This is a genomic window from Clostridium sp. CF012, assembly GCF_018861755.1.
In the GTDB taxonomy this organism is placed as follows: Bacteria; Bacillota; Clostridia; order Clostridiales; family Clostridiaceae; genus Clostridium_AD.
On record NZ_JAHLEF010000001.1, the window covers coordinates 403,701 to 461,371 of the forward strand.

At 31.8% G+C, this 57,671-nt stretch carries 58 protein-coding genes and 4 pseudogenes (2 of these 62 cut by a window edge); 6 read left to right on the plus strand and 56 right to left on the minus strand.

Annotation, left to right across the window (positions count from 1 at the left end; genetic code table 11):
* Positions 1 to 92, minus strand: a pseudogene (locus KPL50_RS27810) (polysaccharide biosynthesis protein) (its annotated part extends 67 nt beyond the left edge of the window); the annotation flags it as partial.
* Positions 93 to 137: 45 nt separating this feature from the next.
* Positions 138 to 482, minus strand: a pseudogene (locus KPL50_RS02095) (NAD-dependent epimerase/dehydratase family protein); the annotation flags it as partial.
* A gap of 132 nt (positions 483 to 614) precedes the next feature.
* Here KPL50_RS02095 and KPL50_RS02100 point away from each other — a divergent pair.
* Entirely contained in the window at positions 615 to 977 is a 363-nt protein-coding gene (locus KPL50_RS02100; protein ID WP_216296766.1) for a DUF4277 domain-containing protein, read from the plus strand.
* Positions 978 to 1,357: 380 nt separating this feature from the next.
* Positions 1,358 to 1,570: a hypothetical protein gene (locus KPL50_RS02105; protein ID WP_216296767.1), complete on the plus strand. Its 213-nt coding sequence runs from the start codon at positions 1,358 to 1,360 to the stop codon at positions 1,568 to 1,570.
* A 276-nt stretch (positions 1,571 to 1,846) separates the two neighbouring features.
* Here the strand turns inward: KPL50_RS02105 and KPL50_RS02110 are convergent, their stop codons facing one another.
* The 42 genes and pseudogenes from KPL50_RS02110 to KPL50_RS02310 all read right to left on the minus strand — a co-directional run bounded on the left by KPL50_RS02110 (position 1,847) and on the right by KPL50_RS02310 (position 42,384).
* Complete coding sequence (locus KPL50_RS02110; RefSeq protein WP_216296768.1) at positions 1,847 to 2,071, minus strand: transposase; 225 nt, start codon at positions 2,069 to 2,071, stop codon at positions 1,847 to 1,849.
* On the minus strand, positions 2,035 to 2,352 hold the full coding sequence (locus KPL50_RS02115) for a transposase (protein ID WP_290443188.1): 318 nt from the start codon (positions 2,350 to 2,352) through the stop codon (positions 2,035 to 2,037). Before KPL50_RS02115 ends, KPL50_RS02110 begins: the two co-directional genes overlap by 37 nt.
* Positions 2,353 to 2,364: 12 nt before the next feature.
* On the minus strand, positions 2,365 to 2,589 hold the full coding sequence (locus KPL50_RS02120; RefSeq protein ID WP_216296770.1) for an IS66 family transposase zinc-finger binding domain-containing protein: 225 nt from the start codon (positions 2,587 to 2,589) through the stop codon (positions 2,365 to 2,367).
* Positions 2,590 to 2,622: 33 nt separating this feature from the next.
* Positions 2,623 to 2,898, minus strand: coding sequence for a hypothetical protein (locus KPL50_RS02125; RefSeq protein ID WP_216296771.1), 276 nt, complete (start codon positions 2,896 to 2,898; stop codon positions 2,623 to 2,625).
* Between the two features lie 183 nt (positions 2,899 to 3,081).
* Positions 3,082 to 4,149 carry a pseudaminic acid synthase gene (gene pseI, locus KPL50_RS02130; RefSeq protein ID WP_216296772.1) on the minus strand — a complete coding sequence of 356 codons (1,068 nt, stop codon included), beginning with the start codon at positions 4,147 to 4,149 and terminating at the stop codon, positions 3,082 to 3,084.
* A 61-nt stretch (positions 4,150 to 4,210) separates the two neighbouring features.
* Entirely contained in the window at positions 4,211 to 4,381 is a 171-nt protein-coding gene (locus KPL50_RS02135) for a hypothetical protein (protein WP_216296773.1), read from the minus strand.
* Positions 4,382 to 4,633: 252 nt separating this feature from the next.
* Positions 4,634 to 4,981 (minus strand): hypothetical protein, encoded by a 348-nt coding sequence (locus KPL50_RS02140; RefSeq protein WP_216296774.1) that lies wholly within the window; start codon positions 4,979 to 4,981, stop codon positions 4,634 to 4,636.
* 51 nt (positions 4,982 to 5,032) lie between these two features.
* Positions 5,033 to 6,259 (minus strand): flagellin lysine-N-methylase, encoded by a 1,227-nt coding sequence (fliB, locus tag KPL50_RS02145; protein WP_216296775.1) that lies wholly within the window; start codon positions 6,257 to 6,259, stop codon positions 5,033 to 5,035.
* A 38-nt stretch (positions 6,260 to 6,297) separates the two neighbouring features.
* On the minus strand, positions 6,298 to 8,082 hold the full coding sequence (locus KPL50_RS02150) for a motility associated factor glycosyltransferase family protein (RefSeq protein WP_216296776.1): 1,785 nt from the start codon (positions 8,080 to 8,082) through the stop codon (positions 6,298 to 6,300).
* Positions 8,083 to 8,236: 154 nt separating this feature from the next.
* Positions 8,237 to 12,778, minus strand: a complete 4,542-nt coding sequence (locus KPL50_RS02155; RefSeq protein WP_216296777.1) for an IPT/TIG domain-containing protein — start codon at positions 12,776 to 12,778, stop codon at positions 8,237 to 8,239.
* A 168-nt stretch (positions 12,779 to 12,946) separates the two neighbouring features.
* Positions 12,947 to 13,768, minus strand: a complete 822-nt coding sequence (locus tag KPL50_RS02160) for a flagellin (protein ID WP_216296778.1) — start codon at positions 13,766 to 13,768, stop codon at positions 12,947 to 12,949.
* A 112-nt stretch (positions 13,769 to 13,880) separates the two neighbouring features.
* The gene (locus KPL50_RS02165; RefSeq protein WP_216296779.1) at positions 13,881 to 14,714 is read right to left on the minus strand and encodes a flagellin; all 834 of its coding nucleotides are present in this window, start codon (positions 14,712 to 14,714) and stop codon (positions 13,881 to 13,883) included.
* Positions 14,715 to 14,998: 284 nt separating this feature from the next.
* Positions 14,999 to 15,340 (minus strand): hypothetical protein, encoded by a 342-nt coding sequence (locus KPL50_RS02170; RefSeq protein ID WP_216296780.1) that lies wholly within the window; start codon positions 15,338 to 15,340, stop codon positions 14,999 to 15,001.
* Positions 15,341 to 15,375: 35 nt separating this feature from the next.
* Complete coding sequence (fliD, locus tag KPL50_RS02175; RefSeq protein WP_216296781.1) at positions 15,376 to 16,893, minus strand: flagellar filament capping protein FliD; 1,518 nt, start codon at positions 16,891 to 16,893, stop codon at positions 15,376 to 15,378.
* A 20-nt stretch (positions 16,894 to 16,913) separates the two neighbouring features.
* Positions 16,914 to 17,309, minus strand: a complete 396-nt coding sequence (gene fliS, locus KPL50_RS02180; protein ID WP_375372895.1) for a flagellar export chaperone FliS — start codon at positions 17,307 to 17,309, stop codon at positions 16,914 to 16,916.
* A gap of 12 nt (positions 17,310 to 17,321) precedes the next feature.
* Entirely contained in the window at positions 17,322 to 17,612 is a 291-nt protein-coding gene (locus KPL50_RS02185) for a hypothetical protein (RefSeq protein WP_216296782.1), read from the minus strand.
* A 65-nt stretch (positions 17,613 to 17,677) separates the two neighbouring features.
* Complete coding sequence (locus tag KPL50_RS02190; protein ID WP_253200403.1) at positions 17,678 to 18,022, minus strand: flagellar protein FlaG; 345 nt, start codon at positions 18,020 to 18,022, stop codon at positions 17,678 to 17,680.
* Positions 18,023 to 18,038: 16 nt separating this feature from the next.
* Positions 18,039 to 18,254: a carbon storage regulator CsrA gene (csrA, locus tag KPL50_RS02195; protein WP_216296783.1), complete on the minus strand. Its 216-nt coding sequence runs from the start codon at positions 18,252 to 18,254 to the stop codon at positions 18,039 to 18,041.
* A 42-nt stretch (positions 18,255 to 18,296) separates the two neighbouring features.
* Positions 18,297 to 18,731 (minus strand): flagellar assembly protein FliW, encoded by a 435-nt coding sequence (gene fliW / locus KPL50_RS02200; protein ID WP_216296784.1) that lies wholly within the window; start codon positions 18,729 to 18,731, stop codon positions 18,297 to 18,299.
* A gap of 90 nt (positions 18,732 to 18,821) precedes the next feature.
* Positions 18,822 to 19,835, minus strand: coding sequence for a flagellar hook-associated protein FlgL (flgL, locus tag KPL50_RS02205; RefSeq protein WP_216296785.1), 1,014 nt, complete (start codon positions 19,833 to 19,835; stop codon positions 18,822 to 18,824).
* Between the two features lie 38 nt (positions 19,836 to 19,873).
* Positions 19,874 to 21,619, minus strand: a complete 1,746-nt coding sequence (flgK, locus tag KPL50_RS02210; RefSeq protein ID WP_216296786.1) for a flagellar hook-associated protein FlgK — start codon at positions 21,617 to 21,619, stop codon at positions 19,874 to 19,876.
* A 15-nt stretch (positions 21,620 to 21,634) separates the two neighbouring features.
* Positions 21,635 to 22,045 (minus strand): flagellar protein FlgN, encoded by a 411-nt coding sequence (locus KPL50_RS02215; protein ID WP_216296787.1) that lies wholly within the window; start codon positions 22,043 to 22,045, stop codon positions 21,635 to 21,637.
* 2 nt (positions 22,046 to 22,047) lie between these two features.
* Entirely contained in the window at positions 22,048 to 22,320 is a 273-nt protein-coding gene (locus tag KPL50_RS02220; RefSeq protein WP_216296788.1) for a flagellar biosynthesis anti-sigma factor FlgM, read from the minus strand.
* Positions 22,321 to 22,599: 279 nt separating this feature from the next.
* On the minus strand, positions 22,600 to 23,754 hold the full coding sequence (fliY, locus tag KPL50_RS02225; protein WP_216296789.1) for a flagellar motor switch phosphatase FliY: 1,155 nt from the start codon (positions 23,752 to 23,754) through the stop codon (positions 22,600 to 22,602).
* Positions 23,747 to 24,742, minus strand: a complete 996-nt coding sequence (gene fliM, locus KPL50_RS02230; protein WP_216296790.1) for a flagellar motor switch protein FliM — start codon at positions 24,740 to 24,742, stop codon at positions 23,747 to 23,749. The genes fliY and fliM overlap by 8 nt, the downstream gene beginning before the upstream one ends.
* Positions 24,743 to 24,822: 80 nt before the next feature.
* Positions 24,823 to 25,224 carry a chemotaxis protein CheW gene (locus KPL50_RS02235; RefSeq protein WP_216296791.1) on the minus strand — a complete coding sequence of 134 codons (402 nt, stop codon included), beginning with the start codon at positions 25,222 to 25,224 and terminating at the stop codon, positions 24,823 to 24,825.
* A 16-nt stretch (positions 25,225 to 25,240) separates the two neighbouring features.
* Positions 25,241 to 25,600: a response regulator gene (locus tag KPL50_RS02240; RefSeq protein WP_216296792.1), complete on the minus strand. Its 360-nt coding sequence runs from the start codon at positions 25,598 to 25,600 to the stop codon at positions 25,241 to 25,243.
* A 16-nt stretch (positions 25,601 to 25,616) separates the two neighbouring features.
* A complete protein-coding gene (locus tag KPL50_RS02245) occupies positions 25,617 to 26,216 on the minus strand; it encodes a chemotaxis protein CheC (RefSeq protein ID WP_216296793.1) in 600 nt (199 codons plus the stop codon).
* A 10-nt stretch (positions 26,217 to 26,226) separates the two neighbouring features.
* Positions 26,227 to 27,807: pseudogene (locus KPL50_RS02250) on the minus strand (chemotaxis protein CheW); the annotation flags it as partial.
* A 92-nt stretch (positions 27,808 to 27,899) separates the two neighbouring features.
* A pseudogene (locus KPL50_RS27815) lies at positions 27,900 to 28,263 on the minus strand (Hpt domain-containing protein); the annotation flags it as partial.
* 29 nt (positions 28,264 to 28,292) lie between these two features.
* A complete protein-coding gene (locus KPL50_RS02255; RefSeq protein WP_216296795.1) occupies positions 28,293 to 29,057 on the minus strand; it encodes a protein-glutamate O-methyltransferase CheR in 765 nt (254 codons plus the stop codon).
* A gap of 8 nt (positions 29,058 to 29,065) precedes the next feature.
* Positions 29,066 to 30,148 carry a chemotaxis response regulator protein-glutamate methylesterase gene (locus KPL50_RS02260; protein ID WP_216296901.1) on the minus strand — a complete coding sequence of 361 codons (1,083 nt, stop codon included), beginning with the start codon at positions 30,146 to 30,148 and terminating at the stop codon, positions 29,066 to 29,068.
* A 76-nt stretch (positions 30,149 to 30,224) separates the two neighbouring features.
* On the minus strand, positions 30,225 to 30,713 hold the full coding sequence (locus tag KPL50_RS02265; protein WP_216296796.1) for a chemotaxis protein CheD: 489 nt from the start codon (positions 30,711 to 30,713) through the stop codon (positions 30,225 to 30,227).
* Positions 30,714 to 30,727: 14 nt separating this feature from the next.
* Positions 30,728 to 31,177, minus strand: a complete 450-nt coding sequence (locus KPL50_RS02270) for a chemotaxis protein CheW (RefSeq protein ID WP_216296797.1) — start codon at positions 31,175 to 31,177, stop codon at positions 30,728 to 30,730.
* 11 nt (positions 31,178 to 31,188) lie between these two features.
* Complete coding sequence (locus tag KPL50_RS02275; RefSeq protein ID WP_216296798.1) at positions 31,189 to 33,162, minus strand: flagellar assembly protein A; 1,974 nt, start codon at positions 33,160 to 33,162, stop codon at positions 31,189 to 31,191.
* A gap of 61 nt (positions 33,163 to 33,223) precedes the next feature.
* Positions 33,224 to 34,063, minus strand: coding sequence for an aminotransferase class IV (locus KPL50_RS02280; protein WP_216296799.1), 840 nt, complete (start codon positions 34,061 to 34,063; stop codon positions 33,224 to 33,226).
* 73 nt (positions 34,064 to 34,136) lie between these two features.
* Positions 34,137 to 34,781, minus strand: a complete 645-nt coding sequence (locus KPL50_RS02285) for an HAD-IB family hydrolase (RefSeq protein ID WP_216296800.1) — start codon at positions 34,779 to 34,781, stop codon at positions 34,137 to 34,139.
* A 159-nt stretch (positions 34,782 to 34,940) separates the two neighbouring features.
* Entirely contained in the window at positions 34,941 to 35,318 is a 378-nt protein-coding gene (locus KPL50_RS02290) for a DUF1292 domain-containing protein (RefSeq protein ID WP_216296801.1), read from the minus strand.
* 177 nt (positions 35,319 to 35,495) lie between these two features.
* Positions 35,496 to 39,014, minus strand: coding sequence for a pyruvate:ferredoxin (flavodoxin) oxidoreductase (gene nifJ, locus KPL50_RS02295; RefSeq protein WP_216296802.1), 3,519 nt, complete (start codon positions 39,012 to 39,014; stop codon positions 35,496 to 35,498).
* 164 nt (positions 39,015 to 39,178) lie between these two features.
* Positions 39,179 to 39,604 carry a flavodoxin gene (locus tag KPL50_RS02300; protein WP_216296803.1) on the minus strand — a complete coding sequence of 142 codons (426 nt, stop codon included), beginning with the start codon at positions 39,602 to 39,604 and terminating at the stop codon, positions 39,179 to 39,181.
* Between the two features lie 176 nt (positions 39,605 to 39,780).
* The gene (locus KPL50_RS02305) at positions 39,781 to 41,169 is read right to left on the minus strand and encodes an MBL fold metallo-hydrolase RNA specificity domain-containing protein (protein WP_216296804.1); all 1,389 of its coding nucleotides are present in this window, start codon (positions 41,167 to 41,169) and stop codon (positions 39,781 to 39,783) included.
* 141 nt (positions 41,170 to 41,310) lie between these two features.
* Positions 41,311 to 42,384 carry an undecaprenyldiphospho-muramoylpentapeptide beta-N-acetylglucosaminyltransferase gene (locus KPL50_RS02310; protein WP_216296805.1) on the minus strand — a complete coding sequence of 358 codons (1,074 nt, stop codon included), beginning with the start codon at positions 42,382 to 42,384 and terminating at the stop codon, positions 41,311 to 41,313.
* A gap of 223 nt (positions 42,385 to 42,607) precedes the next feature.
* On the opposite strand from KPL50_RS02310, the gene KPL50_RS02315 reads away from it, so the two are divergent.
* The 3 genes from KPL50_RS02315 (at position 42,608) to KPL50_RS02325 (ending at position 43,675) form a co-directional block, all read left to right on the plus strand.
* Complete coding sequence (locus KPL50_RS02315) at positions 42,608 to 42,793, plus strand: alpha/beta-type small acid-soluble spore protein (RefSeq protein ID WP_124998098.1); 186 nt, start codon at positions 42,608 to 42,610, stop codon at positions 42,791 to 42,793.
* A 277-nt stretch (positions 42,794 to 43,070) separates the two neighbouring features.
* A complete protein-coding gene (locus KPL50_RS02320; RefSeq protein ID WP_216296806.1) occupies positions 43,071 to 43,256 on the plus strand; it encodes an alpha/beta-type small acid-soluble spore protein in 186 nt (61 codons plus the stop codon).
* A gap of 236 nt (positions 43,257 to 43,492) precedes the next feature.
* Entirely contained in the window at positions 43,493 to 43,675 is a 183-nt protein-coding gene (locus tag KPL50_RS02325) for an alpha/beta-type small acid-soluble spore protein (RefSeq protein WP_124998100.1), read from the plus strand.
* A 58-nt stretch (positions 43,676 to 43,733) separates the two neighbouring features.
* Here the strand turns inward: KPL50_RS02325 and recJ are convergent, their stop codons facing one another.
* Both recJ and KPL50_RS02335 read right to left on the minus strand, forming a co-directional pair.
* Entirely contained in the window at positions 43,734 to 45,503 is a 1,770-nt protein-coding gene (recJ, locus tag KPL50_RS02330; protein WP_216296807.1) for a single-stranded-DNA-specific exonuclease RecJ, read from the minus strand.
* Positions 45,504 to 45,590: 87 nt separating this feature from the next.
* A complete protein-coding gene (locus KPL50_RS02335; protein WP_216296808.1) occupies positions 45,591 to 46,847 on the minus strand; it encodes a pitrilysin family protein in 1,257 nt (418 codons plus the stop codon).
* A gap of 147 nt (positions 46,848 to 46,994) precedes the next feature.
* Here KPL50_RS02335 and KPL50_RS27820 point away from each other — a divergent pair, with 147 nt between their 5' ends.
* A complete protein-coding gene (locus tag KPL50_RS27820) occupies positions 46,995 to 47,462 on the plus strand; it encodes a GtrA family protein (protein ID WP_216296809.1) in 468 nt (155 codons plus the stop codon).
* Between the two features lie 56 nt (positions 47,463 to 47,518).
* On the opposite strand, the gene KPL50_RS02345 is transcribed toward KPL50_RS27820, so the two are convergent.
* The 10 genes from KPL50_RS02345 to uvrA all read right to left on the minus strand — a co-directional run.
* Entirely contained in the window at positions 47,519 to 50,449 is a 2,931-nt protein-coding gene (locus KPL50_RS02345; protein WP_216296810.1) for a DNA topoisomerase IV subunit A, read from the minus strand.
* Positions 50,450 to 50,467: 18 nt separating this feature from the next.
* On the minus strand, positions 50,468 to 52,429 hold the full coding sequence (locus KPL50_RS02350; protein ID WP_375372896.1) for a type IIA DNA topoisomerase subunit B: 1,962 nt from the start codon (positions 52,427 to 52,429) through the stop codon (positions 50,468 to 50,470).
* 115 nt (positions 52,430 to 52,544) lie between these two features.
* Entirely contained in the window at positions 52,545 to 53,567 is a 1,023-nt protein-coding gene (mnmH, locus tag KPL50_RS02355; protein ID WP_216296812.1) for a tRNA 2-selenouridine(34) synthase MnmH, read from the minus strand.
* Between the two features lie 180 nt (positions 53,568 to 53,747).
* Positions 53,748 to 54,134, minus strand: coding sequence for a hypothetical protein (locus KPL50_RS02360; protein WP_216296813.1), 387 nt, complete (start codon positions 54,132 to 54,134; stop codon positions 53,748 to 53,750).
* Between the two features lie 253 nt (positions 54,135 to 54,387).
* Positions 54,388 to 54,525 carry a hypothetical protein gene (locus KPL50_RS02365; protein ID WP_216296814.1) on the minus strand — a complete coding sequence of 46 codons (138 nt, stop codon included), beginning with the start codon at positions 54,523 to 54,525 and terminating at the stop codon, positions 54,388 to 54,390.
* Between the two features lie 440 nt (positions 54,526 to 54,965).
* Entirely contained in the window at positions 54,966 to 55,229 is a 264-nt protein-coding gene (locus KPL50_RS02370) for a Txe/YoeB family addiction module toxin (protein WP_216296815.1), read from the minus strand.
* On the minus strand, positions 55,217 to 55,471 hold the full coding sequence (locus KPL50_RS02375) for a type II toxin-antitoxin system Phd/YefM family antitoxin (RefSeq protein WP_216296816.1): 255 nt from the start codon (positions 55,469 to 55,471) through the stop codon (positions 55,217 to 55,219). The genes KPL50_RS02370 and KPL50_RS02375 overlap by 13 nt, the downstream gene beginning before the upstream one ends.
* Positions 55,472 to 55,921: 450 nt before the next feature.
* Positions 55,922 to 56,971: a recombinase RecA gene (gene recA, locus KPL50_RS02380; protein WP_216296817.1), complete on the minus strand. Its 1,050-nt coding sequence runs from the start codon at positions 56,969 to 56,971 to the stop codon at positions 55,922 to 55,924.
* A gap of 93 nt (positions 56,972 to 57,064) precedes the next feature.
* Positions 57,065 to 57,568, minus strand: a complete 504-nt coding sequence (locus KPL50_RS02385) for a CarD family transcriptional regulator (RefSeq protein ID WP_216296818.1) — start codon at positions 57,566 to 57,568, stop codon at positions 57,065 to 57,067.
* A 75-nt stretch (positions 57,569 to 57,643) separates the two neighbouring features.
* A protein-coding gene (uvrA, locus tag KPL50_RS02390) for an excinuclease ABC subunit UvrA (protein ID WP_216296819.1) crosses the window boundary here: on the minus strand, positions 57,644 to 57,671 show its 3' portion. It continues 2,807 nt past the right edge of the window; only the last 28 of its 2,835 coding nucleotides appear in the window; its start codon lies off the right edge, out of view; it ends in the stop codon at positions 57,644 to 57,646.

Consider the following 57,671-nt stretch of genomic DNA (forward strand, 5'->3'; position numbering starts at 1 on the left):
CTGCTAAGTATTCTTATTACCTTTAGCTCTTGCTTTATAATTTCTTTTATAAGTCCATGTCCAATAGTGCCTGTTCCAGCAATTATAAGAATCTTTTTCCCTGTATAATATCCATACTACCTCTCCTACTACAATTATTATTTAAATAGTTTTGTACCTTTTATCCACTGCTCTGTCTCTTTTAGTCCCTGCTCTAGCGTAAACTCTGGCTTCCAATCCATAAGCTACTTAGTCTTATTATAGTTACATTTAAGTTTCATAATTTCACTTTGTGGATGAATGTGTTTCACATGATTTATTTTAACTCTTTTATTTGTTATAATCTCTGCAAGTTCATTAACAGTAACATCCCTACCCGTGCCTGCATTTACTAATTCACCATTTACCTTTTGTGAGTAATCTGTCATAACAACAAATCTAGCACAATCCTTAACATAAAGTAAATCCCTTGTCTGTTCTCCACTTCCATATATATTTATATCTCAAATTCCACTGAATGAATTTTAAAACTAATTATTTACTTAAAAGAAATTTATTTACAATTATTTGCAGAAAGGATTGTTGAATTTCACGTCGAATATATCCATAAAATACTCTTTTGAGGTGATTAAACTATGGATATAAATAATCTGTCATTAGATAGTATGGAAATGTACAACCATGGAAAAATGAATTTTATGGTAGGACTCTGTGAACAACTAAAGTTACCAGAAATATTTAACATAAATCTACAGAAAAATTCCGGTAGGAATACTGCTATTCCCTATGGAGTGATGGCCGAGATGATGATTGTGAATATTTGTGACGACCACTCCCCACAATACAGACTAAATGAATATTATGGAATGAAAGATCCTGAAGGAATATTTCACTGTCCTATATCTCTAAGTCAAATTAATGATGACAGGTTTGGTAAGTTTCTTGATGCATTTTATGAAACTGGCCCAAGAAAAATTTTTAGTCAATTGAGTTCATAAGCCTTTATGAACTATGGAATAAAAGTAACTAATATAAACTTTGACACAACCTCAAAAGTAATGTGGGGAAATTATGAAACACCTTAAGGCAAGGAAAGGGTAATATCCATAACCTTCGGTCATAGTAAGCAAAAAAGAGAAGACAAAAAGCAAATCAAAATGGGTTAAGCGTATCCAATGGAGTAATTGTTGATGCTAAGGTTTTATCTGGAAACAAAGATGATAAGACCTATAACGGCGAAACGCTTGAGGAAGTAGTACATGTTCTTGAAAGACTAAATATTCCCGTAGGGGATTTCCACTATATAGCAGATAGTGCACTTTTCACTTCAGATAATTTAAATAAAGCAGAAAGTAGACATCTAAAACTTATAACAAGAATGCCTGAAACCACAAATCTTGCAAAAGATTGTATAAAAGAAGCACTTATTCACAAGAACCTTATGAAAAAAATAGAGATTAAAACAACTCAAGATAAAGTAGTTGAATATTTTATAAGTGAGAAATATTGTACTTTTGAAAATACTAAATTAAAATGTGCTATATGTTACTCCACTACTCTTGAAGGCATAAAGAAAAAAACTATTGAATGACAAGTTAAAAAGGAAAAATAAGTAGTAGAAAAACTTTCTAAATCATATTCTAAGAGAGCTTTTTCCTTGCCTAAAAGAATTAATGAGGCGTTTTATCAAAGATATAAAAGCGACTACAAAAACTCACAGTCACTTTCGAAAATTTTATACAACCCATATTAAAAAAGATTTTAAAAACAAATACAAGGATTAAAAATCTATTGTGCGGAGTATGAGTTATATCTCTTCCGTGAATTGAATTATTTATAAATCCCCATAATATAAAATTAAATATAGTTATAAATTTTCAGATATGAATGGGACGCCTTTTATTGCGTTTTTCAGTGATTCCATTATATCTTGCCCATTCTTATTGCAGGTAGAAATATAGCTTCTTATTCTACAGAACAGGCTAGCACCATCATCACTTCTAAAGCAGCCAGATATCTTTTGTCTGAGCTTTACCATTCTAATATCTCGCTCGGCTAAATTATTATCGAAGGGGATGTTGAAGTCATACATAAACGAAAGTAATGCGTAATGCTACTTGTGGAAGCAACATGAACCCAATTTATTTTACCTTTTAAACGTAGTCCTGATTCATCAGTATGAAGGACCTCAGCCTTCTTAAGTTGTTCTTTAATAGCCTCTTCGAATTTATCAAGGCTATCATAAAGACGTTTATTTGCATTCACAATAGTTCCTTGGCTAATATTTTTACCTGTAAGGTTTTTAATGATTTCAGTTGTTCTAGCAAGAGGTACAAGTTGATAGTTTGAAAGGTATACCATTAAAGCCTGCAGGTTTTCACCATACTATACAGGTTGCGTTACTGTTACTGGGAATTCAGTTTTATGAACTTCTTTGCAATCTGGACATACTACGATCTGGGTTCTATACTCGGTAACATTCATAACAATCTGAGGTAAATCAACTACTTGTCTAGTTTGAATTTTACCTTCAAGACCAGATAAATTACAGCCACAATTGCAAGTTTTTTTGCTTATATCTATAATATTATCTGGATTATCAATTTTCAAAAGAGTCTTTCCAATATGACCAGCTTGCCCTCCTTAGGACCTACCGGTCTTTGTTTGGCTATTTGAAGGCTTTTTAGTATTATTTGTTGACGGTGGCTTGCTACTGTTATTATGCATGGTTTCTAACTCAATATTTCGTGCAAGAAGTATTGTATTATCGTCCCTAAGTGAGTTTATTAAATGGTTTAAGTTAGTCACTTCAACATTGAGATTGCTAATTTGATTTATTAATCCACTATTCATTTCTTTCAGTAAAGTAATAATTTCGGTTATACCATTGTTATAGTTATCAACTATTGTCTCATCCATCTAATATTCACCACCAATCAAATCATATTATTAATCTCTCTGGTAGTATATTCGACATTGGATAGCCAAAATCCTTTTTGCCAATATAAGGGTTTTATTGATTTGCAATGGCTGAGTAGTAACTATATTCATATATATCCGCTCTCCTTAAGTTTTAATAAAATACAATATTCACACTAATAGTTAAATAAAACTATCTTCTTTTACAAACTTCCACTCCATAGGTGTTCCCTTTTTTAAATCCATTTTTACTGTTTTACCTAATATATCTTTTATGTACTTAGTTTGCATACCAAATCCTGGTCTTATACTTCTTACATTTTCTTCCGTAAATATTTCTCCCTCTTTTATATCCTTTACTACAAATAAAGACCTTGAATGTTCTTTACTATTTTTTTGCTTTTCAGTAAGCTCATAAGTAACTTTTCCTAAAGCCTTTTCCACATTTCTAATATCTTCAACCATCTTTTTAAATTCCTTAGGCTCCATAGAAAAAGCTGCATCCGTTCCCTTTTCATCTCTATTTAAAATAAAATGTTTTTCTATAACATTCGCACCTAATGCTACTGCTGCTATGGATACTGCACTCCCTAAAGTATGATCTGAAAGACCAGTAATTACATCAAATGTTTCAGCTAAATTAATCATAGTTTTTAAATTCACTTCTTCCATTGGTGATGGATAGGCACTTGTGCACTTTAAAAGAATTATTTGATTGTTCCCCATTCGCCTGCAAGCATTCATTGCTTCTTCTATATCTGATAAATTAGCTATACCTGTTGACATTATAATTGGTTTTCCTTTAGAAGCTATATATTCTATAAATGGTATATCATTTATTTCAAAGGAAGCCACTTTATAAACTGGAACATCCATCTTTTCTAAAAAATCTACTGCTGTGTTATCAAAAGGCGATGAAAAAAATATTAATCCCTGTTCTTCTGCTATTTTTTTAAGCTTAGGCTGCCAATCCCACGGAGTATAGGCCTCTTCGTATAATTTATGTAATGTAGTTCCATCCCATATTGTTCCTTGTGTTATTTGAAAATACTCATTGTCACAATCTATAGTTATAGTGTCCGGTGTATAGGTTTGAATTTTTATAGCGTCTGCTCCAGCATCCTTAGCTGCCTTTATAATCTCTACTGCCTTATTAAAATCCTGAAGATGATTGGCAGACATTTCAGCTATTACAAAAGTAGATTGTCCATTACCTATTTCCCTATTAGCAATTTTTATTATTTCATCCATTATTCCATCTCCTTATCATATCTAGTGTATCTAATCAAGTATTTTTGTTGTTATCTCAATATTATACATTTTCCAAACTATTTATATGTTCAGCTAACCTTATAACACCATTTCCATCTACAATTTCAGATGCTTTTTTACTCATTAAACGTCTTTTATCATAGTCTAACTCTAAAAGACTTGAATATATATCATCTATTTCAGTATATTTTATTACACCTAAACTATCCATAGTTTCAAGATGAACTAATCGATGCAGGAAATCATTTATAATTGCTTTATAAGTTTGACCAGGAAAAATAGACTACCATAAACTACGACATACTGCTTATTTTCATATAATTCTCTATTATAATCCAAATAATTAGAGGCTTCTTTTTTTCTCCTGCCTAATTCTCTTATACTTAAGAAAATCCTATCATATACTTATTCCATTTAACTTTATGAAACCCACCTATTAATATTCAAATATCATTTAAAATCACTATATAGCTACTGATTTATCTATTTCTTTTCCCCATACTTCTAATACTGGTAATATTTCATACTGAAGAATATCACTTACTAATATATAATCTTCATTTTGTAAAGCTATTTCCATTTCTTTTAATTCCCCACAAAATTCATAAGCATTTACCTTATTCTTTTGTACGTTTTGTGTTAAGGATACTATATCAATTACCCATGCTAATCCTTCAAGAATCTCGCTTGTAATCTTTAAGGCATCACCATCATTTCCTCCTTGAAAAAACTTAATAGCTTCTTTAATTCCATTCTGTAATTTCAAAATATACTTATTAGCAGTTACTAATGCTTCAAATTGTTCGTTCATAATTTTACTCCTCCAAATGCAATGTTTTTTTATGTTAAATGTATTAAAATTTTAATTTTTTATTAACAACGCCATATACTCCATATTCATTTTATTTGAACTTTTAAAAACTGCAAACACATATTCTAAAACTTGATTACCATGTTCAAAACAACGACACATAGAAAAAATCAATTTTACAACTAACTTCTCATCTAATTTTTTATAAAATCCTGAAATTCCTATCAAGTAAGTTTTTATTAAACTATAATGTAATATACACAAACAATATTCATCAAATACACTATAATCACTACCAACTGGAAATAAATTTGTGAAAACATAATTAACTAAATAATTTTCTAACATATACTCATGCTCTTTCATATAAGGTTCATAGTATTTATTATAATTGTCTATATAATTGTCTATATAATTTTGTGTATTATTTTCATTAGTATCATTATAGCCCATTCCCTCATAAAATTCATCTAAACATTCCTTAAAGGTAGTATCATGTAAATTAAACTTAACTCTAGTATCACTAATGATCTTCATCATCTGTAATTGAATATTATACTCAGTAGGCACCTCATCAAATAAATCTTTAAAATTTTCATTTATTTCACTATTATATGAAATTATTAATTGAGGAATAGCATCTGTTTTCTTATCTAAAACATATTGATTTACTTTTCTCAAAAATAATCCTAACAATATTAATCTTTTCTCAATAGAAAAATTACGATTTTGAAGAAGATCTATAGAGAATACTCTTAAGTCCCAAAAGTATTGCTGTAACTCTCTAAATTTTCCTTTACCAAGTTGTTTCCATAATACATCATTATATTTTTCTACATCTTCAACTTCATCAAATTCCATTTTATTTAAATTTAACAAAACAAGTCTTGCTATTTCCGGACAAGACATCAATGCTGATTTTTCATATTTACCTAATACAAAATTATTAACTCTTGGATATGTGTAGCATGTGTATGACAGATATTCCCAACCTAATGTTTTATGAATACTACACAATTTATTCTCATCTTGAAATGGGCATACTTTACTTTCATTCATTTTTATCTTTCCATAATTGTGTTCTGAAGAACTTTTTCTGTTTCGTGTCACACTTTTATCAATTATACTTTTTATACTTTTATCTTTAATACATTTATATTTTTTATAAGTCTTCTTGTCAATAAATACTTGCCACCCATAGCAACAATCATCCTCACATTTGGGTCCTATGCAACTAAAATCTCTAACATATTTAGGCACTAATACATGTTTTTTCATAAGTTAGCTCCTTTTTTAATACTACACTCTATTTTTTTTTACAAATCAATTGTATTTGCTATAATTAATGTGATAACTTCATCTAAACACTTTAAAGTTTTACTATACATTTCATCGCTACTTTCCTTGATTTTCCCAGTCATAATAGATATAGAATCTTTGTCTTTCAAAATATATTTAGGATTATTAACTGTTGACTGAAATATAGGTAAAAATATGGCTGCGGCAAAGTCTATTTCTTTATTATTCATAATTTTACTATTTATCTCATGTAGTTTTTTTAATATTTTTATTACTTGTTTCTGTTGCTTTACTATGTCATATTTATTTAATTGTTGCATATGTTTTAATCCTATTAGGCATAGTTTCTTTAGTTCGTTGTAAGAATCAAGTATTTTTGTTAATTCTCGCTTTACTTTTTCTACATCATTTTCGCTTTCTTTTTCTAAAAATTTGTCAACATTTTTATTCACAATATTTTTTCCATAAATCATACTTGCTTCTTCTAACTTCATAATTACGGTTCCTTGAATATTTGCGCCACCTTCTGTAGCATTAATAAATGTTGTATCTTTTTTCATCTGTATATAATCTTCAAATCTTTTTCTATAATAATCCATTGGCTTATCAGTAACAACCATTCCACCGTATATGTCTTTCACATATATATCATTTTTAATTGAATCTTTTTCAATATTAAAATCTTCTAAATTCGCAATAGATGCATGAGTTTTCCCATTAGTATAAGCTAAATCTTGGCCTATAAATACTACTGGCTCACATCCCATATATACCGCTAAATCAGTGCAAGGATGTGCAACCGAACCGCCTTGAAATAAAGAATCCATATTTTTACCAAGAAGTGTCTCACTATAACCTTCTGTGTAACTATTTTTACAATATATTTTCTTTCCCATATGATTATGAACAGCTTTATAATTTGCAACACCAATAAACACTAATGGTACATCGTACTCCGTTACATTTTCAAAAAATTTCATATTGGTATCTACAGGATCTATAATAAAAATAAAATCAGGTTTTACTCCATTTTTTAACAACGGTTTCAAAGTTCTTGCTCCACATATAATAATAAATTTATCTTGAAGTTCTTTTACCTTGCCTATGTTTTTATCTAATGATGGGCCCGCTGACACTATTATTGCAGGAACACTTTTAAAACTATCCTTTAAAGTATTTATAGTATATCCATTAACTATAGCTTTTAGATTTTTTGTATAATTATTAAAATATTGTTTTGAAAATTCTGTTAGAGTAAAATCATTTAACTTACTCGCTGTCAAAAAATTATTTAACTCCTCAAGACAAAATCTTAACTCATCAGTATATAATTCATTATAATTAGCATAGGTTGCAAATTTTGTATTGCTAATTTTGTCATATTCCAAACATTGATACAGAGCTGATTTTAAATCTTCATCTATTAAACAAATTGTAATCCTATTACAGCTTAAAATTTCTTGTGATATCTCGGATTCAAAAAAAAGCTTTAATATATTCTTATCTGGCTCCACAACTAAAATATTATTACTTTTACATGTACTATTAATCAATCTTAAAATATGTTCTCCTGCACCTACCCCGAAAATTATAATTGTAGTTTCCATATCATACTCTGTTAATTTAGATATACACTTATCAATATCATTTTCAACAGAATATTTACTACCTATGTAACATCTTTTTGTACCTCTGCTAACTTTAACAACATATCTATTATCCTTACTTTTTTCTAATAAAAAGCTCTCTTCAATTGAAACATTTTCTGCCTTCGCTATATTAGATTTAGTGATCTCATTCATATATTTTCTCCTACTCCTATAAACTTATAGACTATTACTTTTATCGTACATTTTTTTTAAAACTAAACTATTATTTTTTTAAAAAAGCTAATACCACATTTTATAGCAGGATTAGCTTTATAAAATCAACTATCAAATTACAAATTTTTAAGTATTACTTATACTCATATTGAATTGAATTACTCACCTTACCCTCTTCATTAATAACCGATATATTTACTGTACCTGCTGCATGAGCTGGTGAACTAGCTCTAACGTAGGTAGTGCTAAAGTAGTTCATAAGTGGAACTTGCTTTCCATCAATTATCAATTTCATATTTGCAGTAAAATTCTCTCCATATATATACATATATTGTCCTCCAGCCGTTGGTCCACTTGCTACCTTAAGTCCAGTAAGGACACAAACTGGTAACTCTGGTTTAGGATTATAGGTAAAATTAATTGAAGATGTTTTACCTGTTGAATTATTTGTTACAACTATTGTAACTACTCCTGGAGCTTTTCCTTCCGGCATACTCACTATTCTAATATATCCACTATTCATAAAAGTTACATTTACTGGTATACCATCTACAGTAACCACTAAATCATTCTCAAAGTTTTTCCCATATAAAGACAAAGCATATTTTCCAGAAATATCTCCACTTGTTATAGATAATGAATTAACTTCTAATTCCGGGATAATATATGTGTATGCAGCATTGCTTGTTGCCTTTTGCCCATCTGGATTTACTACTTCCACATCTACTGAACCTTCATTTATAGTTGCTGGCATTAAAATTCTAAACCTAGTTGCTCCATAGAAGTTAGCTATATTTACTTCTATGCCACCAATCGTAACTTTTAAACCTGGTTGAAAACCCGTTCCATTTATAGTAACCAGCTCTCCCCCCTTAATTAATCCACTATTTTGTGATAAACTTGTTATGGTTGGGGCTGCTAGTTTAGGTGGCTCATTATAAGTATACCCACCTGTTAGTGTAACGCTTTGTCCATCTGGGTTCGTTACTACTACATCTGTTGTTCCTGGTTTCTCTCCCATTGGCATTAAAATTCTAAACCTAGTTGCTCCATAAAAATTAGCTATATTTGCTTCTATTCCTCCAATAGTAACTTTTAATCCTGGTTGAAAACCCGTTCCATTTATAATAACCAGATCTCCACCCTTAATAAGTCCACTATTTTGCGATATACTTGTTATGGTTGGGGCTGCTATTTTAGGCGGCTCATTATAAGTATATGCACCTATTAATGTAAAACTTTGGCCATCTGGGTTTGTTACTATTACATCTTTTGTCCCTGAGTTCTCTCCCGCTGGAATTATAACTCTAAACTTAGTTGCTCCATAAATCATATTTATTTTTGCTTCTATACCTCCAATAGTAAGTTTTAATCCTTGTTGAAAATCCGTTCCAATTATTACTACTAAATCGCCACCCGCAAGCATACCATTGTTTTGTGATAAGCTTGTAATAGTTGGTGCTGCAGGTTTTGGTGGCTCATTATAAGTGTATCCGCCTGCTAATGCAACACTTTGTCCATCTGGATTTGTTACTACTACATCAACTGCTCCGACCTTTAAACTCTTAGGTATTTTTACTGATATTGCTGTACTATCTTTAAACGTTACATTTTCTCCATCTACTCCACCTATTTTTACTGTGACTCCTTGCTTAAATTCACTTCCAGTAATTAATACTGTATTTTCTGCATCTAATAGTCCACTATTAGGCGTTATTGCTATAATGCTTGGTTCTGGTAATTTAAGGTAAGTATATGCTGCTGCTAATATACCACTTTGACCATCTAGATTTGTTACTTTTACATCTACTACACCCGCTTTTGAAGCTTGGGGTATTGTAATACGTATCTTATTTTCTCCATAGAAATTAACAATATTGGCTTCTATATCTCCAATAGTAACCTTACTTCCTATTTGGAATCCAGTTCCGTTAATAGTCACCAAGTCTCCACCTGTAACTAATCCACTGTTTGGCAATAAAGTTGTTACTGTTGGTGCTGCAGGTTTTGGTGGCTCATTATAAATGTATCCACCTGCTAATGTAACACTTTGTCCATCTGGATTTGTTACTTTTACATCGACTGCACCCACTTTTGAAGCTTGGGGTATTGTAATACGCATCTTATTTTCTCCATAGAAATTAACAATATTGGCTTCTATATCTCCAATAGTAACTTTACTTCCTATTTGGAATCCAGTTCCGTTAATAGTCACCAAGTCTCCACCTGTAACTAATCCACTGTTTGGTGATAAAGTTGTTACGGTTGGTGCTGCTGGTTTTGGTGGCTCATTATAAGTGTATCCACCTGCTAATGTAACACTTTGTCCATCTGGATTTGCTACTACTACATCAACTGCTCCAGGCTTCGTACACTTTGGTATTTTTACCGATATTGTTGTACTATCTTTAAACGTAACATTTTCTCCATCTACTGCACCTATTTTTACTGTGGCTCCTTGCTTAAATTCACTTCCAGTAATTAATACTGTATTTCCTGCGTCTAATAGTCCACTATTAGGTGTTATTGCTTTAATACTTGGTTCTGGTAATTTAATATAAGTATATCCTGCTGCTAATATACCGCTTTGCACATCTGGATTTGTTACTTTTACATCTACTATACCCACTTTTGTAGTTTGTGGTATTTTAATTCGTAAACTAGTTTCTCCATAGAAATTAACAATATTGGCTTCTATATCTCCAATAGTAACTTTACTTCCTATTTGGAATCCAGTTCCGTTAATAGTCACCAAGTCTCCACCTGTAACTAATCCACTGTTTGGTGATAAAGTTGTTACGGTTGGTGCTGCTGGTTTTGGTGGCTCATTATAAGTGTATCCACCTGCTAATGTAACACTTTGTCCATCTGGATTTGCTACTACTACATCAACTGCTCCAGGCTTTGTACACTTTGGTATTTTTACCGATATTGTTGTACTATCTTTAAACGTGACATTTTCTCCATCTACTGCACCTATTTTTACTGTGGCTCCTTGCTTAAATTCACTTCCAGTAATTAATACTGTATTTCCTGCGTCTAATAGTCCACTACTAGGTGTTATTGCTTTAATACTTGGTTTTGGCATCCCATCATAAGTAAATGCATTAACCTTCACTACCTTTGAACCATCTTCATTGGTTATGGTAATATCTACATTACCGCTTACATCCCCTTGTGGACTCATGGTATAAAGCAATGTAGGATTTTTGTATATGGTATTTAATGCATCTTTATTCCCAAACTTAACCTTTACACCATTATAAAAGTTACTTCCCTTAATAATAACAATTGTGTTCCCAGCTATTGGTCCTTGATTTGGCTCTACACTTGTTATTAATGGATCTGCAAAGTAACGATATTGTACTTCACCAAATTTCCCATCAGTATTTGTTACCTTTACGGCTACAGTTCCTCTTGCTCCTGCTGGAACCGTTACTTTTATTTCATTTTCACTCACTAAAGTAACCTTTGTTGCTTTTACAGTTCCAAATGTTACATTTGCTCCTAGGCGGAACTTAGCACCTTTAATTGTTACTTCATTTCCTCCAGCTATTTCTCCATTATTAGCTTCTATAGTGTTAATAATAGGTGCTGGATATCCTACTTCTATCGACGGATTTACAACATCAAATTTTCTATCCGCATTTGTATAATCCTTATAGGTAGCATATGTTTCGGATGCTACTTTATAGCTACCTACTACTATATCTTTTTTAGGTCTAATTTTATAAGTAAAATTTAATGTATCATCTTTTATTTCTGTTAAATTCCAGGATATTTCATTCCCCACTATAGTTGGTTTAGGTATATTGCTATCAGCAGAACCTGGAACTATTTCAAATTCTGGGGATACAACATCTTTTACTTTTACATTATAAATACTAGGTTTTTTTATTTGTTGTTCAATTGCTCTATATTTTTCTTCTAATTGACCACTACTATACGCAAAGTAATGATGTTCCTTGGTTGTTGCCATCTCTTTCATAACTTTACTTGCTTCACTAGTATCATCTATAACATCTTGATGTAAAAGTGCTAGTGTATAAAAAACTATACCTGCATCTTTTGCTTCTTTAGCTGCTTGTTTAGCATTATTAAATGCTGCTAAAGCGGAACCCCCATCATCATTAGCTCCACCATCTGTCATTATAATTATTACAGGTTGAGCCTCTGGTCTGTGATTAGCAAGCATTCTAGTCGCTCTTCTTACAGCATCTGCTGTACAAGTACCACCACCTTCTTTTATTCCTCCTATATAACTCTTTAAGGAATCTTTATCATGAGTTAGTGGAAGTTCCTTAGTAACACTAGTTGAACTAAAATCAACTATACCTACTTGATGTTTGGTCATATCCATTACATCAAGAAAAGTTTGTGCTGAAGTTCTAGCTGCGTCCATCTTGTAATAATTGCAGCCTTCAAAACCATTTGCCATACTTCCAGATTTGTCAATAATTAATATAACGTCATTAGGCTTTACCTCGCTAACAGGAGGTGCCCCTTTAACTGTTAATGTTACTGTTGCTTCCTGCTCTGTAGTCATTTTAGCCATGTCAACAGTCTTAGTTGCTTTTACATAGTCTTCTGCTGCTTTTACGGTATTCATTGGAATAAGTAACGTGAATAAGTAAATCAATACTAACAGTCGTGAACAATGCTTTTTAACTTTCATACCTTTATCCCCCTTAATTTTTATGGTAGTGTAAAAAAGGCAACAGCAGATTGCCATTACCTTTTTAAAATGTTGGCAAATGGGCCATCTTACTAAATATATAATCAATGAAGACCCATAGTTTTCCCAATAATTAGCTTGTGTACAGCTAAGAATTCACTTGTATTTCTATTTTAATAATTCTAATATCTTTTGAGGAGTCTGATTTGCTTGCATAAGCATAGATTGAGATGCTTGCATTAAAATACCATTTTTTGAAAAACTCATCATTTCCTTTGCCATGTCAACATCTCTAATTCTAGATTCAGCTGCTTGTACATTTTCGGACGCATTATTTAAATTAGTCATTGCATGCTCTAAAGCATTTTGTACTGCACCTAACTTACTTCTTTCCCCTGATACTGTTTTTAACGCTCCATTTATAGTTGATATGTCAACAATAGGATTAAATGGAACAGTTATTGGACCAAACATAGTCGTTGGAAGTCCAAGTGTTATATTATCCAATGGGTCTATAGTTAAACTCATTTGCTGCTGTGAATCTGCACCAATTTGAAATTTATTATCAAACAAAGACCCATCAATTAATTTTTTTTCATTAAAACTTGTTGTTTCACTTATTTTGTCCATACCTTCTAATAACTGAATCACTTCTAAATCTATATTATCTCTATCTTCCTTAATGTTAGTATCATTTTCTCTCTGCACCCAAAGCTCTCTTATTCTTTGCAAGCTGCCATTCAGTTCTTGCATAGCACCTTCTGCTGTTTGCACAAGAGACACTGCGTCTTGAGCATTTCGTGAAGCTTGGTCCAATCCTCTTATTTGGGATTTCATTTTCTCAGATATAGATAACCCCGCTGCATCATCTCCAGCTTTGTTAATTCTAAGCCCTGAGGATAGTTTTTCAGAGGAGCTACTTACTTTAATCGATTTTTCATTAGCAGAATTCATCGCCTTAGTAGCATTGATATTGTGAGCAATTATCATAATTATACCTCCACACTCTTTCTGTCATATATATACAAATCACAACTGAAATCCGATATATAAAAAATAGTTAGAGCATAGCTCTAACTATTTTTTAATCAGGCTACTTATATTATCTTAATAATTGAAGTACGCCTTGTGGTGCTTGATTAGCTTGTGCAAGCATAGCTTGTGCAGCTTGAGATAATATATTTGTCTTTGAGAAATTCATCATTTCTTTAGCCATGTCTACATCTCTTATTCTAGACTCTGCTGCTTGTACATTTTCTGAAGCATTATTTAAATTAGTAATAGTATGCTCTAATCTATTTTGCCAAGCTCCTAAAGTAGATCTTCCTTTAGATACCTTTTTTAATTGAGTCTCTACTGTTGAAATTAAAGCAGTAGCTTTAGCTGCAGTACTAACATTACCAACCGATAATTTTCCAACTGCAGTACTAATAGTAGATAGGTCTATTCCTGATATTGTAAAATCTAAATCCATTAATTGGCCTTTATCTGCTCCAACTTGAATCTGAGCTGTACCAGCAGATGAATCTAATAATTTCTTTTCATTGAAAGTAGTATTATCTTTAATTCTACTTATCTCTTTTCCTAATTCACCTATCTCTAAAGCTATAGAACCTCTATCTGCTGTAACATTTGTATCATTTGAAGCCTGTACAGCTAGTTCTCTCATTCTTTGAAGTATAGAATGAACTTCGTTTAATCCACCTTCTGCTGTTTGAATCATAGAAATACCATCTTGTGAGTTTCTTGAAGCTTGGTCTAATCCTCTAACTTGTGCTCTCATTTTTTCAGAGATTGAAAGTCCTGCAGCGTCATCACCAGCTCTGTTTATTCTTAAACCTGAGCTTAATTTTTCCATAGCTTTTCCTGCTGTAACATTGTTAGCAGTAAAGTTCCTGTGAGCATTCATTGCGTTCATATTGTGATTGATTATCATAATAAATTCCTCCTTGAGTTTTAAGTGTACTTCCTTGCACACTAGTTTTTTATTTATTTAAAAGTCTTACGACTATTAAAACAACCTATTAGTTTGCTAAATTATTTATTTTTTTCAACTTCTAATATTATATCGTAGGTTAAATTGTAAACTTTATAGTTTTTTTAAATATTTTTATACTTTTTTAAGTTATTTTTATTTATTATTAAATTCAGTCCATTTATCTTCTTCATATTAAGTGTTATTTTAAAACAATGGTCAATTGTCACCCGTTAAGGTGTAAATCATATTTGTTTATTAAATGTGCCTGAATTAACATAAAAACTTTTATTATAATTATTATTAGCATTTTTAGTTATTTGTATCTTATCTAATTGTTCCTTTGTGTCCTCTTTCTTTAATTTCATCAATTCTGATAATTTCTGCTGTATATTTAATATATCTAGTTCATTACATACCATTGTAAATTCTTCAGTACTATATTGTAGTTTTTCCATATTTTCAATAATCACTTGTCTACTATCCAATAAAAAATCTAATTTGTTAATTTCATCACGCTGCAACGCGCTAATAATTTCAATAGTTACCCGCTTGAATTCTACTAACATTTGTGTCAATTCTTTCATAAGAACTTCTCCATTCTATAGATTTTACAATGAATTTACTGCCCTCCACCTAATTGTTTTGTTAACCAACTTGATTGTGAGTTTAATTGAGTCATTGCTTTTTCTAATTTTGAAAACCGAGTATAATAATTTGTTTCTCTTTCCTCAAATTTTCTGTTTAACTCACTAATATACTTATCCTTTTCTTTCATTTGTTTTGATAAAATATTGTCGGATTCTGTAGTATTCCCTTTTATACCTGCTTTTTTAAGTAATATCGCTTTGCCGCCAAAGGGATTAGTATAATCTTGCACTATATCATCTAATCTTTGGAATATCCCTTTTTCCTTATAATCTGTACTAGATTTGCTCAATAAATCAACCACTTGAGTTCCATTACTTTTCAAAGCTTCAGAAAATTTATTTTTTGCCTGCTCTGCTGTTAAAGTAGGATCAATAATAATTTTCCCCCTTAGTGTAGTTTCCTTTGAAGTAGTAAACCCTAAATCTTTCAGACCAATGGCACCTACACCTACAGGTTCAAAGAAAGCTCTTCTCATTGAAGTTAACATATCACTCAGGCTGCTGTCTCCTTTAATTAAACCTTCTTTGGCTTTATCTTCCCATGCTTTTATTTCCTCTGGTTTCATACTTGTCTTTTGATCATCCGTTAAAGGAGTGTAACTATAATTTTTCCTTGCGTCTATTTTGCCGTTTACTTTGTCAATAAGTTCATTATATTTGGTTATAAATCCCAATATTTTATCATAGGTTTTATCTGTGTTTGCTGTTACTGACAAAGTAGTTGCTCCTATTGCTTTTAATGAGTAATTAATTCCATCTATGGCAAAATCATTTGTTTCTTTTGTAGTGACTGCAATGGCAACTCCGCCTGGTGGCGTTATACTTAAAACCGCATTATTCCCCTGTTTTTTAGCACCATTAATGTTTAATGCCGTCAATAATCCTGCTGTATCAGATATTTCTAAAGTAGCTGTTGTCCCTTGTTTTTTTGTTTCGAAGGAAAAACTGTGCGTAAGTTCACTAAACCTTGCAATTACAGTTCCATTTGTTGAGCTGTTGATTTTGTTAGTAAATTGTTGAATTGTCATACTATTATCAACAGGTATTACTGTTCCATTCACAGTTAATGTACCAGCAGTTACACCTAGAGTGGATAATATTGTACTATTTGTTACAGTATCACCCAAAGTTGCAGTACTTTCACTTTTAGCACCTGCAGCTAGTTTCGTTACATTTACAGTATAATTTCCCGACACAGCCCCAACATTAGCCGTAGCTGTTGTCTTTGTTGGATCAGTGCTTGTAATTTCGCAGGCTGTGTAATTCTTTTGCATTAATAAATTGTCATCTGGCTTTACACTATCTAAATATGAATTTTTTAGCCCTCTAATATCAGTTATAATATCCCTATACATATCCTGCTTCCACTGCATCACTTGTTTGTCTTGCTTTTGCTTATCTACTCTCATACGATAAGGCTGCATCATTTGCTTTATTAGTGCATCTGTATCCAGTCCAGTAGCCATTCCAGTAAATCTAATCTTGCTCATATATTATTACACCGCCTATTTTATTTTCCACCTTTGGATGACTTATACGCCTCGTTCCAAGTATCCCTGACCGCTTCAATTAGTGGAATTATTTCATTCATAATTTCTGCATCTTTTTTAATATTAGCATCTGTAAGTCGTCCTGCTATAAAGTCATAAATATCCATTAAACTCTGTGCCCATTCTCCACCTTTATCTACATCTAAAGTTGCCATTAACTCATAAAATATATTTTGAGTTTTTATAAGGTTTTCATGAGCTTTTTTAACATCTTTATCTAAAATACCTTGTCTACCTATTTTTGAAAATTTTACAGCTCCATCCACAAGCATTAGAAGTAGCTGCTCTTTTGATGCGAAGTTTACGCTATTGTTTTTGTAAGTACTGAATGCATTTGCATGTGCGTTCATTGTCATATTCCTTCACCTCTATTTTTTAGTATCTATAAAATTCCCAATGTTTCTTTGTTCTTTATCTAAATTTTCTTTAAAAACCTCTATATCATATTGATTGTCTTTAAATGCTGATACAGTTATTTTATGATCTTTCTTATATTTTAAAAGCTTGTCTTTAAATTGATCATAGGATTTTGAATTATCTTTAGGGTTCCTATCTTTATTTACAGATATTGAGTCTTTTCTATGAACTACATCTGACTTTGTTGTATTTTTAACTCTCTGTCTTATTTCAACATCAATTTTATTTAATTTAAATTCCATAATAGCCCTCCTATCCTTATTCTATAGGGTTACGTTTTTTAAAATTGTTCACCTTGATTAATGGCTTAAGCCTTTTTATCTACAAAAACGCCCGCCTTTTCGCACATTTCAACTACCATATCAAGTATTTTTTCTGATGGAATTTCTTTTATCACTTCATTAGTTTTGTTATTAACTATTCTTATAATGATTTGGTTAAGTACATCATGCTTTTGATATTCCAGGTGAGTATCTTCCCCCATTAAAAAATTATTTATTTTATTTACTGCATTTTCCACCTCTTTTTCATAATTGTCTTTTTCACTTTTTGAATTTTTGATTTCATTAGTATTTGAACCCTTACCCATTTCTAAAGCTTTATAAATCTTTTCTAAATCTGCTGTTCTACTATTAATAGCCCCAATATTCATGTTTGATTCCCCCAATTTATTTCTTTAATTTTTCTAAAGCTGATACATCAAAAACCATAGCCCTATGGTTTTCATCTGTAACTTCTTTGTAAAGTTCACTCCTTAAAATGCCAATTTCTCTTGGTGCATTTATAGCGATTTTTACTGTTCCATTTTCAATCTTAATTATGGTTATTTCTACATCTTCACCTATAAGTAGGGACTCACCTTTTTTTCTACTTATTACTAACATCTATCCATCCCCCTTGTTGTTCTCTACTGTAGATAACAATTACTAATTACTATTAGCCTTATAAAGAGGTTGTTTTATTCTATATTTATCATTATCTAATATTAATTGTTCCCCTAATTTATCTTTTATATTAATAATTATTGGAGCTTTTAAATTAGTAGTCATATTCTCAATATTTGAATTTAAAGTTACTGTAGTTAACACTAATACTTCTTCCGGCGTAGCTATTTGGAGCTCTTTTATATAGGTGTCTGGTATTTTAAATTCATAATCCGCCGCGATGGTAAAAGGAGATACCAAAACTAAGCCAACTTCAACATCTTCAATTGATTGTAATATACTAAAAGCTGTATTACTTTCTAATGGTAAAATTATGAAGTTTTTTAGTTGTTTAAATCCCGGCAACCCTTTTTTGAACACTATGACATCATCATCACTATATTCTATAACTCCATGGTACTTAGTAACTAACTCCATATTACAAATTCACTCCTTTAGTAAAAATCATTTTTCTCTTAATTTTTGACTTTTCACTATCAATTTTCAATTGTAAACTTTAAAATTCACCTATCTTAGATAATCAAGTAATGAAGGCATAAGTACCCTAGCACTAGTTTGAAGCGATGCTGCATAAACGGTTTGCATAGTAGCATATTCCATTGTCTTTTCTGCAATGTCTATATCTTCTACGCTTGACAGTATCTCTGTCATATTAAAATTAGCCTCTATATTTCTATTTTCAGCACTTTCCATCCTATTTTGTTTTGCCCCAGCTTGGGTACGTAACTTTAATATATTAGTCATAGAGTCTTTAATTCCTTGCAAGTCTGTAGTTGTCAATTTTTCTACGTCACCCGGCACAGTAGAATCAAGATGACTAGTAATGTTTTTAAAAAGATCCATAAGATTATTAGTACCCGCTCCATAGTTTATAACTTCTGCTGCTGTAGTATTATAGTCCATAGTTACGCCTTGTGATACTTCAACTAAGAGCTTTGATCGTATTTGGTCATACTCTGTTTTACCTGGTTCATTGATAATATCTAATGTTCCTCCACCATTCTTAGAATATATTAATTGCGTATTGGTAGTCGTAGTAGGAGGAATAGTAGGAGGAATAGTAGGAGTAGTAACTCTAATTGCATCGGTAGGTTTAGTAGTTCCCCTTGTACCCCCAAAAATATACTTACCATCAAAAGTTGTATTTACTATTTGTGAAAATTCTGCTATTTTTTCATTTATTTCATCCTTAATAGCTTTTCTTTGATCAACATTGTACCCAGGATCTCCAACAGATATTAAAAGTTCTTCAATTCTTCCAACTACCTTTCCTGCTTGCCCTAATGCTGCATCTGTTGTATCAAGCCATTTCGTTGAATCTTTAATATTACTATTATATTGTTTATTTGCATCTATCTCTGAATGCATTTGCATTATCCTAGAAGCTTTAAAAGGGTCATCCGAAGCTTTTCTTATTTGCTTACCCGAAGCCGTTTGATTTTGCAATGTTCTAAGATTATCTAAATTGGTTCTCATGTCTCTTAAAAAATTATTCGAAAGCATTTTATTTGTTACTCTCATATCTTCACCCCTTAATTATTACCTGTAAGTTCTTGTATTTATTTTTTCAATCCATTAATAACCACATCTAGAAGTTCATCAACTGTTGAAATAATCTTTGCATTAGCTTGATAAGCATGTTGAAATTGAATCATATTAGCCATTTCCTCATCCAATGATACACCTGATATAGAAGTTCTTGATTCCTCTAAGCTTGAAAGTAGTGCATTATGATTCTTTACAATTCTCTTAGCCTCCTGCGTATCAACAGCTAATTTGTTTATTATATCTGTAAAATATCCACCAACAGTCATTCCATTTAAATCGGACTTAATCACTTTCACTCCTAAAGTAGCATCAATATCAAATTTACCTGACAAAAATTGTGCTCTAGTTTTCCCTGGATCTATGCTTTGAATCTCTAACCTCACATCTCTAAGTTGTGCAATAGCTATTGCTCTCATTTTATCATTTGCTGCATTTTTTGATGGATCATTATCTGTTCCAGTATTAATAAGCATAACATTATCAAGAATCTTTTTGTTAATAGAAATATTACCTGCTGTAATGTCTTTTTCTCCTGATGCCGTAGGATCTACACCATTAACAAAAAACAGTTCAGTACCCGTAGGGGCGTTGGCGTCGTCATTGCCGCTATGCACCGCATTTATAGAAAATGCAATACTCTTAGCTAGACCATTTAACTTATCCACATATTTGTCAATATCTGCCTGTACAGACATGTAGCCTTTTAGCTCTCCCTTTTCGGGCTTAAAAAGTGTTAATTCTGTATAATTTGCACCACTTGGACTTCCATCTGCTTTAATAGGATTTCCGTCCTTATCTGCCCAAAGTACTCTACATTGATCTAGTTCTTTACGTTGAGTATCATCTAATTTCATGGTTATACTTGCTTCATTTTTTATATCACCGTTTTTATAATAAGTTACTTTATAACTAGGTGGTACTGTAACTACAGTCTTATCTAGCACAATGCTACTAACATAAGAAAGTCTGCTTACTTTATCATCAGGGTTACTTCTTACAAAGTAAAGGTCTTTAGTTGGATCTGCCCCGCCTACATTGTCAGTAGCTTTTAAATCCTCACCCGCTAATGTTTTTTTATCTATAGTTATACCAAACTTTATGCTTAGTTCATCTACTAATAAATCTCTTTTATCCATTAAATCATTAGGTTCATTTCCACCAACTTTTACACTTCTAATCTGTTTATTTAATTCATTTATTTGATCAAGCATATTGTTTACATCCACTACATTCTGCTTAATAACCTCTTGGGTATTTCCTTTTAATTTTGTCAATTGATTATAAGTATTGTTTAATTCATCAGTCAAAGCTTTGGATTGTTGTGCCACTATAGTTCTTGAATTTGAATTTTCTGGATGTTTGGATAGTTCCTGCCAAGACTCAAAAACCTTTCCTATTAATTTTGACACACCAGTGTCCGTAGGCTCATTCATAATATTTTCAACCTCTACTAAAAACCTTTCTCGTCCTTCATACCAGCCCTTTGTTCCATTTTCGGTTCTTACTTGATAATCTAAAAAGCTATCTCTAATTCTTGTTATGGAGGAAACCTGTACACCAGTACCTAATTGGCCTGGTCCGATAGAATTGTTCATACTTGGCATTGCAAATGGTCTTGTAGTTTCCATATTAGCTCTTTGCCTTGAATAGCCTACTGTATTAGCATTTGCTATGTTGTGACTTGTTACATCGAGAGCCTTTTGTTGAGCACTCATGCCTCTTTTGGCTACGTTAAAAGTTCCAAATAATCCTGACATCTTTCTCACCTCATACTATTTCTTTACTTTGCCATAGGCATTGTAAGTTGTTGTTTCACGTGCTGGATTTAATACGTTTAAAATCCTATTTGTAAAGTTAAGTCCTTGTTTTATAAGTAATTCGTTTGTGTCCTTTTGTAGCACCACTTCTTGTAATAGTCGCTTGATTTTATAATAATTACTCTCAAGTTCTGCATCTTTAAGTTCTTCAATTATCTCAGTCATAGCCCTGTTTTGTGTAAGTTCTCTACGTTGAACTTCCATATGTGCTATATTTTTATTAGCCTCTTTGATCTTTCCAACACAAGTTTCCATTCCAAAAATATCATTAACAACTATACATCCATGTTGCTCTTCAAGTACTAGTAAAAGCACTCCCACAGCTTCTATTTCCTGTATCATAACCCCATTTAGTTTTTGCATCATAACTAAATATCTCTCCCTTTAATAATATCAATCATTTTTTTAGCTGTTGATGTTGAATCCATCTTGTAGGTACCCTGCATTACTTCATTTCTGATAACTTCTATGGTATCTTTTGAATTAAGTGATTTGCCTTCTAATGATAATGAACTAAGAGTTTTTCCCACTGAGGATAACTCTACTGTATCTTTTTTTGAAACCGGTGTCTTTGCTTCCATTTTAGATGTATTGTTTTTATAGAAACTAACAACATTATTTTTCACTCCATCTATTTTCATTATTATCCACTCCTAGCTTTTTGTAACTTTAAGCCTAGATGCAATTCTATCTATTTCTATTATCGTATATAATCTTTCAAAGTTTATACAGTATTTAGTTATAATCTAATTTTTAAAGACTATTTTGCTATATATATTTATTATTAGCTAAAATCGCTTATAATTTAGCAACCACACTTTATAAAGTACAATATAAAAAAGGAATAAATTGAATTTATTCCTTTTTTATATTGTAGGTAATTAGAAAACTTACAATTTTAATATTTGACGCTTTTTCATTTATTGTACCAAGGCTTTAACTCTTTCTTCACCACTAATTATACTAGTAATTCTAACTCCAAAATTCTCATCTACAACTACCACTTCGCCGTAGGCTACTTTTTTTCCGTTTACTAATATATCTACTGGCTCCTCTGCTAACTTATCAAGTTCAATTAGTGATCCAGTTCCCAAATTCAAAATATCCCTAATGTTCTTTTTAGTTTTCCCAAGCACTACAGAAATTTCTAGTGGAACATCTAATATTATGTCAATGTTTCTAGTAGGATTATGAAGTGGAGCTTGGGTTAGAGGTTTAAAAGCTGCTTGCCTAACTTCTACTTGTGGTTGCGGCCTTTCAATAGGTTTTGTATTATACTCCGGCTGAGTCGGTGCCATGGTATATGCCACTTCCTGCTCTGCTGAATTATTTACCGGAGTTTGTTTTGGTTCTGGAGTTTCAATTTCACTATAGGTGGTATCTACTTTAGGAGCTTCTTCAATTTGTTCTGTGCCCATCATGATATCTACTATTTTTTTAGCAGTTTCTATAGGAAGTACTTGCATTATAACACTATCAATCAAATCACCAATTTTCATTTTAAAAGCTACCTGAACAATTTCTTGATTTTCGTCTATACTATCACTTAAAGGTGAAGTAGAATCGTCCCATATCTTAGACTGTGGAGGTGAAATATTTACTTCTCTTGCAAACATTGTTGCCATAGCTGTTGCAGCAGAACCAATCATCTGATTCATAGCCTCTGAGACAGCACTAATTTCAATTTCTGACAAGTCAGATTTCCCGTTTATTTTGCCATCTCCGCCCATCATTAAACTAGCTATAATTGCTGCATCATCAGTCTTTATCACTAAGAGGTTCCCCCCTGAAATTCCACTTGTAAACTTAACATCTAAAGCAATATTAGGGACTTCAAAGTTAGATCTTAAATTTCTAAGTGTATTTACTGATACTATTGGTGTTGCAATGTTAACTGGTTGACCTACTATAGTGGAAAGAGCTGTAGATGCTGATCCCATAGAAATATTTCCAACTTCACCCAATAAATCTTTCTCTATATCAGAAAGTTCAAATTTCTGTATAGTTTCAGAACTTGTGCCGCCTCCGTTTAAGAGTGCGTCGATTTCTTCTTGCGAAAGAAAGCCGTTACTCATAATTTCTCACATCCTTATCTATTATATCTAATATCTCAATTCCTCTGTTTTTACCTATAGTACCAGGTTTACCAATATAACATAATTGTTCTTCAACAAATACTTTAATTGGGCTAGTACTTGAATTATCTAATGTAATTACATCCCCTTCATTTAATTGTAAAAATTCATTTACAGTAATATTTGTTGAACCTAGCATTCCTGTAATTGGAACACTTACTATATTTAATCGCTGTTTTAATTTATTTCTAGATTCAGTGACAACTTCCTCGTCATTTTCTCTAAACCAATATTGAACAACTAGTTTATCAAGTACTTTTTCAATACTTAAATAAGGTATACAAATATTTATGAAAGTGTTACTATTACCCATTTCCACCGAAAAAGTAATTAGTGCAACTGGTTCATTTGGTGCAAGAGTTTGATTAAGTGCAGGGTTAGTTTCTAATGCCTCAATCTCTGGTTCTACGTCCAAAACATCTTCCCAAGCAAGTTTCAAATTAGCTATAAGTCCAGCATTAACATTTCTTAATATGTTTTTATCTATATCAGAAAATTCTTTGATTTTATACTTTCTGCTCCCCATACCGCCCAAAAGTATATCGATTATTTGAAAAGAAAATTGAGGATTAGTTTCAAATAATATAGAACCACTTAAAGGTGGCATTTTAAATATAGTTAAAACTGTAGGGTTAGGAATTGAATGAATAAATTCTTCATAGGTTATTTGCTGAATACTTTCAATTTTAACCTTTACATTATTTCTTAACTGTGCGGATAAATAACTTGATATTATTCTACCATAATTATCATGAATGAGCTCAAGCGTTCTCAGATGATCTTTTGAGAATTTTTGAGGACTTCTAAAATCATATAATTTAATTTTATGCTTTTCCTCTTCAACCGGGAGCTGATCTGGTTCAATTTCCCCAGAAGAGAGGGCAGATAAAAGTGAATCTATTTCACTTTGTGATAATACTTCTGCCATATTTCTACCTCACTTCTCCGTTAATAGTACTTAGAATACACCTTTTAATTTTCGATAAGCTCTTATCTTTCGGTAAGTTCTTATCTTTCGATAAGCTTACCAATATCAATTAATGTAATTATTCTATCTTTAAAGTTTATAACCCCTTTAATGTAGCTTTTCTTTCTTTCACTTTCAACTTTTTCAATTAAATCTTCTTCGATTTCTAATACTTCGTCAACTTGGTCTACAGTCACCCCAACAGATTCTTCTTGTAAATTTAATATAATAATATTCTCTTGGGTACCTTCCTCCTTTTCTATCTCTAAAAGGAGATTTATATCTAAGAGAGAAATTATATTCCCTCTTAGATTAATTAATCCCTTTATGTATTCTGCGGACTTAGGTACTTTTGTTATTTCCATCATGTCATTTATACTTTGAACTTTAGAAGCTTCTACTGCAAATTGCTCCTCATTAACTTTAAATACAACTACTTGCATAATTTATTTACACCTCCTAGCCTACAACTTTTTTTATAGCTTCAAGTACTCTATCTGCTTGAAATGGTTTAACAATAAAATCTTTTGCACCAGCTCTTATTGCATCCATAACCATGCTCTGTTGACCCATAGCGCTACACATAACTATTTTTGCTGCAGGATCAAACTCTTTGATTGCTTTAACTGCTTCAATACCATCCATATCAGGCATGGTAATATCCATAGTAACCACATCTGGTTTCTCTACTTTGTATAGCTCCACAGCTTTTATTCCATTGCTTGCTTCACCCACAACTTCAAACCCATTTTTTTCTAATATATCCTTTATCATCATTCTCATAAATGCCGCGTCATCAACAATTAATACTCTAGCCATTTTATATTACCTCCAATTAATTTATACCTAACGAATTCAGTATTTTCTCTAGTGATCCAGGCATTGGTATATAATAGAAATGCCCACCTATTTTTTGATTTTCTTGTAAAAACTGTGTTTCTAAATCAAGTATATACTCATCAAATTGACCTGATTCAATAAAAGTAGTAGACAGTATTGCGCCCATCATATCTAATGCAACAGCTGGCACAGAAGGCAGAAGTAAGAGATTAGTAAGTTTTGCAATGGCATTCATGAAGGAGCTTGAAATAATATTTCCTATTTCACACAATACCGAACTTCCAATTTCTGTTATTTCCTCTTGCTGTTCACCTAACATTTTTGAAATGATTTTTAAAGCGGCTTCCTTTTCTAAAGTAAACAGTATGTTCCCTGGTATATCTCCTAAAACTCTTACAATTACAGCAATTACTACTTCTTCAACTCCTATTTTAGAAAAAATATCATCAAAGGGAATAATATTTACTGAGGGCACGGTCATATCTACTTTTTCATTCAATAATTGAGATAAGGATGTAGCTGCATTTCCTGCACCAATATTACCTACTTCTTGTAGCACATCTAATTGAACAGCACTAAGCTCAGAATAATCCATTATACCCTCCTTATACCAAAGCAGCAACATCTAATATCAAGGTAACTAGTCCATCCCCTAAAATAGTTGCTCCTATATATTCTTTCAATCCTTGCAGTGTTTTTCCTAGAGGCTTTATTACAATTTCCTGTTGTCCTAGCAATGAGTCTACTAAAAGTCCTACTGTTTTCTCTCCCACTTTTACAATAACAATGTATTTCTTACTTTTACTGCTCGTTTCTGTTTGTAATTTTTTACTGACCTTCACTAGTGGAATTACACTCGCATTGTAAATAATAACTTCCTTATTATTAGTTTTCTTAATTAGTTCTTCCCTGTAGTCTATTACTCTATCAATGTAACCAAGAGAAATAGCCATAGTTTCATCTCCGATTTTTACAAGCAATGCTTGGATAATTTGTAGCGTCAATGGTAATCTTATAATAAAGGATGTACCTTTGTCAATTTCACTTATTGCATCTACTGTTCCACCAAGGGCAGCAATTTTAGTTTTAACAACATCCATCCCTACTCCACGTCCAGAAATATCTGTTACTTCCTCATTAGTGCTAAATCCTTCTGCAAAAATCAAATTTTTTATATCTGAATCTGACATTCCTTCTGTATTTATTCCAACTTTATTAGCTTTTTCCTTTATTTTATCAACATCTAATCCTTTACCATCATCTTCCACCTTTATTATAGCTTTAGTACCTTCTGCGTAAGCTATAAGTTTAATTGTACCAATGGGATTTTTACCCTTAGCAATTCTCACTTCGCTGGATTCTATACCATGATCTGCCGCATTACGAAGCAAATGCAATAGTGGTTCGCCTATTTCATCTATAACTGTCCTATCAAGTTCCGTCTCTTGTCCTTGTATTTGAATCTCCATCTCTTTCCCCAGATTTTTTGATAAGTCTCTTATCATCCTTGGAAATCTATTAAATACTACTTCTAGCGGTAGCATTCTTATTTTCATCACCAAATCTTGTAACTCTGAAGTGGCTCTAGCTACTTGTTCTAGTGTTTCATTTAAATCATTTAATTTATGGACACTACTTATCTGTTCTAGTCTTGTTCTATGAATTACAAGTTCTGAAACCATATTCATAAATTTATCTAATCTATCCAATTCAACTCTCACGGATTGGTGAGCTTTTTTATGAACTACAGCTTCTTTCTTATCATTATTTTTATCCTCAACGGTGGATGTACCTTTTAGTTCTTCTCTTCCAATTTGTGAGGATTCTTCTATTCCTTTAAATGCCTCTGATTTATCATAAACATCTTCCTTACTTGCTTTAATCTGGACTTCTTCTACCATTACTTTTTCCACTTCAGAAATATTCAGTAAAGTTTGAACAACCTCGTCTTTTTCTTTACTAGTAATATAAATTAAATTTATTTCAAATTCAAAGTTTTCATTTTCTAATTCCTCAGCTCCAGGTATGGATTTAATTATTTCACCATATTCTTCTAAGCTCTTAAAGATTAGAAATGCTCTGGCTGATTTAAGAAGCGTATTTTCACTTAGTACAATTTTTATTTCATAAGCATTGTACATTCTATCCATAGCTTGCTTAATAACATTAATGTCGTATTCATTAAGGGTAATTCGATCAGCAGAATTATAATTAATTTCTTGAGTTACAGCGCTTTCTCTTTCCGGCTTATTCGAAATACTATTTCCTTCTGCTATAGAATGTAGATCCTCAATTATGCCCTCAATTGATAGCTTTTCAGAAATTCCCTCTGATATATTATTTACCATCTTTTCTAAAGTATCTAGACACCTGAATAAAACAGTCACCACCTTTTCTGTTACTTTAATCTCACCCTCTCTAAATTTAGAAAGAACATCTTCCATTTTGTGTGTTAATTCAGCCATTTGACTAAATCCCATAGTTGCGGCCATGCCCTTTATAGTATGAGCCACCCTAAATATTTCATTTAGCTTGTCTATATTTTCTGGCTGTTGTTCTAGTGTAAGAAGTGCTTCATTCAATGTCTGCAAATTTTCCATAGACTCTTCTAAGAACATTGACATATATTGTGATGTATCCATTTTTTCCCTCCTTATTGATTGTACCTACCTTATATTTTTTTATAAATAAATGTTGATGCTTTTTCAAATCCATATTCTTTATAATTATATATACTTTCAGTGGCCCCAACAAAAAGCAAACCACCTTTTTTTAGGGACTCACTAAACTTTTTATATATTTTATCCTTAATATCTGAATTGAAATAAATTACTACATTTCGGCACACTATTAAATCAAAATTGCTTTCATAATTATCTAAAATAAGATCATGTTTCTTAAAGTCCACCATTTTTTTAATCCCAGAATTAATGCAATATTTGTCCCCCTTAACTAGGAAATATTTTTCCAAAAATTTCTTTGGAACATTTTTAATTTCCGAATAGACATATTCACCATTTTTAGCTTTTTGAATTATTGTACTGTCTATGTCAGTAGCTACAATTTTATGATTAGCCTTTGAATACAAATCATCCATAATCATAGCTAATGAATAAGGCTCAGCTCCAACGGAGCAAGCTGCACTCCAAATTTTAAGTCCTCCATTATATGAAAGTTCCGATTTAACTTTTTTTGAAAGTTCCTCAAATATTTCTGGATTTCTAAAAAATTCTGTTACATTTATTGTAATAAAGTCTAGGAATTTCTGTTTTTGAGCGGGATCACTCTTTAATAAACTAATATATTCCTCTACTGAACTCACTCCAACTCTTGACATTAAACTTAAAATTCGCCTATGCAATTGATTGGATTTATAGGCGGCTAAATCTATTTTATATTCTTTTAAAACCCATTGCTGAAAATACATTAAATCCATAGCTATAATCATCTCCCCATTACAACTTTATTAATTTCTTCAGCAACATTATCTAATGGAACAACTTCATCTACTTTACCTGTTTCAAAAGCCGCCTTTGGCATACCATATATTATGCAAGTAGATTGGTGCTCTGCCATAGTAAATCCACCATTATCTTTAATAGCTGCTGTACCTTGTGCACCATCTCGTCCCATGCCAGTAAGTATAACACTTAATAACTTTGATCCGTAAACCGCCGTGGCGGATATAAAGAGTTTATCAACTGCTGGTCTAACACCCCAAAGAGTAGGTTCTGTATTTAAATGTATCCTCTTGTCCCCTCCTATTTCCATATGGTATCCACCAGGAGCGATATAAACTACGTTTTTTGAAACTATGTCACCATCTTGTGCTTCTACAACCTTTATCTTACTGTTTATATTTAATCTATCAGCAAAGGCCTTTGTAAAGCCCATGGGCATATGTTGCACTACTAAAACTGGTACCCCAATATTATCTGGTAGAGCTGTTATTACTTTATACAAGGCTTTAGGCCCACCTGTGGAAGCTCCAATAACCACAGCCTCTATATTGCGACTTGTTCGCGTTCTATAGCGTGTGGAGGTTCCTTGAGCTATAGCTTCTGAGGCTAAATCCTCTTCCCTTACCCCTCTAGTTGTGGTCTTAATAGAATTTGCTCTATTTGTTTTAAAGTTTTTTCCATACCTTAGTGCATTTTTACCATCACTCTGCATATAAGCCAATTTTATTTTTTCTACCAATTCATCTCTAACCTTATTAATGTCTAGCGATATTTCTCCAGATGGTTTTGCTATAAAATCGAAAGCCCCTTGTTCAAGGCATTCCATAGTTAATTCTGTACCAGTTTTAGAAACACTACTAAGCATAATTACCGGTACATTAACATTGTTTTTTTTCAATTCCTTTAAGGCTTTTATACCGTCCATTTTGGGCATTTCAATATCCATGGTTATTACATCAGGCATTTTACTGGTTATTTTTGTTAACAAGTCTTGTCCGTTTTTTGCTGTATTTATAACTTCCATCTCTGCCTCAGCATTAATCATATCAGATACGATTTTTCTCATTAATGCTGAATCATCTACTACAATCACTTTAATTTTTTTTAACAATATATTTCACCCCATTAACATCTCAATTAATCTAAATTTCTGTGGTTCCCATACCTACAGTTCTAATAGACAGCACCCCACTTGTGGTATCAAATATTAAGGTTCTACCTTTATTACCGCCAATGTCTTCTGAAAGTATTGGAATGCATAAACTTTTGAGAGCACTTTTCACCGCTATACCATTTCTATTGCCAATGTCCATGACTATACTTTTATCAGGGAAGTTAAACATTGAAGCTCCACCTGCTATTTTAGCCCTCATATTTTTAAGGGTTGCACCTTTTTTTATCATATTCGTGACTAGTATTGGGATAGCTAAATCTGCAAATTTGATTTCGTTAGTTATTTTATTGAATTGGCTGCTATCTGGAAGCATTATATGTGCTAATCCTCCAAGTCCTACAACTTTATCATAAATTGCTATTCCCACACAGGACCCAAGACCCACTGTTATTAATTTAAATGGAGAAAAAGCGACATTTAAATCTGCAATTCCCACTTTAATTTCATTATATTCCATATTTACACCCTATTTTATAATATTTCAATTTTTTCTTCTTCTGTCAAGATATCTGAAAGATTTAAATATATAATTATTCTACCATCAATTTTAATAAGTCCTTTTATATATCTCTTGGATACTCCAGAAATGATTTCTGGTGAATCTTCTAAGCTTTCTATCAATACATCCCTAACCTCAGAAACAAAATCAACTATTATACCTATTTTACTATGATTTTGCTTAGCAACTATTATCTTACATCCTTCTTGTATTTCTGTTAAAGGCAAATTAAATCTTTTTGATAATGCTATAACCGGTAAAATCTTACCTTCATAACTTATAACACCTTCCACAAATTCCGGAGAACCTGGAATTTTAGTTGACTTCTCGTATTCAAGTATTCTTTCTACCTCCATAATATTGGTAGCATAATACTCACTATTTATGCTAAAAATCAAGATTTTAATTCCTTCTTTCTTCATATTAAATCCCCCTACAATTGAAATTTATGGACAACTAATTCTCTGCTTTCGTCTATAAACGCATGAACACTTTTACTAGGAGAATCGAGAATGTATTCTCTAGTACCTATAATAAACCTAGTATTTGGATAAGCGATTTCTGCCCATATATGTCCATTGTTTCCTACTATAAGCTTTGTTGCTACCCCTCCAATGCCTCCAACTATTTTACATTTAATTTCCTTTCCAGCTTTTATAACTCCTCCTCTAGCTACACTTTTATCCTTTTGAAATATTACACTATCACTTGCTTCCACTTGTGATACATATTGTCCTTTTCCACTAAAGATAATATTACCTGAGCTCTTAATTATTGAGTCTTGGCAATAGTCTAGAACTACATTTACAGGAAGAGTTAAATTTATCTCTAATATAGAAATTTTATAGTCAATAATTGTAACTGCTTCACTTAACTCCTCATAGCTCTTGATATTAAGAGGACTCAAGTTAAGTATTTTATTTTTAATTAGAATCACTAATCCATCCTCGGGATTTTCCTGTTGCAAAATTCTTTGAGCTACTCTAATTGCAGTTTGAGGAAGTTTTTTAAATTTAGTTTCCAATAAAATTTTAATAAGTTCACCATCATTAGTATTTCTGGCTAAAAGGTTCGTTTCTTTCAATTGCCTCATGGAATAAATTATTTTTGTGAGATCGTTTTTCATGCTATTTAAATCACTTAAATACTCTAAAATTAATACATCTTCTTTTCCAGCCGCAACATTTGAATGAATTACATTACCCTTTATTACAACATCTCTATTAGCAGTAATTTCTGCTTCTGCTACATTGTTTCTTATTAAAATACAATTACCAGATTCAACTTTCATACCTTCTAGTACACTGCCACTTATAACTATATCTCCAACAAATTTAATATTCCCTGTTTTTAATTCCACATCTCCATTTATTTCATGAGTTTGATAAACGAAAAAACTACTTCCCTTTACTGAAGGTCTACCTTCAATTGTAGCCACCACAGTAACTTTATCTGTAACCTGGCAACCTTCTCCTGCGCTTAATGATATTTTCTTTGAATTTTTGACTTTTAAAATTTTACCTGTAATATCTATTCCATCTTCGCCATTTTTTCCTGGAATTAGAATAGCTAAAACTTGTCCTTTTTCTACTCCCTTTACAGCACCTATAGCCTTGTAATCTATAACTTCTGTGTTTTCATACTTCTCATCAATTTCCGCCTCTACCTCATTAAATTTAATCTCCAACCTGTCGTCAATTTCATGTATAGGTTTCTTCCCAGCTGCAATAAGCAGTTCTGAAACTTCATTAGCCTTTGCACATTTAATAATGCTCATCTTTAAAATGCCATATGTAATATTATGATTTGTCAACTCATTGTTAATTTCTGATTCTGAAAATTTAGGTGGCATAATTTCTTCTTTTACTTCCAATTCTACTGTCAATGAGTTTCTAAGTGCAGCATCTTTTAGTTTATATATAGTAGTAGGTTTATATGTAATACTAATATATACTTCCATTTTGTCCGCACTAGTTCTTAAATTCATTTGCCTTTTGGCTTCATCTTCTTTAAAATCAACTACAATTTTACTATCCTCGTATACGGGAGTGCTATGGCTAATTTTTTCTCCGTTCACAGTTACTGTAATATTGTCATTAGCGGAAATCGATGCTGGTTTACCAATTTGCTTAGGGTTTTTTATAGTTATTTTACCCTTTTGAATTTCTATCGTTCCATTAATTTCTTCTTTTTTAAAAGTATCATCTTCCAGAGCATCTTCTTCATCATCTAAGCCTTCTATTTCATCAATAGAAATCACAGCATGCTTCTTGAAAAAGCCATTTTTTTCTTCTAAAATTGAATATTTTAATTTTTCTACTGGAACCCCCAAACTAAAACTTGCAGAACTTAAACATTCCTGAACATTGGTTCCTTGGAACTTTTTGTCACATGCCTTAGCTACCAATCTTACCACCTCTTTCTATAGAGAAATTATACCATAATTCTTCTATTTTTTTTCATAACTTTTATTTGTTTATCGACCAATTTCGGATAAACTTTACATTTTTTTGTTTATCCTCAATTAATTCTGCATTAAATCCCACCATTATTGAATTTATTATTGGATTTTTTGAAGAATTGAAAGAAAATTTGTCCACACTTTTAATGGGTAATACATTTGGTGAGGTTCCAGAAATAAAAAGTCCTGTTAAGGATTCAATCTCACTTTCATGGACATTTCTTTCTTCAACAACTATATTTAATTTTTCGCAAGTTTTTATAATAAACTCTCGTGTTATACCAGGCAGCACATTCTCGACCTTGGAGGTTAAAACCTTAGACCCTATAACCATAAAAATATTTGATCTACTTCCTTCAGTAATAAAACCATCATTGTCCACGAGTATCGCCTCATAAACCTTCTTACTTTCAATTTGCTCGTTTACTTTCTCTCGGAAGGCGTTATTGATAACCTTAGCATTAGGACTGGTGCGTTCACCATGATAAGTAATAGTTTCGACCCCTTCTTCATATTGATCTTTTGTAGGGTATGCATGAGGTATGAAATATGCTAAGAAATTAGAATTAACAACCAATTTTAGATTCCCATTACAAATATTATTCTTTTGAATTAATTCAATAATTCCATTTATAATTTCATCCACAGTAATACACAAATTATAGTTCATAATTTTCGCAGAATTTTCTAAACGACTTAAGTGCGACATAAGAAAAATAGGCATTCCATCACTTATCCTTATCACCTCGTATAGTGATTTTCCTATACTACTATTATAGTTTTCAAACTCCTCACTTTTCTTAAATTCGTCCCCAAATAAAAAGTATTCATTCATGCACTTGTCCATGTTAATTCCTCCTCTTAATTTTCTTAAGAGGTAAAAACTTCAGGATTTTTATCTCTTAAGAATTAATATTTATTTATCTCCATTTTAAAATTTCAATTTTATCATGTGTTTTCCTAAAATTTATTAAGTAAGGATGACCCACCAAATTAAAAAGTGGCAAATCTGATAGAGAATCAGAAAACATATAGGAGCTTTCAAAGTCCACCACCATGTTTTCACTTTTTAACACTTCTTTTAGTCTTTTGACCTTTTCTTCTCCTTTGCAATTTTCCCCTAAGATTTCATTTCTATGTAATCCATTCTCCAGGGTAAACCTTGTTCCTATCACTTTATCGACTCCCTCTATGTTGTAGAGCTCATTCAAATAGAATTCAGCGGAGGCAGAAATTAAATAGATTTTGTATCCCTCTGCTTTCATCTTTTTTATCATCACAATAGCGTCACTATATAGTATTTTGCTTAACCTTTTTTCATAAAACTCCTTGACAATTTTTTTCATTTCATTTTCCTCTATACCATCAATAAATCTTATAAAGGTTTTCTTTACTCTTGAAGCATCATGGATCTTTAAAGCGTAAAAAATAGATGAATATATACTTTTAGGTAAATATTTTAATAATCCAGGATTCTTTTTCATCATAAAAAAATAGAATTCTACTAGTGTCTCTCGTTTCGTTAGTGTGTAATCCACATCGAAAATAGCTAATTTTTCTTTCACAACTAATGCCTCCTCAAATATACCTATCAATTTTAGATTAACCTTATTGTACTCTTATAAGAATAATATTAATATTGTTACCATTGAATTCTCCTTCATCCCTTTTTCTAAAATGTCGATAAAAAGAGCCGATGCATTAGCAACGACTCTTCCACTTACCTATTTCTCTTCTTTAATCATTTCTTCATAGTATTTAGTTACTTCTGCGAATTCTTCATCTTCAGGAATAATTAATTCTCCTGTTTCTTCATCTCCAATTACTTTGAAAAGATATATTGAATCGTCCTCAGGATTTTGAACTAACGCATATTCATTATCTTTATAAGTAAATCCATCTACTATTTCACATGGAACTACATTACCATTTTCATCTTCTAAATCTACAGTTAGTGCTTCTCCGCAACCGCAACCATCGTGTTCATCGTGTTCGTGATCATGACCACCACATCCACAACCTTCATTTTCTTGGTTGTTTGAACCACATCCGCAGCCATCATTTTCCTCGCCGCCGCAACAAGTTTTTTTATCTTCATTCATAATGTGTTACCTCCTACATTTCAGTATATTCTATATTCTACCCTTAATTTGAAAATATTAAAAGGGTTTTTTCAAATTATTATTGTTAAGTTATTGTTAAATGTTTTTATTGTGTATTTTACTTACAAAGGAAGATGAAATTTAATTCATCTTCCTTTGACTTTTCAATTTTAAATACTATTTTTGATTAGCAAGTTTTTTGTAACTATCTAATCTTTCCATAGCATCTTTTTCTGTTTTAACAAATAATGCTTCTGCTGTTTCTGGGTATATTTTTGCTAGTGAAGAATATCTTACTTCACCCATTATATATTCTCTAAATGAAGTAGTTGGTTCTTTAGAGTCTAATATAAATGGATTCTTCCCTGCTTCTTTAAGTTCTGGGTTAAATCTATACATAGCCCAGTATCCAGATTCAACAGCTCTCTTAGTTTCAAATTGTGTACATCCCATACCTGCTCTGATACCATGATTGATACATGGAGCATAAGCAATGATAAGTGATGGTCCTTTATATGCTTCTGCTTCTTTTATAGCTTTTAGTGTTTGATTTTTATCAGCACCCATAGCTATTTGAGCAACATAAACATATCCGTAGCTCATTGCCATCATACCTAAATCTTTTTTCTTAGTCTTCTTACCAGTTGCCGCAAATTTTGCAATAGCTGCAGTTGGCGTAGATTTTGAAGATTGACCTCCCGTATTTGAATATACTTCTGTATCCATTACAAGGATATTTACATCCTCACCAGATGCGAGTACGTGATCAACTCCACCAAATCCTATATCATAAGCCCAACCGTCTCCACCAAATATCCATTGAGACTTTTTAACTAAATGATCTTTTTTACTAAATATTTCTTTTAATGCTTCATTATTGTCTTTTTCAGCTGTTAATAATGGCAACATTTTATAAGTTGCAGCTTTTGAACCTTCTGCATCTTGTTTGTTTTCAATCCATTCATTTATAGCTGCTTTTAATGCATCACTTGTGTTTAAAGTTAAGGCTTTAACTGCTGATAATTCAACCCTATCTCTTAATTGAGTAGTTCCAAGGAACATTCCAAGTCCAAATTCAGCATTATCCTCAAATAATGAGTTAGCCCAAGCTGGTCCTTGACCACATTCATTAACTGTATATGGTGATGCTGGTGAACTTCCTCCCCAAATTGAAGAACATCCTGTAGCATTAGCTATTAACATTCTATCTCCAAATAATTGAGTAATAAGTCTAGCGTATGGAGTTTCTCCACATCCAGCACATGCTCCACTGAATTCCATTAATGGTTTCTCAAATTGACTTCCCTTAACAGTTGCAGTTCCCATTGGGTTCTCTTTTTTAGATAATGATTGTTCGAATTTCCAATTTTTTATTTTTGTTTCTTGCGTTGCAAATGGTTTCATTATTAATGCTTTTTCTTTTGCTGGACATACTTCTGCGCAGTTACCACAGCCAGTACAATCTTCTAAACTTACACCAATAGTGAAATTCAAGCCTTCAAAATTCTTTCCACCTGCTGCTTTTTTACTTTCATAGCTTTCCGGAGCATTTGCAAGCTCTGCGTCAGTTGCTAAGAATGGTCTTATTACAGCATGAGGACATACATATGCACATTGATTACATTGTATACATTTGTCTACTTGCCATTCTGGTACATTAACAGCAATGCTTCTCTTCTCGTATGCAGCTGTTCCTGGTTGTAGTGTTCCATCTTCTATTCCAATAAACGCTGAAACAGGTAGGGAGTCTCCCTCTTGTCTGTTCATTACATCAGCTATGTTTTTAATGAAATCTGGTCTAACTTCTTTTGAAGTATCATTAGTGTCCACAGCTTCTTTCCAGCTTTCTGGTACATTAATCTTAACAACTGATTCGATTCCTTTATCTATTGCAGCATTGTTCATGTTAATAACTTTTTCACCTTTTTTACCGTAAGATGTAATAACCGCTTCTTTAAGATACTTGACTGCATCTTCTACAGGAATAATATCTGCAAGTTTAAAGAAAGCAGATTGCATTATCATGTTAGTTCTTCCGCCAAGACCTATTGATTGAGCTATTCCAACTGCATCAATAATGTTGAAGTTAATATTGTGAGTCGCAATATATTTTTTCATTGCTGCTGGTAAATGTTCTTCTAATTCTTCTGGAGTCCATATACAGTTTAATAAGAATGTTCCATTATCTTTTATTCCTTTTAGAACATCATATTTATATATATAAGATTGATTACCACAAGCAACATAGTTTGCAGCATTTATTAAATATGTTGATTTTATAGCTTTCTTACCAAATCTTAAGTGAGAAACTGTAATTCCACCTGATTTTTTAGAGTCATATGCAAAGTATGCTTGAGCATACATATTTGTATGGTTACCTATAATTTTTATAGCACTCTTGTTAGCTCCAACAGTACCATCTGATCCTAGTCCCCAGAATTTACACTCTTTAGTTCCTTCAGGAGTTGTAGTTATTTCAGGTCCTGTTACAAGTGAAGTATTAGTAACATCATCAACTATTCCTACAGTAAACCCATTTTTAGGAGATTCTGCTTTTAAGTTTTCAAATACAGCAACCATTTGAGCTGGAGTAGTATCTTTTGAACCTAGTCCGTATCTTCCGCCAACTATAACTGGTCTGTTTTCTTTTTCATAATAAGCATTTCTTACATCTTGGTATAATGGTTCTCCAATTGATCCTGGTTCTTTTGTTCTATCGAGTACTGATATTTTTTTAACTGTAGAAGGTATGTATTTGAAGAAATGATCTAATGAGAACGGTCTGAAAAGATGTACTTTAAGTACTCCGACCTTTTCTCCTTTTGCATTTAAATAATCTATAGTTTCTTCAATTGTATCGCAAACTGAACCCATTGCTATTATTATTCTGTCTGCATCTGCTGCACCATAATAATTAAATAAATGGTAATCAGTTCCGATTAATGAATTTATTTTTCCCATATATGTTTCAACTTTTGCTGGAAGAGCATCATAGTATGAGTTTGAAGCTTCTCTTCCTTGGAAATATATGTCTGGATTTTGTGCTGTTCCACGAGTTACAGGATGCTCTGGATTAAGTGCATGATTTCTAAATTCTTCTAGTGATTCTGTGTTTATAAGAGAAGCTAGAGTTTCATAATCCCAAGTTTCAATCTTTTGTATTTCGTGAGAAGTTCTAAAACCGTCAAAGAAGTTTACAAAAGGAAGTTTTCCTTCAATAGCTGTTAAATGAGCAACTGGTGAAAGGTCCATTACTTCTTGTACGCTACCAGACGCAAGTAGTGCAAATCCTGTTTGTCTTGCAGCCATTACATCTTGATGATCTCCAAAAATATTAAGTGCATGAGTAGTTAATGCTCTAGCAGCTACGTGGAATACTCCTGGTAGTAATTCTCCTGCTATTTTGTACATGTTTGGAATCATTAATAATAATCCTTGAGAAGATGTAAAGGTTGTAGTTAATGCTCCTGTTTGAAGTGATCCGTGAACTGCTCCTGCTGCTCCCGCTTCTGATTGCATTTCCATAATTTTAACTTTTTGACCAAATACATTTTTTGTTTCTTTTGCTGCCAATTCATCACAATACTCTGCCATTGTTGAAGATGGTGTTATAGGGTAAATTGCTGCCACGTCAGTGTATGCATATGCAACGTGTGCTGCTGCTGTATTTCCATCCATTGTTTTCATCTTTCTCATTAATAAACCTTCTTTCATTAATAATATTATAAAAATGTGTTACAAATCTAATAAGCTATTTTTTACATTTTCCTTTTTAGTTTGACCATAGGTCATGCTTTTATTCAAAATACAAACTAAGTAATCTATAAACTACTTAGCTTATAGATTTATATTATTTAATGTTATTTAACTAAATTTTTTCCCATTTCTTCTGCTTCAACCAATTGCTGCTTAGAAGGTGCTTCATTAACGGTTAAGCTTTGTATAACGTTAAACTCATAATCCTTCATTTGACTTACCCATTTGTTCATAAATTCGCCATCATCCCATCCATAAGATCCAAATAATCCAGTAACTTTGTTGTTAAGTGGAAGTAATTTGAATTTATCAATGAAAGGTTGCATTTCTTTTTGTTCTATTCTATTGTTATCCATTGATGGACTTCCAAAAGCAACTGCATCTGCATTGGTTACATCTTCAACCTTAGCTTCACTAACTAGTTTAACTAGTACCTCAGCTCCTGCTTCTTTTGCACCTTTAGCTATACTATTAGCTAAAACTTCAACATTTCCATTATTACTCCAATAAATTATTGTTAATTTTTTCATTACTTTCACCCCATATTTCATATTAATAGATAGTTTTAATTACCCCTTAATTATACATCAAAATGAAAAATATTCAAGTTCTTTGTTATGAATAATGTATAAATATTCTATTATACTTTAATAATTCCACAATAAAGTATAATAAGATTAATTTTTGCTAAATTTCTGCAAATTTTTTATAATTCGAATTTTTCCTTACTTTTTACTATTACAGAATTATATTCTTTTGAATCTAATAGTTCCTTAAAGCTCTTTTGAGCATTTTCATCTCCATGTACAAGAAAAATTTGTTTAGGTTTTATCTTCATATGGTCTATCCAATTAATTAAACCATTTCTATCTGCATGACCAGAAAGTCCTTGCAAATTATATATGGTGGCTGCTACAGAAATATCTTCCCCAAAAATTTTAACCATTTTATTTCCATCTAAAATTTGTCTACCTAAGGTACCCTCAGCTTGATACCCTACAAATACTATAGAATTTTCACGAATCCATAACCCATGTTTTAAATGATGTTTTATCCTTCCTGCATCACACATTCCAGACGTCGATATTATTACCATACCCTTTTTCACATCATTTAATTTCATAGACTCTTCTGCAGAATGAGTAAACTTAAGCCCCTCAAAACTAAGTATATTATTATCATGCTTTTCCATCTCTTTTGCCTGCGCATCAAAATACTCTCTGTTATTCTCAAAAATCCTTGTTGCTTTTTCTGCAAGAGGGCTATCCACAACCACTGAAAGGTTCTTAAGCATTTCCTCATCAAAATAGGTGTTCAAGGCATATATAACCTCTTGGCTTCTGCCTACTGCAAAGGATGGAATTATAACATTCCCACCTCTTTTAAAAGTTTCTTTTACTATATTGGCGAGTTCCTCTAATACATCTTTAAAATTGTTATGTACTTTGTCTCCATAGGTAGTTTCCATAATTACATAATCTGCACTTTCTATAAATGTAGGATCATTTATAAGTGGAATGTTAAGATTACCTAAGTCGCCACTATAAACAAGTTTTACAGGCGTTCCACCTTTCTCTTCTACTTTAAGTTCTATAATAGCTGACCCCAGTAAATGGCCTGCATCCGAAAATACAATAGTTAATCCGTCAAAAGGTTTTATTTCCTCATTGTAAGGATAACTTTTAAAAAGCTTTAAACACTCTTCTGCACTTTTTAAAGAATATAAAGGCTTTATAGGCTCTAGCCCTTTTCTTTGAAGCTTCTTATTCTTCCATTGAGCATCCATCTCCTGAATGTGGCCACTATCTGGGAGCATCACCTGGCATAGCTCCATTGTAGCTTTTGTACATAAAATATCACCTTTAAATCCACTCTCATATAGTAGTGGAATTCTTCCACTATGATCTATGTGTGCATGGGATAATATCATTAAATCTATATCTCCTGGGTTAAATCCAAAATTCTGATTTTTACCTTCATCTCCATCGCTTCCTTGGTATAATCCACAATCCAATAAAATAGTTTTATCTCCTATCTTTAGCATATGGCATGAACCTGTAACACACTGGCTAGCGCCAAAAAAAATAATTTCCATCTTATTCTCCTTTAATTTATATTATTATTTTTCATATAATAAGCAAATATATACTTCATACTTTTAGTCTACACTTTTTTTGACTTTTTTATAAAATAAATATTATTTACAATAAAAAAAGATGAAGAAATTTTACATTCTTCATCTTTTTCTATATTTTTCTATTAAATTAACTATCAAATCAATGCTATTTTCTGTGTTACTGCTTTTCATATTCGAAATATATTTTTCTGAATCATTATACAATTCATTAATTTTCGTTTGTAAATGTTCAGGAGTTAACTCCTCATCTTGAATAACCATACTATACCCGCTTTTTTCAAAAGATCTAGCATTAAGGATTTGATCACCTCTACTTGCTTTAGCCGATAACGGTACTAATAAGTTAGGTTTTCTTAGTGCTAAAAGTTCAAAAATCGCATTTGCCCCCGCTCTTGATACCACAAGGTCCGCAGCCGCCAATAAGTGAGGTAATTCCTCCACTACATATTCAAATTGAACATATCCAGCTTTGTTTTGGAGTGATTTATCAATATTATCTTTACCGCAAATATGAATAATATTATACTTTAAAATTAATTTTTCAAGTTTTGTCCTTATTGCTTCATTTATAACTTTAGATCCCAGGCTACCACCAATAACCAGCAATATTGGTTTTTCATTTATAAAACCACATATTTCCTTAGCCTTTATTTTGCTTCCTAAAAATAATTCTCGTCGTATAGGATTACCAGTTACCATACCTTTTCCACCTTTTATTTCATTTAAGGCTTCTGGAAAAGTTACACATACTTTTGTACAATATGGAGCAGCTAACTTATTAGCAAGTCCTGGTGTAATATCGCATTCATGCGCAATTACTGGTATCTTGGAGAAGTATGCAGCAAGTACCACCGGTACAGAAACAAACCCACCCTTAGAAAAAACGATATCTGGTTTTTCAATTTTCATTATTTTTTTTGCGTCAAAAATCCCTTTAATTACTTTTAGCGGATCAGAAAAATTTTTCATATCAAAATATCTTCGAAGTTTCCCACTAGAAATAGGATAATATTTTATATTTTCATCCTCTATTATTTTCCTTTCAATGCCCTCTTTTGTTCCAATATATTGGATTTCATAACCTAACATTTTAAGTTTTGGTATTAGTGCAAGATTTGGTGTTACATGTCCTGCTGATCCGCCACCAGTCATTATTATTTTGTGCTTTTCCACTTTAACACTCCTTTAAAAAAACATGCTTTACTCAGTTTATTCTACATTATTATATACCAATTACTATAAAAAGTTCTACTTTTTATTGAAAATGGTGTTGTCCATAATTTGCTAAACAGTATATAATCTTCAAAAGTATCCTTCAACTCACTATTATAAAAATGAAATACGTGGATAAACTACTATCATACAAATAAACACAAAATTTAAAGGAGGAATTAAAATGGCAAACAGAACATTAGTACCACAAGCTAGAGAGGGTTTAAACAAATTTAAAATGGAAGCTGCTCAAGAAGTTGGAGTTAATTTAACTAACGGTTACAATGGAGATCTTACATCTAGACAAAACGGTTCTGTAGGCGGACAAATGGTTAAAAAAATGGTAGAACAATACGAGAAAAACTTATAATTTAAAATTAAATAAGTTAAGAGGTATATGCTAGCCATATACCTTTTAATTATATATTTTTATCTAAATCATGTAAATATATGTGATTTTTTTAATTTCATTAAAGCAAGAGTAAATATGTAATTATTTTTCATTTAATTAAGATTTTTCATATAATAACATCAATTAATCTAAAATCTTGTACTTGCCTTATTTTCCTTCAATATTCTATTATATATTTCAAATTTCTGCACAAGATACTATCATACAAAACAAATTATAAAAGGAGGAATTAATAATGGCAAACAGAACATTAGTACCACAAGCTAGAGAAGGGTTAAACAAATTTAAAATGGAAGCTGCAAAGGAAGTTGGAGTTAATTTAACTAATGGTTACAATGGAGATCTTACTTCAAGACAAAACGGTTCTGTAGGCGGACAAATGGTTAAAAAAATGGTACAACAATACGAAGAAAATCTATAATTTAAATTAGTTTTTAAAGGGTATATGCTAGTCATATACCCTTTAATTTTGATGTTTCACCTAAATCTTATAAACATAAATAATTTCTTTTAATTTATTTAAAACACTTCAGGTAATGAAAGTTACAATTTTAAATTTTCTTGCCTTATTTTCCACCAATATTCTATTATATATTTCAAGTTTCTGCACAAGATACTCTCATAACAAAAATAAAATATAAAAGGAGTGATTAACAAATGTCAAACAGGAAATTAGTACCTCAAGCTAAAGCCGGATTAAATAAATTTAAAATGGAAACTGCAAAAGAACTAGGTGTTAATTTTACAGATTATAACGGTGATTTAACTTCAAGGGAATGTGGTTCTGTTGGCGGAGAAATGGTTAAAAAAATGGTACAACAGTACGAAGAAAATTTATAATAATTGCCAAAATATAATAAAGACACATAGATATTTTTTCTATGTGTCTTTAATGCATTTAACTGAGTTTAAATTCTATGATTTTTAACTGAATGGACTTGTAACCATTGTACTCATTAATTTGAGGTGTAAAAATTAAATCTAGTTTCATTCCTCTTGGAGCATCAAGGTAGGTTTTATGTTCTTCACCATAGGAATCTTTTAGCATCTCCATGAATTCATCTACCCTATTAAAAAATATTCCATCAATTGTTTTATTCGATTTCGGCATCAAACATTTTATTTTTATTGTATTGGCATTTTTCCCCAATATATCTATTTTTAAAATAGGGATGTTTTTTTCAGCTAGTAGTGGTGAGGGATTGCCTTTACCAAAAGGCTCTAAAAGTTCTAATTCTTCTATTATTCCATAATTTATTTTACTTAGTGCCATTCTTTCATCTATTCTTACTTTAGGTATAATATCCTCATCCGTTAGCTTGCAAATAGAATTTAATTTTCGCCTTAATTTTTCTATATTTTCCTCTTTTATAGAGAGACCTGCAGCCATTGGGTGTCCTCCGAATTTTAAAAGCAGCTCTTCACATTTTATTAATTCCTCAAATAAATTGTATTCTTCGATAGATCTTGCTGAACCCTTAGGATTGTCTTTTCCACTAGTTAATATTATTGTTGGCACATTGAAAGTTTCCCTAACACGCCCTGCTACAATTCCTGCGATACTCTCATGGATAGTATCTTTATAAATCACTAATACTTTGTCATTTCTAAAAGTGGAATGCTGCACAAGTTCTATTACCTGCTGCACATTTTCCGTTGTCATGTCCTGTCTTTTTTTATTAAGTTCAAATAGTGTTTTAGCTAGTTCCACTGCGCGAGCCTCATCAGAGCAAATTAGAAGTTCAACTGAAATAGCCGCTGACTCTAATCTTCCTGTAGCATTTATGCAGGGTCCTATTTGAAACCCAACATGATATGATTTTATCTCTTTACCTTCAATGTTCAAAATTTCCTTTAAACATTTTAACCCAAGATTTTTTGTATTTGTAAGCATTCCTAAGGCATTTTTAGCAATTATTCTATTCTCGTCTATTAAATCTACCACATCACAAATAGTTCCTATTCCAGCTATTTCTATAAATTCCACTACAGCTTCACTATTAATTCCAAGTTTTAAATATAGTGCTTGTACAAACTTAAGTGCAATACCTGCCCCACACAACTGCTTAAATGGATAATTACAGTCCTTCTGTTTTGGATTAATAACTGCATCCGCTGGTGGAAGCTTGAAGGTGCGAACGCCTTCACTATCTTCTTCAAATGATAACTCATGGTGATCCGTTATTATAACTGTCATCCCTAGTTCTTTTGCCAATTTAACCTGCTCAGTCGCAGCTATCCCATTATCGCAAGTTAAAATCACCTCAAAGCCTTCTGCACTTAGCTTTCTTATCCTATCACTATTTATTCCATAGCCTTCAAGTTCCCTATCCGGAACATAATACTCTACCTGTGCACCACATTGTTTTAATGCTTTATACATTATAACAGTACTAGTCACACCATCAGCATCATAATCGCCATATACCACTATTTTTTTCTTGTTTTCAATAGCAAGTTTTATTAGTTCTGTGGCTTTCTCCATATCTTTCATTAAAAATGGATCATATAAATCCTCTATACTGGCCCTCATAAATTTTTTTATCTCTATTTCATTATCAAATCCCCTGTTAATTAAAATCTTAGCTATAACCTCACTTACCCCGGAGTTTTTTGCCAGGGTTCTAATATCTTTAGAGGTATTTCTTATTAACCACTTTTTCTCCATATTTATCTCCTAATTAATTATTATTTCATATTTAGAACTGATTTTTATAGACACCAAACCTTATTGGTCCCTAACCATTTCTAATCATTAAGCCTTACTAGGCATCAAGACCTGAATAGTAGCATTTACTAAAACTCTGTTTACTACTTTCATTATTTCCACTTCACTTATGTTTTCCATCTCTTTAAATTCAGAAAAAATTACAGGTCCATCTCCATACATAATTTCATATACACATAAATTCATACTAGTTTGAATAGATCTCTCTAAAGCTAGCATCCTTCTTAATTTGTAACTTTTACACAGTTTTAAAACAGTAGCCTTTTCAAAATGACCCTTTGATTTTTTAACTTCTTCAATTTGACTATTAATAATCTCTATGGTGTTATTTACATTTTCATAGGAAGTCCCAAGTGAAATAGTAAAAAGTTTTATTCCTGTTTCATTTTTAATTTTACTGCCTATATCATAAACAAAGCCTCTTTTAGTCCTAATTTCATCATACAGTATACTGCTTGTACCCTCTCCGAAAACCAAGCTAAATAGCTTTAGTGCACTAATCTCTCTATCATTTAAATCATGAATAGGAAAACAATATTGAATTTTGGCACCTTGCAAATCATCTCTATATTGAAAGTAGGTGCCTGGATTATTATTTTCGTATATATACTGGGTATCTTCTAGGTTATCCACTACGTTGACTTTAGTGTTAAATAGTTTATTGTTAAAATCACAAAGATACTTTTCCACTATGTCTGAAACATGCTTAAAACTCATGGAAGATATTACACTCACTACGCAATTATCTGAGGTATAGTATTTATAATAAAATTTTTTAATTCTGTCTACCGTAATGGAACGAATTGATTCTTCTGTACCTATAATTAAATTCTTTATTCTTCGCGTGTTAAAGCCATTATAAAGCATGGAGTCTTCGCAAAACTGGCTAGAATCATCTTTCCATTCTTTTAATTCGGCACAAATTACATCTATCTCTTCTTTGAAACCACCCACTGGAAAAGTGGGATTCAAAAGTATATCCGTATAAATTTCAAAACCCTTTTCAAAATCTTCATCCAAAGTGGTGCCATAATATACTGCATAGGGATAATTTGTCATTGCATTACAAAATCCAAAGGTTTCATCACATAATTTATTAATCTGGTATTCCGTGCGTGAATCTGTCCCTTTAAATAGCATATGCTCTACCACATGAGCAATTCCGAGTTCACTATTTCCCTCACGATTTGCACCTGCATTAAAACCTATGGTAAAAGAAGTCAAATTATTCTCTGCACTCTTATATAGTAATTTTACTCCATTTTTAAACGTTATTTTTTCCATTTAATCACCTTCATTCTATATTTTATTTATTTCTGTATTATTTTTGTTTTTTTTGTTGTAAACTAATGTGTGTGGTAAATGACATTCACTTTATTAAAAGGGTGGTGAGTAAATTCTTAAACATATTTTTTTTAAGAATAATATTCTATGAATGATAAATATAAAAAAATACAGTCCTTGGTTCAATTTATTAAGTATTCACTAGTTGGTGCTACTAACATTATAATAGATGTTATCATATTAAACATTCTTTCCTATACCACAGGCATAACTCACGGGAAAATGTTATTTGTTTTTAACCTCATAGCATTTTCAGTTTATTCAATCTGTGGTTATAAATTAAATAAAAAATTTACTTTTAGTGAAACTTCACATAAAAAAGCTTACTTTCAATATGCCTCTGTACTATTTTTTAGTATGCTTTTAAATAGTCTTATGTTGATTTTATTAACAAGTCACAACCCCTTAGTTCATTATATGCATAGAGGATGGGGTATAGAGAAATTAAACCACCTTTGGTTTAACATATGTATTCTAATAGATTCTATGACTATAGGTTTTCTTGGTTTTTTAATTAATAAATTTTTTGTTTTTAATAAAAAGAAAACACGCTAAAATAAGTTTTATTTAACTTTTTATTGCGTGTTTTTTATTATTAAATCTTTGACTTGTTATTTTTCTTCAGATGATAAAGTAACAGCCTCTACATAATCATCTATAAGCGCATTTGTTAAATTTTTGCCTCTACCTGCCCTATTCTGAACGTTTATATCCTGAAGTCGTATGGTCTTCTTTTCACCTTTAAAGCAGCTTACGGTTAAACGCAAGTCTTCCTCAAAAGTAACAGCTATTTCATTAGACCCTTCAGATTTTTTTGTTACTGCAGGTACCAAATCTACAAATATAACTTCATCATCTCTTAAGCTGATTCCTGTTACCCCAGATGCAACCTTTCCCATAAAGTTAATAGTATTAACATTAAATCTTATGCACATTGCCTTTTTAGTCACCATTAGTATATCCTTATCTTCCTTATCACTGTTAATTTTTACAGAGGTTAATTTATCTTCTTCTGTCTTGAGCTTGTATACCATGGCCCCGAAGAAATCTCCTTCTAATTCACAAAGCTTAGTTCGTTTAGTAAATCCTTTTTTAGTAAAGAAGTATATACTTTTTTCTTCATTAAAACTATCTATAGACACAATGTCTACTATTTTATCCTCAACATTAAAATTGTCTAACAAGGAGTTAATAACTACACCATTTTTATCAATATTCTGGATCATATAGCTAGGTAATTTATGAACTGCTCCTTTTTCTGTAAATATAAGCAGTGTAGAAGATGATTTAGTATAGGTGCTTAAATGTGTATTAGTTTTTCTACTAGATATTTTTATTGCACCTTTTGCATTAATACTAATATAGAATTCTTTATAATCATGGCCCTTCGCAAATTCTATTTTTACCGCTTCATCTACTGAGGTGAGATTAAATAACTGAGTACCTATTGTATTTCTATCAATATCAGCAAGCACCGGTTCTTGCACACAGAATTCTAACCCTTCCTTTGTTAATACCTTTAAGAAATTTTCTTTTCTTTCCTTATCTATTAACAGAACATGAAGAAGTTTCTCATTTTCTCTTAACCTTAAAGCAGATAATTTAGTATAACTGGTCATAAATTTATCCAAACCTGTTTTCTTTATATTCCCTTTATTAGTAAAGAACATAAATTCCTTTTCTGCAGATAAATTTTCAGAGGAAAGTGTATGAACGATTTTCTCTTTTGTTAAGTCTATACCTCGAAGTAGGGTATCAAGTCTTTCGCCTTTTTCCTTCCACTTATATTCCGGAACTACATCACCTCTTAGTTGATACATATTTCCAAGGTCCGTAAAGATCATCAAGGTATCTTTAGTACTCGCTCCAATTACATATGTATTAAAATCTCCCTCTCTATACTCTATATCTTCTATATTAGTGTTAGACCTATTATAGGACTTCATAGGCACTCTTTTTATATAACCATCGTTAGATAGTGTTATCATAATATCCTCTACCATGATTAACTCTTCCACGTCTATTTTAGCTTCGTTGTCATCTTCAATGATTTCCGAACGCCTAGGGTCATTATATTTTTCTTTGATTTCTGAGATTTCTGTTTTGATTACTTTCAAAAGTTCTTTCTCATTTTCAAGAATTTTTTTATACCCTTTAATTAGCGCTTCCAGTTTTTTATGTTCCTTTAAGAATATTTTTATTTCAAGCCCTGTTAGCCTGTATAGCATAAGTTCTAGAATTGCATCACTTTGAATAGTCGAAAAACCAAACCTACTAATTAAATTTTCGCCAGCATCCTTTTTAGATTTTGAACCCCTTATTATTATAATAATTTCATCCATCACATCTACTGCCTTAATAAATCCTTCTACAATATGAAATCTATTTTCAGCAACTTCTAGTTCATTTTGAGTCCTTTTAGTCACAACATCCTTTTGATGATTTAAGTAGTGCATTAATATGGTTTTAAGTCCCATAGTTTGAGGCTTTCCATTAGCCAGGGCTACCATATTGAAAGGTAAATTACATTGAAGTTCTGTTTTTTTCAATAAGTATTTAAGTACCTTAGTTGCAGTTTCCTTATCTGTGGACTTTTTAAATTCAATTACAGATCTAAGGCCACTTCTATCAGATTCATCTCTAATATCTATGATTGACTCTAGTGCTTTTGCATGCTTTTTGTCCGCTGTCATATCAGAAATAGCTCCAAGAAGCTTTGCCTTATTTTTTCTGTAAGGGAATTCTGTAATAACTATCCCAAATCGTCCACTTTCTAATGTTTCAATTTTCATTTTAGCACGTAGAGTTACCCTGCCTTCGCCACTCTCATAAGCAGCTTGAATAGCATTCTTACCGATTAAAATGCCTCCCGTTGGCAAATCTGGTCCTTTAATATATTGCATAAGCTGTTTTGTTGTTATTTCCTCATTATCAGCATAAGCGAGCAATCCATCAATTACCTCTCCCAAATTATGAGGTGGTATGTTTGTTGCTATTCCTACCGCTATACCAAAGGCTCCATTTACCAGCAAATTAGGATATCTTGATGGTAGTACGGAGGGTTCCTTCTCAGTATCAGAATAATTATCTACCATTTCCACTACGCCTTTATCAATATCTCTTATCATTTCAAGGGCAATAGGTGAAAGCCTTGCTTCTGTATAACGCATAGCAGCTGCATTATCACCATCTTGACTTCCCCAGTTTCCATGACCATCTATTAATGGTTTTCTCGTGGCAAAATCTTGGGCTAGTATTACCATGGCGCCATAAACAGAACTATCTCCATGAGGATGAAACTTACCCATTATATCTCCAACTATTCTTGCTGATTTATAATAAGGCTTGTCTGGAAAGGCCTTTAGCATATATGCTCCATAAAGAATCCTTCTATGTACTGGTTTTAACCCATCCCGTACGTCTGGTAGTGCTCTTTCCCTGGCAACCTCCACGGCATATGGAAGGTAGTTATCTGGCATTGCTTCCTCTATAGGAGTCATTATTATATTATTGTCTTTAGGTACGTCAATTTTTTTTGCCATTTAATAAATCCCCCCCTGTTAAAACTCAGCATATTTATACATGTAATTTTTTCTAGGTGCTACCACATCTCCCATTAGAAGCGAAACCATCTTCTCTGCCTTTGCTGCATCTTCTATGGTAACCTGCTGCAGTGTCCTAGTTGTTGGGTTTAGTGTAGTATCCCAAAGTTGATCTGGATTCATTTCTCCAAGACCCTTATATCTTTGGATAAGGGCACCTTTTCCAATTTCTTTTTTAGTCTGAGCTAATTCCTCATCACTATAAGCGTACTTAGCCACTTCACCATTTTTACCATTCTTATAAACCTTATAAAGTGGAGGCATTCCCATATAAAGATGACCATTGGCTATTAGTGGTCTCATATATCTATAAATAAAAGTCATCCATAATGTTCTAATATGATATCCATCAACATCAGCATCACTTAAAATAATTATCTTTCCATATTTTAAATCTTTTTCATTATAATTATCTAAAACTCCTGTTCCAATGGCAGTGTTAAATATTTTTAACTCCTCACTTGCCAAAACATTTTCGAGTTTTTGCTTTTCAGTGTTCATAATTTTACCTTTTGAAGGCATTATAGCTTGGAACCTTCTGTCCCTGGCTTGCTTCGCACTTCCACCAGCTGAGTCTCCCTCCACCACTATAAACTCTGTAAACTCTGAGTCTTTTAATGTACATACTGCAATCTTCCCTGCAAGAGGAGCTGCCCCCTTACCTATTTTCTTTCTTTCAGCTTCATTGATTTTTTTTATTTTATCCCGCCTTGATGCGGCAGATATAGCATTACTTATTAAGTTAGTGGCCATTTCTTTGTTGTCTTCTATCCACTCTGAAATTTTAGCAAAGCATAATTCATTCATCATGCTATATGCCTCATTATTTCCGAGTTTGCTTTTAGTCTGACCTTCAAATATTGGGTTGCTTATTTTAATTCTAACTATGGCCGTCATGCCTTCTCTTAAATCGTCACCTTCAAATTCCTTATCCTTATCTTTTAAAAGATTAAGTTTTTTAGCGCCTTCTTTAAAAGCCCTTGTCATGCCTGTTTTAAATCCAGTTTCATGAGTTCCTGATTCTGTAGTTGGTATATTGTTAACATAGCTAGCTATGTATTCTGTAGTAGAATCCGTAAATTGTATGCATACTTCGCCATATAATTGTATCCCATTTATTTCTTTTTCACCTTGAAAAAATATAGGATCCTTATGCAGAAGAGTTTTACTTTCATTTAGGTAATCAATAAAATCTAAAAGGCCCCGCTCTGAGTGATATTCTTTTGTAGGGCTACCTTCTTTTCGTTTATCTATAAATACTAAGGTAATTCCTTTATTTTGAAAGGCTAATTCTTGAAGCCTTTCATCAATGATATCTGTTTTGAATTCCAGGGTAGTAAATACATTTTTATCTGGCATAAAAGTAACTTTACTACCTGTCTTTTTTGTTTCCCCTACTTCTTTAAGTTTAGTCACTGGTGTACCTGGCATAAGTCTTTTTAACTCCTGGTCATAAGAATATTCAAATCTTTGAGTGAAGATTTTACCCTTTTGACTTATTTCAATTAGCAGCCATTCTGACAATGCATTTACAACTGCAGCTCCAACCCCATGAAGTCCCCCGGAAGTTTTATAATTTTTATTATTAAATTTTCCACCAGTGTGAAGCTCAGTAAATACCATTTCCACACCAGATTTATTTTTTATAGGATGTATTCCTGTAGGAATTCCCCTACCATTATCAACAATAGTAACACTTTTATCTTTATTTAATATTATTTCAGCTCTATCACCATAGCCATTAGCTATCTCATCTATAGAATTATCTAAAATTTCCCATATTAAGTGATGTAACCCTTTGCTACCTGTAGAACCTATATACATACCCGGTCTTATCCTTACAGGCTCTAGTTTTTCTAGAGAAGTGAGGTCGGTTACATCATAGGTTTGGATTTCTTCCTTATCAAAACTCATATACATCCTCCAGTAAAATATTATTATACATTTGTTATTTTATATGTTTATAAGCAAAAGGTAAAGGACTTTAAATAAAAAAACAGAACATTAGTTTCTGTTTTTTGGTATTTTTATTCTTTTATATGATTTTAAACCAATTTTCTATTTCACTAGTGGCAGTCTTTATGTCTACTACCATAATTTTTAATTTATAATCATATTTATTGGAAGTATGCATATACATAGGATCATAATGTTTAATCATAAGCTCACTTACTACCTCATCATATTCTGATTTTAAAACAGATTGACAGTACCTGTCAACATTTTTTTCTCCAAGATATTTTTCCAGTCTTTTTAGACATTCAATTATTTCCTCATTACAGTTTTCAAATTTTGTGTATTCCTTAACAATAAGATTTGTTCTAAACTCAATATCTGCATCTACAAATAAATGTATACCTGTCTTCATTTTTTCAAATATAAAATCAGGTATCATAGTGTTTCCTATACGCTTGCTTTCTGCTTCAATAAACACAAAAGAACTTTTAGCCCCTTGTAACATATGATATATTTTAGATTCAAATGATTTTTGACTAGTGGTTTTTCCAAGTCCTACAGTCCCTAAAAGTGATCCTCTATGATTAGCAAAACCTTCTAGGTCTAAAATATCAAAGCCATCCAATTCCAATTGTTTAAGTATCTCAGTTTTTCCAACACCAGTATTACCATGTAAAACAATATATCGAACACTATCATTAAGTCTTGGTAACTCCTCCATTACATACCTTCTATATCCTTTATAGCCCTCATTTATTCTCTCCGTATTTATGCCTAGGGAACTAAGTAGCATGCCAAGTACACCACTTCTCATTCCTCCTCTAGCACAAAATAACACGATTTTATCATATTGTTTATTAAGTTCTTTAATTTCATCATAAATATGGAGTAATTTTTTAGAGGCTACTTCTAGCCCAATTCTCTTTGCTTTTTCAACACTTTCCCTTGTATATACGGTACCAATAATTTTTCTTTCTTCATCATCAAATAAGGGTATATTAATTGCCCCATTTATAGTTGATTCCTGGAATTCACCTGGGCTCCTTACATCAACTAATATATAATTTCCCTCAAGTTCTCCATATTCTATGGTTTTTAACATTAACTTTCCTCCTGCCATTCTCTTGGGAACAAAACAATTATTAATTGTTTTTCCCTACTGCTATTCTCTGGGGGACAAAACAATTATCAATTGTTTTGCCTCCGGTTTTATTCATTTACGAAAATAACAACCGGCAGAACAAAACTCTCCTGCCGGTTAATATCGTAATTCTCTGCAATTTCACTCTGTTATTTTATTAGTTGCTGGCAATATTGCCGCAGCTAATCTTATAAGGTATTTTAGACTTTCATTATCTATGTTGCTTTGAAAATTCAATAAGCCAATAGCTTCCTTTGACATGTTAATTGCTTTTTCTTCTTTAAAGGTATTTTCGCTATTTTTATAGTTTGATTCTACGCACTGAACTACGCCTGAAACAATTCTAATAATTCTCTTTGCATTTTCTGGTGTAGCTTCACTTACAGATAGACCTCCAAGTATTACATAAGCAAGACCAAAATAGTCTTCCCTAAGATTTATATCATTATCCTTTAGCAAGTAAACTAAATAGCCAAGGCCTGCTACTAAAAGCAGTATTAAAACATATTGAATAACTATCTCTACCATCAATACCCCCCCTTATTTGAATTTATATTACTTTATATGCCATTCAAATGTGAAAGGGTACATTTTTTAACCAAATATAAAAATAATTATGCTATATGATTAAATTTTTATTATATCTCTAAATCTTCACTATATCTACAATAGTTTCTATGTGAGGCGTTTGTTTATATCTCGTATTTTAGCTTATCTAAATATATTTTATAATATCCTGTAAGCATTGATTTAAAATCATCTATCAGATACAAAATAATTTTTATGCTTTTATTTTAACCAATTGTATCTTATCATATTTTATGTAATGGTGGCAAATGGGTGGCATTGCCACCATAAAATTCAACTTAAATTGCGTAACCTTTGTAGCTCCCTCAGATGTTGATTTAACTTCTCCCACTTTTGTTAGCGTACTAACCTTTCATTGCTAATATTTTCTACAAATACAATACAATGATTCCGGTAATAATCTTATGTCTCATAAAAAGCAGGCAGTCTTTATATTATTTTAAAGTTCTCTAGTATCTAACCCACATCCCATCTCCCTACTCATTGGTATTTCTATATTTATACTTAACATTCTATAAAATAGTGCGTATGATTTTAGTTCCCTTAATCAATAATAATTATAATCTACTCCTTCTTATACGTCAACAGTACTAAGGATAATTGATGCTGATAAATAAATGGTTGATAAGGTGAGGTTCATTCCCCTACTATTCTATTATTAATTCTAAAAACCTTACCCTCTACAGTAACTCCTTCTATTAAAGTTAAAATTCATATTAAATAAACAAATAGTTCGCAAATAATTTTATCAGGGTATGAAAGCTAACCTTTTTACTGATAATGTGTCCACATTCTTAAAATCTTAATTGTATTTTCTTTCTCATACACTTCATAAATTATTCTATGCTTTATATTGATCCTTCGAGAATAGAAACCTTTTAAGTCTCCTATAAGTTTTTCATATGGTGGTGGAGTTTGATAAGGATTTTCTTTTATTATCTTTAGCAACTCTATTGCTTTTTTATCTAAATTACAGGATTCTAATTTCTTAGCATCCTTTTGAGCCTGTTTAGTTATAACTATTATATATCCCATCCTATATCCTCTAAAGACTTGCATTCGGAAATAGGCTCTTTAGCTCCATCTAAAATGCTTTCTCTCATTCCAGGTATACCTAAAAGATATAAAGTTTCTTGCATTGCGGACCAATCCTCTAAGCTTACCATTACAACATCACCTTTTTTACTGGTTATCTGAATAGGCTCTGAATTTGCAATGGTTTGTTCTATTATATTAAATATATCTTGCCTAGCTTTAGTAATGGGAACAGTTTTCATGTTGATTCACCTCTTTACATATATTTTACTGTACATTTTTGCGTACGTCAACGTATTTATTTATATACAAATAAAAATCATATAGCTCTCAATATATAATATTTAATTTATTGTGAAATGCTATTAAAGCCTATATGATAATGCCCATTATTAAAATATATTATGTTACGTTCAAAGTAACAATTAGATATTATATGTTATTTCATAATATTTTTCTACACTTAATACATTAAAACCCCCATCCGATGATATGAGCTTTACTTGTGTCAACATACCCGTATTCTTTAGCAGAGAGGAATTTTTATAAAATATGATTTTATAATATCTCTTATACTCCTTACACTTATCAATTAAATATTCATTTTTTCAGCTTCTAATTGTAAGAATGATTAGAAGTTATAATTATAATAAAATAATTAACTTTACTTATGATAAGGTTCACCTTACTTGTTATAACTTTTTCACACCTTCTCCAACTGGTTCTTCATTTATAACTGCCTTTGTTAATGGCAGATTGTATTTTTCTCTGATTAGATTTTCTATTTCAAGAACTAGGTCAGGATTAGCTTTCAAATACAACTTAGAATTTTCTCTACCTTGACCGAGTCTTGTATCTTTATATGAAAACCATGACCCACCTTTTTGAACTAATTCTTCCTGAACACCTATATCTATCAAATTACCTTCCCTTGAAATACCCTCATTGTACATTAAGTCGAATTCAGCTATTTTAAAAGGCGGAGCAACCTTATTTTTTGTTACTTTTATTCTGGTTCTATTTCCAAGAATATCTTCACCTATTTTTATAATATCAATTTTTCTTATATCTAACCTTATGGATGAATAAAATTTAAGAGCACGTCCACCTGTTGTTGTTTCAGGATTGCCAAACATCATACCTATTTTTTCTCTTAATTGATTTATAAATATTACAACACACTTAGATTTGTTAATTGATGAAGTAAGCTTTCTTAAAGCCTGAGACATTAATCTAGCCTGCAGTCCCATATGGGAATCACCCATCTCACCTTCTATTTCAGCTCTTGGAACAAGTGCAGCTACAGAATCAACAACAATTACCTCTATGGCATTTGATCTTACAAGGGCCTCTACTATCTCCAGGGCTTGCTCCCCAGTGTCTGGTTGAGAAACTAAAAGTTCATTAGTATCAACTCCTAATATCCTTGCGTAAGACGGATCCAAGGCATGTTCAGCATCAACGAAGGCCGCCACACCACCTGTTTTTTGCGCTTCTGCTAATATTCGCAGTGCAATAGTTGTTTTACCAGAAGATTCCGGTCCATATATTTCTATAATTCTTCCTCTTGGAACTCCACCAACTCCTAACGCTATGTCTAAAGCCAGACATCCTGTTGGTATAACCTCTATATCCATTATTGTGTTTGCACCAAGCTTCATAATAGAACCTTTTCCGAATTGTTTTTCTATCTGATTCATAGCCACTTCTATTGCCTTAACTTTATCATTGCTTAAATCCATTTATTATCAACATTCCTTTCACAAAAACTATTATTGTAAGTCTTAGTTATCTCTAACTTAATAAATTTTTAACTAGCCTTTACCAATGAATATCTAGTACACATTTTCATTTATCAGGCTATTGCTCCTTTCATATATTGCTTCAAAAGTAGTATCCAAGGCGACTGCCAATTCTGTAAACAATATATTTTGAACAAATCCTAAAAGTTTGTTATCTGGTTCATTAAGTTTCTTTCCACTAATTTCTGATTCTTGCTTTTTCCGCATTAATGTATTAACAATTTTACAAATTTCTTTACGATTTCCTGTCTTTATAGTTTCATAATATATTTGGGTTCGTTGACTATTCAATTCTATCCAACTTATACCTGGTTGCTTGAAAAATTCTAGAATTTTTTCTGCTTCCTCTCTATGAATAAGTTCTAGCATAGTCACCTTATGGTAATCTACCGGGCTACTTATTGTTAATTTGCTATCTTGCAGTGGATGTAAAACGTAATAGTTTCTGGTAATGTCCAAATATGTTTTTTCACATATATCATCTATATGACAAATACCGTGTGTTGAATATATGACCAAATCTCCAATATTAAACATTTCAGCTTCATTACTCCTTTACTTGGAATTGTGAATTTTCATGAAAATCACATTACTCCATTCAATATAATTCTATTACTGGTGTAATTTTAGATACTTTTTT

Excerpts from the sequence above, each read along its gene's own strand:
- KPL50_RS02100 (WP_216296766.1), top strand. The coding sequence starts at position 615 with ATGGATATAAATAATCTGTCATTAGATAGTATGGAAATGTACAACCAT.
- KPL50_RS02105 (WP_216296767.1), top strand. The coding sequence starts at position 1,358 with ATGCCTGAAACCACAAATCTTGCAAAAGATTGTATAAAAGAAGCACTT.
- KPL50_RS02110 (WP_216296768.1), bottom strand. The coding sequence starts at position 2,071 with ATGTATGACTTCAACATCCCCTTCGATAATAATTTAGCCGAGCGAGAT.
- KPL50_RS02125 (WP_216296771.1), bottom strand. The coding sequence starts at position 2,898 with ATGGATGAGACAATAGTTGATAACTATAACAATGGTATAACCGAAATT.
- pseI (WP_216296772.1), bottom strand. The coding sequence starts at position 4,149 with ATGGATGAAATAATAAAAATTGCTAATAGGGAAATAGGTAATGGACAA.
- KPL50_RS02135 (WP_216296773.1), bottom strand. The coding sequence starts at position 4,381 with ATGGATAGTTTAGGTGTAATAAAATATACTGAAATAGATGATATATAT.
- KPL50_RS02140 (WP_216296774.1), bottom strand. The coding sequence starts at position 4,981 with ATGAACGAACAATTTGAAGCATTAGTAACTGCTAATAAGTATATTTTG.
- fliB (WP_216296775.1), bottom strand. The coding sequence starts at position 6,259 with ATGAAAAAACATGTATTAGTGCCTAAATATGTTAGAGATTTTAGTTGC.
- KPL50_RS02150 (WP_216296776.1), bottom strand. The coding sequence starts at position 8,082 with ATGAATGAGATCACTAAATCTAATATAGCGAAGGCAGAAAATGTTTCA.
- KPL50_RS02155 (WP_216296777.1), bottom strand. The coding sequence starts at position 12,778 with ATGAAAGTTAAAAAGCATTGTTCACGACTGTTAGTATTGATTTACTTA.
- KPL50_RS02160 (WP_216296778.1), bottom strand. The coding sequence starts at position 13,768 with ATGATAATTGCTCACAATATCAATGCTACTAAGGCGATGAATTCTGCT.
- KPL50_RS02165 (WP_216296779.1), bottom strand. The coding sequence starts at position 14,714 with ATGATAATCAATCACAATATGAACGCAATGAATGCTCACAGGAACTTT.
- KPL50_RS02170 (WP_216296780.1), bottom strand. The coding sequence starts at position 15,340 with ATGAAAGAATTGACACAAATGTTAGTAGAATTCAAGCGGGTAACTATT.
- fliD (WP_216296781.1), bottom strand. The coding sequence starts at position 16,893 with ATGAGCAAGATTAGATTTACTGGAATGGCTACTGGACTGGATACAGAT.
- fliS (WP_375372895.1), bottom strand. The coding sequence starts at position 17,309 with ATGACAATGAACGCACATGCAAATGCATTCAGTACTTACAAAAACAAT.
- KPL50_RS02185 (WP_216296782.1), bottom strand. The coding sequence starts at position 17,612 with ATGGAATTTAAATTAAATAAAATTGATGTTGAAATAAGACAGAGAGTT.
- KPL50_RS02190 (WP_253200403.1), bottom strand. The coding sequence starts at position 18,022 with ATGAATATTGGGGCTATTAATAGTAGAACAGCAGATTTAGAAAAGATT.
- csrA (WP_216296783.1), bottom strand. The coding sequence starts at position 18,254 with ATGTTAGTAATAAGTAGAAAAAAAGGTGAGTCCCTACTTATAGGTGAA.
- fliW (WP_216296784.1), bottom strand. The coding sequence starts at position 18,731 with ATGGAGTTAGTTACTAAGTACCATGGAGTTATAGAATATAGTGATGAT.
- flgL (WP_216296785.1), bottom strand. The coding sequence starts at position 19,835 with ATGAGAGTAACAAATAAAATGCTTTCGAATAATTTTTTAAGAGACATG.
- flgK (WP_216296786.1), bottom strand. The coding sequence starts at position 21,619 with ATGTCAGGATTATTTGGAACTTTTAACGTAGCCAAAAGAGGCATGAGT.
- KPL50_RS02215 (WP_216296787.1), bottom strand. The coding sequence starts at position 22,045 with ATGATGCAAAAACTAAATGGGGTTATGATACAGGAAATAGAAGCTGTG.
- KPL50_RS02220 (WP_216296788.1), bottom strand. The coding sequence starts at position 22,320 with ATGAAAATAGATGGAGTGAAAAATAATGTTGTTAGTTTCTATAAAAAC.
- fliY (WP_216296789.1), bottom strand. The coding sequence starts at position 23,754 with ATGAGTAACGGCTTTCTTTCGCAAGAAGAAATCGACGCACTCTTAAAC.
- fliM (WP_216296790.1), bottom strand. The coding sequence starts at position 24,742 with ATGGCAGAAGTATTATCACAAAGTGAAATAGATTCACTTTTATCTGCC.
- KPL50_RS02235 (WP_216296791.1), bottom strand. The coding sequence starts at position 25,224 with ATGCAAGTAGTTGTATTTAAAGTTAATGAGGAGCAATTTGCAGTAGAA.
- KPL50_RS02240 (WP_216296792.1), bottom strand. The coding sequence starts at position 25,600 with ATGGCTAGAGTATTAATTGTTGATGACGCGGCATTTATGAGAATGATG.
- KPL50_RS02245 (WP_216296793.1), bottom strand. The coding sequence starts at position 26,216 with ATGGATTATTCTGAGCTTAGTGCTGTTCAATTAGATGTGCTACAAGAA.
- KPL50_RS02255 (WP_216296795.1), bottom strand. The coding sequence starts at position 29,057 with ATGGATTTAATGTATTTTCAGCAATGGGTTTTAAAAGAATATAAAATA.
- KPL50_RS02260 (WP_216296901.1), bottom strand. The coding sequence starts at position 30,148 with ATGAGAAAAATCGTATCTGATATGATTAATGCTGAGGCAGAGATGGAA.
- KPL50_RS02265 (WP_216296796.1), bottom strand. The coding sequence starts at position 30,713 with ATGGAATATAATGAAATTAAAGTGGGAATTGCAGATTTAAATGTCGCT.
- KPL50_RS02270 (WP_216296797.1), bottom strand. The coding sequence starts at position 31,177 with ATGAAGAAAGAAGGAATTAAAATCTTGATTTTTAGCATAAATAGTGAG.
- KPL50_RS02280 (WP_216296799.1), bottom strand. The coding sequence starts at position 34,063 with ATGGACAAGTGCATGAATGAATACTTTTTATTTGGGGACGAATTTAAG.
- KPL50_RS02290 (WP_216296801.1), bottom strand. The coding sequence starts at position 35,318 with ATGAATGAAGATAAAAAAACTTGTTGCGGCGGCGAGGAAAATGATGGC.
- nifJ (WP_216296802.1), bottom strand. The coding sequence starts at position 39,014 with ATGAGAAAGATGAAAACAATGGATGGAAATACAGCAGCAGCACACGTT.
- KPL50_RS02300 (WP_216296803.1), bottom strand. The coding sequence starts at position 39,604 with ATGAAAAAATTAACAATAATTTATTGGAGTAATAATGGAAATGTTGAA.
- KPL50_RS02305 (WP_216296804.1), bottom strand. The coding sequence starts at position 41,169 with ATGGAAATTATTTTTTTTGGCGCTAGCCAGTGTGTTACAGGTTCATGC.
- KPL50_RS02315 (WP_124998098.1), top strand. The coding sequence starts at position 42,608 with ATGGCAAACAGAACATTAGTACCACAAGCTAGAGAGGGTTTAAACAAA.
- KPL50_RS02320 (WP_216296806.1), top strand. The coding sequence starts at position 43,071 with ATGGCAAACAGAACATTAGTACCACAAGCTAGAGAAGGGTTAAACAAA.
- KPL50_RS02325 (WP_124998100.1), top strand. The coding sequence starts at position 43,493 with ATGTCAAACAGGAAATTAGTACCTCAAGCTAAAGCCGGATTAAATAAA.
- recJ (WP_216296807.1), bottom strand. The coding sequence starts at position 45,503 with ATGGAGAAAAAGTGGTTAATAAGAAATACCTCTAAAGATATTAGAACC.
- KPL50_RS02335 (WP_216296808.1), bottom strand. The coding sequence starts at position 46,847 with ATGGAAAAAATAACGTTTAAAAATGGAGTAAAATTACTATATAAGAGT.
- KPL50_RS27820 (WP_216296809.1), top strand. The coding sequence starts at position 46,995 with ATGAATGATAAATATAAAAAAATACAGTCCTTGGTTCAATTTATTAAG.
- KPL50_RS02345 (WP_216296810.1), bottom strand. The coding sequence starts at position 50,449 with ATGGCAAAAAAAATTGACGTACCTAAAGACAATAATATAATAATGACT.
- KPL50_RS02350 (WP_375372896.1), bottom strand. The coding sequence starts at position 52,429 with ATGTATATGAGTTTTGATAAGGAAGAAATCCAAACCTATGATGTAACC.
- mnmH (WP_216296812.1), bottom strand. The coding sequence starts at position 53,567 with ATGTTAAAAACCATAGAATATGGAGAACTTGAGGGAAATTATATATTA.
- KPL50_RS02360 (WP_216296813.1), bottom strand. The coding sequence starts at position 54,134 with ATGGTAGAGATAGTTATTCAATATGTTTTAATACTGCTTTTAGTAGCA.
- KPL50_RS02370 (WP_216296815.1), bottom strand. The coding sequence starts at position 55,229 with ATGGGATATATAATAGTTATAACTAAACAGGCTCAAAAGGATGCTAAG.
- KPL50_RS02375 (WP_216296816.1), bottom strand. The coding sequence starts at position 55,471 with ATGAAAACTGTTCCCATTACTAAAGCTAGGCAAGATATATTTAATATA.
- recA (WP_216296817.1), bottom strand. The coding sequence starts at position 56,971 with ATGGATTTAAGCAATGATAAAGTTAAGGCAATAGAAGTGGCTATGAAT.
- KPL50_RS02385 (WP_216296818.1), bottom strand. The coding sequence starts at position 57,568 with ATGTTTAATATTGGAGATTTGGTCATATATTCAACACACGGTATTTGT.